Raw genomic sequence first — 57,671 nt, forward strand, 5'->3', positions numbered from 1 at the left:
GGGGTAGCAGTGGCCTTGCTGGGCAACCCGAAGCTGCTGATCGTGGATGAACCAACGGCTGGGCTGGATCCGGCCGAGCGTGTCCGTTTTCTGAATCTTTTAAGCGAATTAGGGGAAAACAGCGTCGTGATTTTATCCACGCACATTGTAGAAGATGTTTCAGAATTGTGTACCAACATGGCCATCATCAACAAAGGGCAGATACTTTTGGAAGCGCAGCCGCTGGAGGCCGTAAACGCCCTCAAAGGCCGTGTCTGGCGCAAATTGGTCCCCAAAGATGCACTGCTAGCCATGGAACAGGAGCACCAGGTCATTTCTGCCAAGCTCCTGAGCGGACGCTTGATGGTGCGTGTTTATACCCAGGATAGCCCAGGCAGTAGTTTTGACCAGGTGGAGCCGGACCTGGAGGATGTCTATTTCAGTACGATGGCGGGCTACTGTGGCAAAATAAAACAACAGCAACGTGTGGAGGAGGTACAGCCATGAAGTTTCGGAAAATTTTCCAGCTAGAATTTACCTACCAGGTTCGCCGGGCCACTACCTGGCTTTACTTTGCTGTAATGTTAGTATTCGCTTATATGTGGGTAATAGGCAATTACATCCATGATGCGCGCGACGGTTATTTCTTACTCAATGCGCCTATCGTTATAGCGGCCGTTACCGTGCTTTGCAGTCTCTTCTGGCTTCCGGTAGGCGCATCGGTGGCGGGCGATGCGGCGGCACGAGATGTGCAGACCCGTATGCATTCCCTTACCTACACTGCCCCCGCCGGTAAAGCTAACTACCTGGGAGGTCGGTTCCTGGCCGCCTTCGCTCTCAATACCTGCATCATGTTAGGCGTACCGGTGGGTATCCTGCTCGGGATGCACTTTTCCGGGGTAGAAGCTGAGATCCTGGGCCCCTTCCGAACGGCTGCTTACCTGACTGTTTTTTTCTATATCTTAATCCCTAACGCATTTTATGCGACGGCCATCCAGTTCTCGCTGGCAGCCCTATCCCGTCGGGCGATGGTTAGTTACCTGGGGGGAGCCCTCCTGTTTGCGGCCGCCTTTCTCTTTGGTCAGTTCCTGCAGAATGCGGGGGAATGGGGAAATCTGATAGATCCTGTCAATTTTACCCCGGTTATGAGCCTTCTGTCAAATGAATGGACCCCACTGGAGAAAAGTACGCGCTTGTTCCAACCAGAGGGCTCCCTGCTTTGGAACCGCTTCCTATGGTTTGGGATCTCACTGGGTATGCTGGCGCTTACCTACTTCCGTTTTCAATTCCATACTCCTGAAACAGGCAAAAAGCGCAAGAAAACTGATCAACCAAAAACTGAGGTGTCGGCTCTATCGTGGCTGCGGCGGGAATCGAATGAAGTGCTGCCGCAGGTGCGGGGAACGTATAACATGCCTACTCATTTGCGGCAATTGCGTGTTATCACCAGTAAATTATTCTTACAGCTCGCAAAGAGCCCTGCCGGTCTTCTCTTATTAGCTGCCATTGCGCTGTTGGTGAGTTTGTCCATGCCCGGCAATATAAAGGCCAAAGGCGTACCACTGTGGCCCAGAACTGATTATGTGGTTAACTATATAACGGCACCACTGGGCGATCTCCACACCTTCTGGATCCTGATCACGCTGCTTACTATTTTTTATGCCGGAGAACTGGTCTGGAAAGAGAGAGAAACAGGTATAAACGAGATTGCGAATGCGGCCCCAGTGCCGGAGTGGGTGCTGTTCCTGAGCAGGTTGCTGGCGTTAAGTTTGATGCTCATTGTGTGGTTGGCATTGCTGTTGATGGCAGGAATTTTTGCACAGGATGGTATAGGTGGCGCGCCAATCGAGCTCGGGCTATATGTAAAAGCACTTTTTGGGCTTCAGTTAGTAGAATGTCTGCTCTGGGTCCTACTTGCACTTTTTGTCCATGTACTGGTCAATCATAAATACCTGGGCCATTTTTTTGCCCTGCTTGCCTTTGGGTTTATCGCGTTTGCTCCTGGTCTCGGCATCAGCCACAAGTTGCTCATCTTTGGGTCCAGCCCAGGTTGGTCGTATACCAGTATGACCGGTTTTAACTTGTCGCTGGAACCGTGGCTATGGTTTAAATTCTACTGGTTATCGTGGTCGCTGCTGCTGGCTGTAGCGGCAAAACTTTGCTGGGTGCGGGGCCGGGAAGTGGGGTTAAAGTCGCGCTTCCGCTTAGGTCGCCGTCGCATCACCCGGTCCACCATCATAGTAGCCACGGTGGCGGTAGCGGGTATACTTCTGTTTGGAGGCTTCATCTTCTATAACACCAATGTCCACAACAATTACCTGACTTCATCTGAAATGGCGGAGCTGCGTGCCAGGTATGAGCAGCGGTATAAAAAGTACGCCCGTATTCCGCAGCCCCAACAGGCAAGTACGTCTTTGCATATAGAGATCTATCCCGAGAAGCGGGAGGCAATTGTTCGAGGTACTTACTTGCTCGTGAACCATCATCAGGACTCGATCGATTCTGTACATGTGAGTATAGCGCCGGGAGTTGAAACAAAAGCCATTACCTTTAATCAGCCTACTACCCGGGTACTGGAAGATAATGTACTGGGGTACCAGGTTTATACTCTGGCAAAGCCGCTCCAGCCCGGTGACTCCTTGCAACTCGGCTTTGAAGTGCAGGTGGGGCAACGCGGTTTTTCTAACAACGGGGCAGATGCCTCGATAACCCCAAACAGCACCAATTTTCGAAATTATGAATGGCTACCTGCTATTGGCTATCAGTCTTACCGCGAATTAGATAACGCAGAAGCCAGAGCTAAATATGGATTAGTGCCCCGCCCCGCTACTGCTTCCCTTTATGATGTAGCGGCCCGTCTAAACGCTCCGTTTGCCGAAAGAATCACATTTGACGCGGTAGTGGGTACGGACAAAGGTCAAATAGTCGTCGCACCGGGTACCTTGCGCCAGACATGGACAAAAGGAGCCCGCCGCTACTTCCATTATGCTACGGATGCGCCTATCCGGAACGAATACAGTTTTTTCTCGGCCAACTACGCCGTGTATGAAGGCCGGTGGAAAGATGTCGCTATCCAGATCTACCATGACCCGGAGCAATCCCATAATCTGGCGCGCATAGTGCGGAGCGTGCAAGCTTCTTTAGCTTATTACAGCAGGCAATTCGGCCCGTATCCACACCATACCATCCGGTTTGTATCTGACCCGGGGTACGAGTTTGGAAACCATGCCGCCCCGATCAATATCACGACTAAGGAAGGGTTCTTTCTCATGAACCCGGATGCTGATCCACGAAAATTTGATCTGGTGTCGGCGGTGGTGGCACATGAAGTGGCGCACCAGTGGTGGGGCAATCAGCTTGATCCGGCACTGGTAGAAGGAGCAGGGTTGCTTTCCGAGAGCCTGGCGTGGTACTCGGCCATGGGAGTGCTGGAAGATAAGTATGGCGCGGAGCAACTGCAGCGGCTGTTAAGTTTCCTGCGGGAAGAGTATGATAACCCACATACCCAGGCTGCTGTACCATTGCTCCAGGCCAATGACTGGTATCAAAACTATCGCAAAGGCCCCTTTGCTTTGTATGCTTTAAGCCAGTATATCGGCAGAGAAAAGGTAAACAAAGCCATTCGGCATTTACTCGAAAAGAACAAATCAGGAAAACCTCCGCTGCCGACTTCACTTGATCTTTACCGGGAGCTGCAGGCAGCAACTCCTGACTCGCTTCAATATTTGCTGCACGATCTTTTCAAAGAAAATACATTCTGGGAGCTTAAGACAAGGCAAACTAGGGCAAAGCAGATCAAGCCCGATATCTGGCAGGTAACATTAGAAGTACAAGCACGCAAGTTTAAGGTAGACAGTATAGGAGTAGAGACGATGTTACCGCTGAACGATTGGATAGAAGTTGGGGTATTTGGAACTGCCAAAGCAGGAAAAGAGCAGGGCGAAATGCTTTCCCTGAAGAAGTATCTGTTCCATTCAGCTAAGCAGAAAATCACGTTACTGGTGCCAGGCAGGCCCAGTCAGGCAGGAATAGACCCTCGCTACCTGCTAATCGACTGGGACATCAAGGATAATATAGCGGATGTGAAAATGTTAAGATGACGGCTAAGCAGGATGCACAATTACAAAAATTTGTCAGTGCATCCTGCTGTTCCTGCCAGAGTTTAAGTAATATGCTTTCGCCATTGATGACGCGTTTAGCATGACAAAACTTAATGCTATTTTGCTGAAGCTAATTTCGTAGAAATTGGATGATTCCGATATTCATTGGGTGACGTACCCACTCGTTTCTTGAATAAGCGGGTAAAATGCTGGGGATACTTAAACCCTAGTTCATGGGCAATTTGACTGACTGACTTGCTATGGTCGAAAATCCTTTCTTTTGCCATATCCAATACCTTCGACTGTATGTATTCCTGGGCTGTGTGTCCTGTTTCCTTTTTTACCAGGTCGCCAAAGTAGTTTGCTGATAAATTCAGTTCGCCTGCACACCAGGCTACAGAAGGCAACCCAATCGTTTGTGGTTTGTCTGACTGGTAATACGTGTTCAGCAAATCCTCAAACCTTTCCAATACGCCTTTGTGTATATTATCACGGGTAATGAACTGGCGATCGTAAAACCGTTCGCAATAATTCAGAAACAACTCGATGTTGGAAACAATCAGTTTTTTACTGTGCTTATCAATGGCATGCTCCAACTCGTATTCAATCTTGGAAAGACAATCCAATATAATTTTCCTTTCCCGCTCAGATAAGTGAAGGGCTTCATTGGACTGGTAGCCAAAGAAAGTATAGTCCTGCATATGCCGTCCAAGCGTCGTGCCGTGGATTAAGTCTGGATGAAAGATAAGCGCTGTCCCTTTTGGTTGATACGTCTCTCCGCTATTTTCCACACCCACTACCTGCCCCGGGGCAATGAACACCAGCGTGCCTTCCTGGTAATCATAGGTATGGCGGCCATAGCGAAGATCACCGCAGTTGACTTCTTTTAAAAAGACAGTATAAAATCCAAAATACATACTGGCGGCTTGCCTGGGGCTTGCCTTGGATACATCCACAACGCTCACCAGCGGATGTAAGGTCTCATTGTTGTTAAAGGTGTTGTAATCGCTGATGGTCTCGAATCGCCGCAGATTATCCATGTCGCTTTCGTTTTACTGTTATTCAAAATTACCACCTTTTTCATGCTTTCCCCAGGATGCCTTCCCGGATCAGTAATAATGGTATATAAACCTGTAATCTGTATAACACGCTGGTATATACTACGCTTTACCTTTGCCATAGAAATTTTATCGTAACAGAAAGATAAAAGATTATGCAGAAAGTTAAATTAAATAACGGGGTAGAAATGCCCCTCCTGGGGTTTGGAGTTTTCCAGATTCCTGATGCAGAAGAATGTGAAAAAAGTGTATATGAAGCCATACAAGCCGGTTACCGGCTTATTGATACGGCGGCGGTATACCAGAATGAGGAAGCAGTAGGGAAAGCCATTAAGAGAAGCGGCATTCCGAGAGAAGAATTGTTTATTACAACCAAGCTTTGGATACAGGCGGAAGGGTATGCGGGAACAAAAAAGGCGTTTGAGAATTCCCTGAAACGCCTTCAGTTAGAGTATCTGGATTTATACCTCATACACCAGCCCTATGGCGATGTATACGGTGAATGGAGGGCCATGCAGGACCTGTACAGAGAAGGGAAAGCAAGAGCTATCGGCGTAAGCAATTTCCAGCCAGACCGGGTAATGGACCTGCTTGTGCATCACGAAGTAGTGCCGGCCGTGAACCAGATCGAAACACACCCTTTCCACCAGCAGCTAGAAACACAGCAGTTCCTGCAGGAAAACGACATTCAGATTGAGTCCTGGGGCCCTTTTGCAGAGGGCAAGAATGATCTTTTCAAGAATGAGCTGCTGCGCATGATAGGTGAGAAGTATAACAAGTCTATTGCACAGGTGGTGTTGCGCTGGCTTATACAAAGAGGTGTGGTGGCTATTCCTAAATCTGTGCATAAAGATCGCATAAAAGAGAACTTTAACATTTTTGACTTTGAGTTAAGCCAGCAGGACATGGAAGCCATTGTTTCCTTAGACCAAAAGGCTAGCCTCTTCTTCGACCATCGCGATCCGGCCATGGTGAAATGGCTGGGAGAAAGAAAGCTGGAAGATTGATAGATTTTAAAACTTACGATGATGCAAAAAAGAACATTAGGAAAAAGCGGCCTGGAAGTATCAGCACTTGGCCTGGGTTGTATGGGGTTAAGCTATGGCTATGGTCCTGCAACAGACAAACAGGATGCTGTTAAATTGATTCGGGCCGCCTACGAAAAAGGCATAACTTTTTTTGATACTGCTGAAGCATACGGCCCCTATACCAACGAAGAATTGCTTGGTGAAGCATTGGAGCCCTTCCGTAACAAGGTGGTAATTGCCACTAAATTCGGTTTCAAAGAAGGCAAAACAGCCCTGGGGCTGGACAGTCGCCCGGAAAACATCAGAGCAGTAGCTGAGGCTTCCCTCAAACGGTTGAAAACGGAAGTGATTGATTTGTTCTATCAGCACCGCGTTGACCCCAACGTTCCGATAGAAGAGGTAGCGGGAACAGTGAAGGAACTCATTCAGGAGGGAAAGGTGAAGCACTTCGGGCTTTCTGAAGCAGGAGTAGCCACTATCCGCAAGGCCCATACTGTTCATCCGGTAGCTGCCCTGCAAAGCGAATACTCCCTATGGTGGCGGGAGCCTGAAGCGGATATATTGCCCACACTCGAGGAGCTCGGCATTGGCTTTGTGCCCTTCAGCCCTTTAGGGAAAGGATTTCTGACAGGCAGAATTGATGCGAATACCACCTTTGGGAAGGAGGATTTTCGTAATACCGTTCCACGTTTTTCGGAAGAAAACCGGCAGGCAAACCAGGCGTTAGTCAATTTGCTTGGCAAGACGGCAAACGAGCAAAATGCCACTCCTGCCCAGGTAGCCCTGGCCTGGCTCCTGGCACAAAAGCCCTGGATCGTGCCTATACCGGGCACCACAAAACTACACAGATTAGAAGAAAACATCGGTTCAGCAGCCATTGCGTTACGTGTTGAGGACCTCAGGGAAATTACGGCCGCCGTTTCAAAGATTCAGGTGCAGGGCGGGCGATACTCGGAGCAAGCGCAAAAGATGATCAACCGATAGCGAACGGTTAAATTTTGTTCTCAATGCACACAGCTGCAACGCAAAGGATAAATTATAAATACGCTCTGAGGCGCGTAAAACGAAAAACGGCAATAACCTGATGAAAAAATTCTTGTATGTCATGCTTCTTTATACTGTCGTCTATTCTTGCAGGGCCATTGCGCAAGATGTTTCTGTTTTCCGAGAGGGGAATTAGGAAAGAACACAGATAATTACACGGGAGCTATCTGGCTTAATGAATTAAATAAACCTGATAACAATTTCAATTTCAGCATAGCGACTGCTACCTATGCGCCCGCTTCCAAACTGGATTGGCATATGCATCCTGGCGGCCAGATCCTGCTGATTACCGAAGGTGCCGGCTACTATCAGGAAAAAGGCAAACCGATTCAAATTATAAATAAAGGCGACGTCATCAAATGCCTTCCGGGCGTAGAGCAATGGCATGCAGCAGCACCAAATACCTCAACCGATGCGCAGCATTAATTTGCCCATACTCCGTTGATCGACTTCCCCTATGATACACATGCTCCTGACGTCTCTCCTTTTGACCTCAGCATGTTTTCTCTCAAAAGGAGAATAAACATACGAATGCGGCATCTACGGAACCTAACTGCTTCAATAGGCTTAGTAATAGTATAACGCAACTCTAATGTTTCTATTAAGCCTTCATTTTTCATAGCCAAGCTTTTGTGGTAGCTGTTCCAGAGCAGCTGCATGACCATGGGCATTTCGTTGCTATCAAGTATGGCTGATATCCCATTTATAAGGTCTACCGCTATCTTAAAAGAATACACGGCGAATGAGCAGCAAGTGGATAGGGAAGTGAACCTATTTACTGACTGGTTCGAAGTCGAGCTTTTTGACCATGTAGACACTATGCGGGTGGTATCGTGCTTCTCCCGCTACGGCAAGCTATAAACGCTTAAAAGCACTTGCTTGCGAGCTGGCATTCTTGGCTTGTACCCTGTAGGTGAAGTTCAATACTACCGGTGCTATACTTGTCCTGCTTCTGATGCGCCACGTAAAACAGAATTATAACTCTTATCTTTCGTAGCAACTGGTTACAAAATGTTACTTCTTGTAACCACCTGTTACTACTTATACAAAGACCTATGTGCGGCAGATACTCGATCATCTCCAAAAACAAAGAAAGCAAGGGCTCCGTGCGGGCTGCCCGCCTGCTGAAGCAGGCCGAAGTAGACAACCGCTTTAATGTGGCTCCTTCGCAGCTGCTACCCGTGATCACCAACGAAGAACCCGATAAGCTGCAGTTCTTTTCCTGGGGCCTGTTGCCGCACTGGGCCAAAGACAAAGGCTACAAGCTCAAGACCATCAATGCCCGGGCCGAGACGCTCACCGAAAAGCCCCTGTTCCGCGAACTCATTAACCGCAAGCGCTGCCTGGCACCCGCCGACAGCTTCTATGAGTGGCGCACCTCTTCGGCCGGCAAAGCCCCGTACCGCTTCCTTTTGAAAGATGAAGGGCTGTTCTGCTTTGCCGGCCTCTGGGACGAATGGACCGATAAGGAAACAGGGGAGGTGATCAACAGTTATACCCTGATCACCACAGCGGCAAATGAGTTGATGCTCCCCATCCATGACCGCATGCCTGTGCTGCTGCACCCGGAAGAAGAATCCCTGTGGCTCTCCGGTGAGCTGGCAGATGAGCACCTCCTGTCCCTGTTGCACCCTTATCCCAGCGAGGAGATGAAAGCATACCCGGTGTCGCATCTGGTGAATTCCCCGGCTAATGACAGCCCTCAGGTACTGGAACCGGCTCCGGAGCAGGGAAGCCTTTTTGGGTAGAATAATAAGCTTTGAAACTAAAAATAATAGTTTTGCTAAAAAATTTAGCTAAATATATAGCCGTTTCTTAATTTGCTGCCGTAAAAGAAGGCACTATGAAAGAAGCGAGCATTATTCCCCTGCACCCTATGCCTTGGCCCGAGGTGTTTCACCTGGAGGTGGAGAGCAGCCTGTTTATTCCCCTGGTGGGCGCCACCGTACGGGCCGGTTTCCCCAGTCCGGCCGATGATTACATCTCCGGGCGCATTGACCTGAACAGCTACGTGTCCTCTAACCCTACCTCCACGTTTCTGGTGAAAGTAGTAGGCGATAGTATGATTGGCGCCCATATTGCCCCGGGAGACCTAGCCGTGGTCAACAAGGACCGCAAAGCCCGGAGCGGCGATATTGTGCTGGCTTATGTGGAAGGGGAGTTTACCATCAAGCGCTATGAGTTGCGCAAGGACGGGGCTTACCTGATAGCCGAAAACCCCAACTACCCACCTATCTGTATTCAGGATGCCGAGGCTGGTAGGATCTGGGGTATAGTAGTGGGCACGGTAAGAAGTTTTGGGGCATGACTTCGCTCTTTGCCCTGGTGGATTGCAACAACTTCTACGCCTCCTGTGAGCGGGTCTTCAATCCGGGGCTGGAAGGAAAGCCCGTGGTGATCCTCTCCAACAACGACGGCTGCGTGATCGCCCGCTCCAACGAAGCCAAGGCGCTGGGCCTGAAGATGGGGCAGCCTGTCTTTCAGGTACAGGAGCTCATCGAAAAGCACCAGGTGCAGGTCTTCTCCTCTAACTATGAGCTTTACGGGGATATGTCGGCCAGGGTGGTGGAGACGCTCTCGCAGTTTAGCCCACACCTGGAAGTATATTCGATTGATGAGAGCTTTCTGGATTTGGGGAATTTTTACCAGACCGATCTGACGGCTTACGCGAAGAATATTAAAGAGACGGTGGGGCAGTGGACGGGCATCCCGGTAGCGGTGGGCGTGGCCCCCACCAAGACGCTGGCCAAGCTGGCCAACCGGCTCTCCAAGAAGTCAGCTAAGGCAGGCGGGGTGTTGGTGCTCACCGAGGAAAAGCACATCGAAGCAGCGTTGAAACGAACTCAGGTGGGGGACGTGTGGGGTATCGGGCGTCGCTATGCCCTAAAGCTCTCCGGCTTAGGCGTGCATACCGCCTGGGACCTGCGCAATGTTACGGATGCCTTTGCTAAAAAGCACCTAACGGTAGTGGGCCTGCGCACAGTGAAAGAGCTGCGGGGTGAGCCCTGCCAGGACCTGGAGCTCTTGCCACCCGCCAAGCAGAACATCTGCACCTCCCGCTCCTTTGGTACGGCTATTACGCAGGTAACAGAAATAGAAGAGGCGCTCGCCACGCACGTGGTCAGGTGTGCGACGAAGCTGCGCAGACAGAAGAGCAGGGCAGGAGCCATGACTGTGTTTGCCATGACCAGCCGCTTTGCTGGGGAGGGGGAGCTGTATTCCAACTGCCGCACTGTTACTTTTGATACGCCCACCGACTCGGAACCCGAGCTCATCCGCTATGCCCTCAAAGCCCTGCGGGAGATCTACCGCCCTGGCTTCCGCTACCGCAAAACAGGACTTTTGTTACTGGACCTGGTGCCGGCCGAGTGTGTGCAGCTGAGCCTGCTGGACACTGTGGACCGGGAAAAGCACGCGCAGCTCATGCAGACGCTGGACGCGTTGCGGGAGCGCTTCGGCCATAGCGCTGTGAAGTATGGCGCGCAGGGCACGGAGCAGCGGTGGGGGCTTCGGCAGGAAAAGCTCTCACCTTGCTATTCTACGCGACTTGAGGATTTGCTTAAAGCCAGGTAGCCTCTTCTTTATCTCGACCGGTTTTCCTTGTGTATAAAGGAAAATCCTTCATCACTAATTTGAGCCCCGTAGTTTTTGGCGCAGGGTAAATATTCGGTTCTGTAGTCCTTTTTAATTCAAGAACTGAAATTTGATCGGAATAAGCTTGAGCCGTGTGAAATATAGAGACTTTTCCACGCGGGATATCGCTATATAGACTACATGTTTGTTTCCTTATTATGCTGCTTTTCTGTTTCGTCTTCAGGACGTTTGTGGGTTTTGAGTTTGAGGAACTCACACTTATGTTCCCGTCAATATAATAGTCCAAGTAATAACTGTACTTGCTGCTAGCCAATGATTTCTTTCTTAATGTTACACTCATCTTTTGTCTTTGTTTTTGCTTTAAAGTTTCCTGAAGTGGAAGCAAAAAAACGAGTAACAAGAGAGTAACAGAAATAATGCAAACAAGGGCAAAGAAGAGAAAAAAGTCGGAAATGGGTTAAAACAAGAAAGGAAGGCTAAAACAGCCTTCCTTTCTTGTTTGCAGGTTTAGTAGTCCGTAGGGGAATCGAACCCCTGTTGCCAGAATGAAAATCTGAAGTCCTAACCCCTAGACGAACGGACCGTGCTACTGTATTGCGGGTGCAAATATAGCGGGTGCTTTCTTTTTTCCAAAATCTTCCCTTATTTAATTTCAGAATTCTATATTATCTAAAGTTGGGTGATGAAAATTTATGGCGGGTGATTTTGCTGTTTATTTAACCAATATAGCCTACTTTCGTTAATATAGCCACATGTTACACTAAAACCAAGAAAGCCAACTATGGCCAAAAGCGTACAATATACCAACATCAACCCGGAGGCTTTTAATGCCCTGAAGGAGAAGTTAAAGCAAATGGGACTAACCCTGCAAGGTAATAATGGTAGCTTCAGCGAAAAAGGAGTTTCGGGCAAGTATACCTATAACCCCGAAGCACAAATACTGGCCATTGATGACCTGCAGGTAGGATTTCCGGCAAGTATGATGCTGTCGTCGGACAGCCTCGAGCAGCGCATGACCGAAATGGTTAGGCAGCATGGGGGGCAACCAACAGCATAAGAGCCAGCCTTTCTGGGCATCGCTCCGTATAAAGTAAAAGTTAACTTTAATATTGATCAGAAAATATACTATGGAAAACAATACGTCACAAAATAAGGGAAACAGCAACGCGAAGGACACGCAAAACAAAGGACAAGGTAATGCAGAAGGTGTGCTCTCGTTATTGCAACCACATGATATGTCCAGAACAGTAGAGTCGGCCTTGCACGTGTTTCAGGGGCGCCACGAAAAACTGCCTGAACTCATGCAGGATGTGGGTAACATTATTTTAAAGGCAACAAAACGCTTCACCACGACACAGCTTATACTTACTGCCGGGGCTTTAACAATCGGTGCGGTCTTGCTGGCCCGTTACAGTGCCCACGATGATGATTTTGAGTATGCCGAAGCTTCTTAAGCTTTTCAATACATGTAAAGAACCCTTAATCTAAAAAGTTAAGGGTTTTTTTATGCCTTTCCGGTTAAGATTTGTTTATTGGTATAAGATTTGATTAGTCATAGCCTATATAGAAGTAAACTATACTTCAATCATTTTACCTTTAACTTTAGCCAACATTAAAACCCGAAACTATGAAAAGTATGAAATGGATTACCCTTTTAGTTGTCGTATTATTTACAACGCTGCAGGTACAGGCGCAGCAACAGGTAATGCCTCCGCTGGTGCATGTAACCGGGGTAGGAGAGATAAAAGTGCAGCCCGACCAGGTACTGCTCAATTTCGGCGTAGAAGTACGCGACAAGAACCTGGACCAGGCACGCAAACAAACCGATGCCAAAGCGGCCGCCGTTATCAGCTACCTTAAAAAACAGGGCATTGATGCCAAAAATATCCAGACTTCTTACGTAAATGTGCAGCCGGTTTATAATGGCGATGCGTATGGCAGAACCTCGCCTGATTTTTATATGGCGCAGAAAAGTATGACCGTGCTGATAAAGAAACTGGACAAGTTCGACCAGGTAGTGGCAGGTTTGTATGAAGTTGGCGTGAACCGGGTGGATGGCATCTCGTTCCAGGTGTCGGACCTGGATAAGTATACGGCCGAAGCACGAAAAAAAGCGGTAAACAATGCCAGGCAGAAAGCTGCTGCCCTTACCGCAGAATTGGGAGCTAAACTTGGCCGCGTATACGCCATTAATGAAAATGCACCCAACGGTGGAATGCCAAGACCTATGTATGCGAAGATGGAATCAGCTGCATATGACCAGAGTGGCCCCTCTATTGCTGGCGGCGAGGTGGTGGTAACGTCAACGGTGGATGTTAGCTTTTTGATTGAATAAGAAAAGCTCTTTTCAAGGATAAAAAGCAGGAAGCTGGTAATTTTTACCAGCTTCCTGCTTTTTATCCGTTATACTTCCAAAGTATTGTGCTGCATCATACGCAGCCCGATTTAATTCAAATCGCCAAAGTGTTTCTGATGCCGCGTTCTTTTATAGTATAAAGCTCTTTTTATCAAAGTGCCGGATGGCTCTAAGGTTGGCTTGTTCGTCAAGCAGGAAACTCAGGGGCTGCTGCGGATCTTTAAGGATATCCTGCGCGCGTATACTCCAGGGCTTCAGCATTTCCTCCAACATGTGGGCATAGGCCGGCATTTCCCAGGGGTTGAACACCTCGCTTGTCACGTCGTCAATCAGGGTGTCGAGCAGGAGGGTCGTATCCTGGGGTTTCACAGTGCGGATAAAATACTCCGGCACCACATTAAATATGTAGGCAGCATAAAATACGCGGGCCTTAAATTCGGCCAGTTGTACCGGATGCAACGCATGCCCTTCTGTTAACTTATAAAGCTTGCCCAAAGCTCTTCGGATAATCCCGTTATCGAGAAGCTTGCACACAATGGCAACCTCTCCCAGCTTAATGCTAAACACCATCGTACGCAGCTCGTCCTGGTATTCGAATGGCACCTCGTCCTCTTCCGGACTCACTTCCAGCAGAAACAAGGAACAAGGCAGGAAATCAGAGAAGATCATCGACACCCGCAATGATTGCAATACTTTAAAGAACTCGCGGAACTTGCCCAGCATTTTAGGCTCCTCGCTAATTGGGTATTGCGGCGTAATGACCGGATCCATTTCCCGGATAAGTTCAGTTATTAGCATGCCATAATACATTTTACCGATCCATTGAAAAAGCCTTTGTGGCGGCAATGCTTCCAAGCCCTTTTTCCCTTGCGCTGCTGCCTGGGCTACTTGCTGTTCCAGCGGAATTATGTGCTCCAAATGGCAACGGTCACAGCAGGGTATGGTGAGTGCCTTATAGGTAGTAATGCTCTTATCAAGTTGCAGCAACTCTTTATCCTGTAGGTTATATTGTTGCTGCAGCCATTCCCCGAAAACAGGCGTTCGGTGCGCAGGCGTAATGCTGGTGCCGCATAAGAAACAATGCTGGTCGCTAAACTGCATTTGCTCAAATGGGTCGTATAGGTGTAGGTCCGTCATCTTCTCGTTTAATTGCGGGGCAAAGATAACAAAACACCTGCAGTATGGCTTTAAGCAGCGGAGGCTTTATACAGGCAGCTAAATTTGCGATGCCTGCAACAAGGAGAGAAGTGGATAAAAGATAAAAGCATTTGGCCTGAATGCGACAAGCCGCTTAACTATTTGGAAATCCATAAGTTATGTGGAGTCTTATTGTAAGTGCGAAATAAAAAGCCTTTATACCTGGCAGCCAGGTATAAAGGCTTTTTATAGAATAGGGCAAGCCGCTATTTTGCTTCTGTATCCGGGCTGAAATCTTTAAACGTTTTGGCTACGTTTTCATCTGTGGGCTTGGCTTTGTTTTTCCAGCCCGCATCCAGCTCCAGTGCCACTAAGCCTTTCAGGTTCATCAGGGCCACAAAATCATCCACGTCCTTAATAAATTCCGGTTTACGACGCGAAGACTTCAGCGCATACTTACGGGCAAAAACGTCGCCTTTTGTCTGCAGCTCATTGCGTTTTTCAATGATGTAGTTGAGGCGTTCTACTAGATCTTTTGTAGACCGGCCAATCACTTCGGTAGCTTCCAGGGTGCCGATCGTCATGACCATGGTACCGCCAATAGTGGTGATCTTTTTGGAAGTGGCCGGCTCTTCTACCACCACCGGCGAAATACCCGTTACAGCACCCAGGGAGGCGTTGGTAAGAGAGCGGCCTTTTTTGCCTCTTTTTGCCCGGTTATACTTCTTCTTCAGATCTTCTTCCGACTGTTTCAACTGCTCCATCAGGTCCCAGGCTCTAACCAGGGACGAACGGTATTCGCTATATAGTTTACGATCTATTTCAGCTTCGTTTATCGCATTCAGGATGGAAATAGAAATAGTTCGCTCTTCCCGCTTATTCGATTTGTCCATCACAAAAAAAGTAATGTCAAACGAAACGGAATCCTGCGTGTCTTTCACAAAATCATAGCCCGGCTTCCAGATAAATTCGTATTGTGAGGCCGTATTCTTAACTAACGTGCTGGCAGGAACATCGGTATTTTCGGAAAGAAAACTGAACAGGGCAATGTCATTATCGCCATTAGGGTCATACAGCTGAAACTTCAGATTGATGGTAGTGCCCTCTTTATACTTAAATTTTTTGATGGAGGGAATCATCTGAATGCTGGGGGGCAGGTCCTGCTGGGTAGCTTCTATTTTGAAATAGCCTTTGGTGCGCCCCTTGGCGGGCTGGTCTTCTACATAGAACTCTAGCATGACAGGGCGGCTGCGCAGGGAATTGAACTGGGAAAGGGATGGTTTCCAGGTAAATTCTCCCTGCGGTGATAGCTTGGCCCCCTCGGGCATTGTATCCCCGATAGGTACGATTACAATCGGGTCGTTGTCTTCATCCTTGATTACGGATGACTCAATTGTATAGGTGTTGACTGTATTGTAACGCACATACAAGGGCTTCAATTCCCCTACAACCGGGGGGCGGTTGACATGCTCAATTTTAAAATCAATGATTTGGTTTACGCTTTCCTGTTTGCGGTTTTTTGCTTCGAACAAAAGCTGAATGGTGCGGCCATTGCTCAGGCGATCCACAAAATCATAACTGGGAGTCCAGGAAAAATGACCAAGCGAATCAAACTGCATTCCTTCCACTTTTCCCTGTGTGAGTGAATAAGTAAACACACTGTCTTTCCCTCCTGCGGCTTTTACATCAAACTCCAGTCTCTGGCCTTCCCGCAGCACTTTCCAGCCTGGTTGCGCCGGAAATATGAGTTTTAAGGGGGCAGAGGCGCCGGAAGCGGATGGGCTTATTGCAACTGCCGGAGCATTCTGGGCAAAGGCCCGGGTAAAAAGTAAGATAGCAACAGAGAAAAGAAGGGTACTCTTTTTCATATTAAAAGGAACGTGGCGTATAATTCAGTTTCATAAAGACCCTGAAATTAAGAAAGACTTTGAAGTTAACAAAAGGGAAGTGCACAGCGATGCGCATTTTTGTATTCCTGAGAGCGAATCAAAGTCATTTAATACAGGCAATAATTTGAACTACGCCACGCTTCAAAAGGAAAGTTGCCACGGAAGAAAGGTTCTGTAATCAGCTAGGAGGGGAATTTTATACGAGAGAAGGGAAGGAGAAGGGATTCAGGAAAACTACTTTATACTTTACAAACAGGGTAGATTTCAGCCATACTTCTGTAACTAGGCTTCTTACTTTATTTGAAAGTGAAGGCTGCAAGATTGCCGATAGATGAGTAGAAGAAAGGAAGCGAAAAAGAAAAACAGCAAGCCTGTAAGCCGGGTTCTGTCACAAGCCCTTTAAAGGAGCCTGTGTCTTATCATTTATCTAGGCCTGCACTCACGGACAGGCTCCATCGACCTACCCACTGGCATCGGACGAGCCGCCCTTAGCCCTGCTTGTGGCAGGACGCTGCCAGCCTATTTGGTCTTTCAACTCCTAAGGTTTACCCAGCCGGACTGGTCACCCAGCCGCTGGTGCGCTCTTACCGCACCTTTTCACCCTTACCCTACGCCAGAAGCGTATGGCGGTACTTTTCTGTGGCACTGGCTGTATTCCGGTCTCCCGGAACCCTTCCCGTTAGGAAGTAGGATGCTCTGTGTTGCCCGGACTTTCCTCTCCTCGTTTAAGAGCAGCGATAAGACGGCTTGCTGTTTTAGACTTTTCCTGCTGCAAAGCTAACAATTATTCCGGACTACAGGTTCGGTTTATACTACCCTGTTCGGCCTAGCGCAGCAGTCAGCTTAAAAAACAGTACTCCGCGAACATATGGTTTAAAGGGCAGCAGGATGCAGCCGGAGGAGTTAAGTAGTCTTTTAAGCTCAGATAAGCAGCCTCAGGACGCTTAACCTTGCTTAATAGGCATTCTCATTGCGTTTGAATACCTGCCAAAGGGTAAGAATAACAATCTTTAGATCGAGAAACAGCGTCCAGTTTTCCAGGTACCACAAATCGGCCTGCACACGGTTCAGCATCGCGATGGTTTCTTTCGTTTCGCCTCTGAAGCCATTTACCTGTGCCCAACCTGTAATACCAGGCGTGAGGAAATGCCGCACCATGTAATTGTTGATGACCTGGGAGTAATCCTGGGTATGTTTTAACATGTGCGGTCGCGGGCCCACAACAGACATATCGCCTACAAATACATTAAAGAATTGGGGCAATTCGTCGATGCTGGTTTTCCGGATAAACCGCCCGACCCGTGTTACCCGCATATCACCTTTACAGGCCTGTAAAGCATCCGCATCGGTGTTGAGCGCCATACTTCTGAATTTGAGGCAATGGAACGGTTGGTTGTCTTTGCCGGAGCGGAGTTGCCGGAAGAATACGGGTCCCTTTGAATCCAGTTTGATAATGATGGCTAACAGGGGTACGAACCAGCTTAAGAGAAAGACAATGACCAAAGACGAAAAGAGGATGTCGAATAACCTTTTCGTCATCTCATTTGCTTTGTTTTCCAGTGGTTCCAGGCGCGGTTTAAGCACAGGCATATACCCGAACAACTCGACCAAATATTTATGATGAAAAGCCCCATTCATATCGGGTACAAGCCGGAAGCGGATCATTTGTTTGTCGGCTTCCTGTAAGAGCATCTCGATTTTGTTGCTCTCGCTCGCGGGAAGAGCACAATATATTTCGTGGACCTTGTGGCGAATGGCATAGCTTATACATTCATCCACCTTGCCCAGGCAGGAAATAGAAGCAGGTAGCAGGGAGCTGTTATCGTCAAAAATACCTACGATATCATAGTCGAGCTGCGGGTTTGAAAGGATATAATGATACAGATCAAGGCCCGTAGTGCCTGAACCTACAATTACGATCTTATTATCGAGCCAAAACTGCTTTCGGTATTTTCGAAGAAGCAGAAAGAGGAATCGCCAGCTTAAGGTTATAATGGGAAATAAGACACAGAAAACCAGTAAGGATGTTTTTGAAATAGAGATTTGTGGCAGGGCCACTTTAAGGACTACGGAAATACTCACCAATAAACCCAAGGAAGCAATGTTTGCTGTCAGGGTAGGCAAGGCATCCCGTTTTAAGATATAATTATATATTTCGAAAATGCTGGAACAATAGAACCAAGAAAGATTTAACAGCAATATAATTAGCCGGTAATCATATATGTCCATTAATTGTGCGTCCGGGTCTTTGATGAGGAAGGCTATGTAGAGGGTCAGATTTAACAGGAAATAGTCAACTATGACATTCATCCACTTAAATAGGGTTGTATATTTGTGTGTCATATTGAAATATTACTTTTAGCATAGTTTTTAATAGTAGCAGATAAGCGGGACTGACCAATTAACAGGGTTAGTATAAAATATCTTTAAAAAGCAATATAAACACTTGGTAAATACTTAAAAGGTATAATTAAAGATATTCTTAATGTGATTAAGTGTATTTTAGTCTTATTATTTTAATACTTCTTCAGTTAAAAAAAGATTGTCATTTTTAATAATCTTTAGGTAGTGGATGTAAATAGGATGTGAATGTTATTATATCCTTAAATAATTTTAAGTTATGGTGAAGCGTTAAGTTTAAAACTATTGATTTTAAATATGGGACCTGATTAATTAGTGTGAGGGATAATGAAGAAAAGTAAACTAAGATTAGGTGTTATTTTAACAAGTAATACCGTTCTGAAGTGGCAATACGATATGCTGGAGGCTATTAACAGTTCTCATTACGCAGCAATTGAGCACATCTTTATACTTCATTCCTCAGCATATAGCTTGCCTTTCAATAGCAATCTTCAGGGGTTTCTAAAAAACCCGGTTCTCGAGGGTCATCTGTTATTAGATAAAATTCTTTTTGGAGTTAAAACAGGAATTGATCAAGTTGTGGAAATAAATACTCTTATATCTCCACATCATAACACAAGTAGCATACTTTATCAGGAAGGCAATTTTGTAGGCCTTGATCCTGTTGTGCTTTCACAAGTTGCAACGCATACTATAGATGTCATACTCAACTTTTCCGACAAGCATTTAAGGATTGAACTTCTTGCTCTTCCAAAATATGGCAGTTGGAATTATGCTATAACGACTAAAGGTGCCACCCTCGGCAATCCGCTGGTATATTATGCTGTTTTCGAACAAGAGGAGATGGTAGTTTCTGAAATAAAAGCACAAACCCCAGCACACCCTCTCGGACAAGTCATTTATCGTTTTTCACTACTCCCGGATTACCTGTCCTATACTAAAACTTTGCAGGCAATTTATGGGCGCTTGTCAGTGGCAATTCCCCGGATGCTGGAAGGAATCTATACCCATGGAGCGCCTTACTTGCAGGATTTAATTAGCAGGCACAAACCAAACGGGCCGGAAGGAGATAGCCAAGCAGTGTCTTTCCCTAATGCGCGACAAGCTTCTAAATATGCCTATAAGCATTTTGTATATGGGGTTTCGCGCCTGATAAGGAAAGCACGTAAAGTTGATCACTGGTCGATTTTAATTAAAAAAGCTAAACCGGATCCGCTTGGTACTACCCTCGAAGAATTTATGTTTTTAGAGCAGCCGCCCGACAGGTTCTGGGCAGATCCCTTTGTTACAACGCATGCTGGCAAGCATTATATCTTTGTAGAAGAGGTATTGTATGGTTCTCGTAAAGGGCACATTGCCGTAATAGACATTAATAATGAAGGTGAAGTACTAAGTATGGAAAAAGTCCTTGAGAAGGAATATCATTTGTCGTATCCTTTTCTGATAAACTATAACAACACCTATTACATGATTCCAGAAACAGCTGGAAACAGAACGATTGAGCTTTACAAAAGTACCGGATTTCCCTATAAATGGGAATTTGTAATGAACCTGATGGAAGATGTATGCACAGCCGATGTTACAATCTTCTTTTACAGGGAAAAATGGTGGCTCTTCTGTTGCTTAGACCAAACCAATGGTCACGCCGGAATGCTGGATGAGCTACATTTGTTTTACTCAGACAAGTTATTTACAACAGAATGGGTGCGCCATCCCTGCAATCCCATTGTAACGGACGTAAGCAGCGCCAGGCCGGCAGGCACTATTTTCACATGGGGCAATAAAATTTACCGCCCTTCCCAGGATTGCTCCGGTATGTATGGTAAAGCCATTAACATCAACCAGATTACAGCGCTTACTGAAACCACCTATGAAGAAGTAGTAGTTCATAAAATTCTACCCGACGAAAACAAAGAGATCATAGGTACGCATACCTTTAACTTTACCGGTACCTTTACCGTGGTGGATGGTTTTAACTACAAGAGCCGGTAACCTTTTTTATGCCGCACGAAAAGCTACCACTATACTTTCTAACTAAAATTCCGCTATCTATTTAACAACAGCTTTGCAGCTTTTGAACCCTTCGCAGTCTGCAGCCTGACGATGTATAAGCCTCTGGGCAACGCTGTACCATCAACTATTACCTTATTTTGTACTCCTGCTATCGCTCTTCCTCGTTTCAGCTCAGCTACCTGTACTCCTTTGCTATCATATAGCGCCACGGTATAATTTATATCCGATGTGAGTGTAAAGTTGATAGTAGCTTGTGATTGAAAAGGATTTGGATAAACCAGCAGATCATTCTTTCCGGCTTCTTCCGGTGTCAGGGCATGTGCAGCAGCAGATGACACCGTAGTTATAGCAGGCGCAGTTATAGTTGCCAGATCCTTAATCTGCGTAGCACTTAGCGCTGTATTGTAAACACGAACCTCATCAATGGCTCCCTGAAATTTGCTTGCGCCATCACTTTGCGCCCCAATGGCCAGTGCCAGATTATTGGCGTTGATGGATGGGGGAGCCGTAAGTGTTTTAGAGCTGTTCTCCACACCGTTGATGTAGATCTTGATCACAGATCCGTTGTATGTGGCTGCAATGTGCATCCAGGTATTTCCGTCAACTGGATAAGAAGCTAATGAATTCTGCCGGTAAGTATCGCTGCCGGTAGCCTGGTTAAACCTGAAAAATACGCGGCCAGTGTTGGCAAGCGAAAGTTCATACCCATCCACCGTAGCTTGGGTCGCTTTTTTCAGGATGTACTGCGTCGCAATTTTTTCCGGCTTGATCCATGCTGCCAGGGTAATGGAGTTTGTAATGTCCAGCGAAGTATTATCTGGCACAGTTGCATACTGTGCCGTTCCGTCCAGCTTAACTGCCTGCCCCGAAACCCCCGTTACCCAGGTCGGATTACCAACCGTTGTGGCTTTGTTCTTATATTCTGAATCATCCAGAAGCGTAGTGCCGCTGCCTTCTTCCATTTTCCAATTGCCAACAAGGGGGCCTGTAGGTGCAGAAATCGTTTGGAAGCTCCAGGTTGCAGACCAGTTACTGCTTCCTTCGGCATTGCTCGCCTTCACATGCCAGAAGTAATTGGTATTATATGCTAATCCGGAAATAGAAGAAGATGTAGTAATTACAGCTTTATCTATAACAGTTGTCGCAAAGTCTGCTGTGGGTGATACCTGCATCTGGTATGAAGTGGCGCCCGATGAGCCATTCCAACTTAATGTTGGGGCCAGTTCGATACCTGTTGCTGCATTTGCAGGTGAAACCAGAACAGGAGCAGCCAAAGCAATCGGCGTAGTAGTTGCGGATGCTAACTCCTTGATCTGATCAGCACTTAGCGCTGTATTGTAAATACGAACCTCATCAATAGCTCCCTGGAATTTGCTTGCGCCATCACTTTGCGCCCCAATCGCCAGTGCCAGATTATTGGCGTTGATGGATGGGGGAGCCGTAAGTGTTTTAGAACTGTTCTCCACACCGTTGATGTAGATCTTAATCACAGATCCGTTGTATGTGGCTGCAATGTGCATCCAGGTATTCCCGTCAACTGGATAAGAAGCTAATGAATTCTGCCGGTAAGTATCGCTGCCGGTGGCCTGGTTAAACCTAAAGAATACACGACCGGTACTGGCAAGGGAGAGTTCATACCCATCTGTGGATCCCTGTATGCCTTTTTTGAGTATATATTGCGTGGCTGTTTTTTCCGGCTTTATCCAGGCCGCCAACGTGATAGAACCAGTTATACTTAGGGAGGCGCTGTTTGAAACTGTTGCGTATTGAGTTGCTCCGTCCAGCTTAACTGCCTGCCCCAAAACACCTGTTACCCAGGTCGGATTACCTGTTGTGGTGGCTTTGTTATTATATTCGGATGCATCTGCTAACGTAGTGCCACTACCTTCATCCATTTTCCAATTTCCTACCAGCGGATTTGCTGATGCAGCCTTCGTCGTAAAACTCCAGATCGGAGACCAACTACTACCTGCTGCATTGACTGCCTTGACGCGCCAGAAATAATTAGTATTAAAAGCTAATCCTGAAACAGGCGCAGATGTACTGGTAGTGCCTTCATCATAAACCGTAGAAGCAAAGTCCGCTGCTGTTGAAACCTGTACCTGGTATGATTGGGCGCCCGATACACTGTTCCATTTTAAAGTGGGTGCTACTTCCACACCCGTTGCTGTATTTACAGGTGAAGCCAGAACAGGTGCTGAAGGCTCCATGTTAGTGGATGGGCCATCAGAGGCTAGCACACCTACTGCTTCCGTGGTGCTTGATGCAAGGATAACGACTTCCGAGTTGAAATTAGCTTTTGTACTGGTAGAGTTATCATAGGTTCCACCTTTTATGAGCGTAAGCTGTGGACTTAGTTGTATGCTGGCAGTGGCCGACTCTCTGTAAAGTATGTCACCGCCAAACTCCTGCGAAGAATAAACCACTCGGAATTTGGTGTTAGCTTCGTTCAAAACTACAATAGGCCTTGTGCCTGCCTGCGATATTTCGTAGAGGTTATCCCAACTACCGGAAGCCCTGCGAACCATCAATATAAGTTTTGGGTATCCTTTGGTATCATAACTGGTCTTTACCGCACAGTATAGAGTGCCGTCGTTTGCCAGAGCCATATTCATATGATCGTCAGCCATACCATTCCCTACATCCAGTGCGGCATTTGAAAGAGGTGCTTCATCAGCAGACCAGTCTGATGGAGAAGCACCATCGGTATGGGTTTTAAAGCCAAATCTTTTTGTGATCTGATTCGACCACAGCACCGCTATTTTATTGGCTTTCGGCATGGCGATCACGGCGCAAATATCATCATCCTTAACCCCTGTGGCAATGGTAACCGGTGAACTCCAGTTTGTGTAGGGTAAATCGCTCCATCGCACATTTATATCGCTTACACCCGCAGAAGCTAGCCACATTCGGCCATTGCTGTCTATATCAATAGTGGCTGTTTCAACGCCGTCATCAAGCGTAAGACCCACAGTAGAAGTGCGTTTTGACCAGAGCTTATACGTGCCTAACGAGGCAACATACTCCACCGAGGCCATTTGGGAAGAGGGGCCCTGGTAAAGTAAAATGTGAGCTACGTTATCTACCAGCTTACAATCGGCTTTAGTGGTTGTTTTAGCGGATAACTTTAAAACATTGGTCCAGGTTTTACCATCCAGCCGCCAGAGATAGGTGCCGGTCGCATTTGGCAGTACAGCCCAGTGCTTGCCATCATACGTCCATACTTTTGACTGTGGTTTTTCGCCTGTATTGGTCGATATAGGTAAAGGGTCGAGGTTGGTTACGGAAGCAAAACCAGCTGTTGTTGTTGGTGGCTGCTGTATCGTATAAGTTTGGCCGCTATTGTAGCCACCTGTTATAGCATTGCCAGTGGCATCCGTAATGCCGGTGCCGGTGCTATTCAGGTCCAGCCGCAGGGTACCATTGCCGCTCACAGCGCTTGCAGTAACATCAAAGGTGGTGCCGTTGGTGCCTACTGCAGCCACAGCATCCGGACCTAGTGTACCGTTTGCTGTGCCTGAAACGGAAGTAAGTGCAAAGTCAATTTTGTCAACACCTGTAACCGGCTCCGTAAAGGTGATACGAAAACTGAGGATCGTAGCATCGGTCGTTTCGGTTGTTGGGTTCTGGCGTGCAATACCCACCACAGAAGGCGCCGTCTGGTCAAATGTATAGCTCTGCCCACCTGTATACCCCCCGCTAATGGCGTTACCGGCAGTATCCGTAATGCCGGTAACGGTGGCATTTAGGTCCAGGCGCAGCGTTCCATCGCCGGCAATGGCGCTAATGGTAACATCATACGTCGCACCATCGGTGCCTGCTGCGGCAACAGCCGTCACGGAACCAGATAGCTGGCCTGCTAAAACTGAAGTTGTAAAATCGCTTGCGTCTACACCTGTTACCGGTTCAGAAAAAATGGCACGGTAGGTCACGGAGGTGACATTTGTAGACGCTAGTGCAGGCGTTTGCCGATCAATGCTGGTAACTGTAGGCGGTGTCTGATCAATAACAGGCGCGGTAGTTACACTATAGGTTGTGGGAGCAGAGGTTGTCGTTGCCCCAGCATTATCTGTAGCCAGTGCAGTAAGAGTATAGCTTCCTGTAATTGCGGGAATCCAGGTATAGCTATAAGGGCTGGATGTAGCTTCGCCTATCTTATTGCCATTAGCAAAGTACTCTACTTTTACTAGTGAGCCATCCGGGTCGGAAGCTGTTACGGTTATCGGTACGGCGTCTCCAAAGTACGATTTCGAATTGTTGGTAGGGCTGTTGATGGCTACAACCGGTGGTTGGTTGGTGGGAGAGGGTATAGGAGTAATTGGAACAGCTGTCAGCTCCAGATCGAACGCCAGATCCGGACTGTTAGCTTTTGATTGATGCACTTCCACGGCTACCGTATTGGTGCCGCTGATGAAAGCAGCGGCGCTAACTGTAACACTCTGCGCAACTGCACCGTTATCTTTGGCATCGGTTGCCAGCGTAGCGTAGGTAATAGAGCCCGAAGGCAGGTTATTACGGTATACTTCCACGCCGTTAACATACACCACTACACCATCGTCCCGTTTAACATTGAGGAGGTACGATGTATAAAGCGAAGCATCCGGAATAGAAAAAGTTTTTCTAAAGTAAGTGGTGATGTTCTTATTGCTGGGATTCGTACCATAGCTAACTATCGTAGTAGCATCACTGATCCCATAACCAAATTTGGCTGTACCGCTCTTCCAGGCTGCATCATTAAACGCTGGGCCTTGCCAGGTTGTACCCTGGTCTGTGCTCGTATCCAGATACTTCCAGGTTGATTTATATGGGATCAAGCTGGTCTGTGCTGCCAGGTTTAGTGAAATCAGCAAGGCATATACCAGCAAAAAAGTAGATTTCTTCATAGAATCGCAATAAAAGTGACAAACTACGATTGCAGTATTCATGATCAATCAGATGCTTTGAAGTCTAAAACTAAAAAGGTCTGTACGCGAGGGTGTGGTAAAATGCAGGTATGCTTAACTACAAAAGTTTATAGGTTATATTCCTAAAAGAACAATAAGTTATACTATTTTACTGGTTTTCTGGTGGAGATAATTATATAATGGGCGCAGGTACCCATTTGGCAAGTAGGCAAAGAATATTTTTAATTAAAATATCAATATTTATACTTTTGTTTTTGATTTTGATAAAATGAGTTTAAAAACAGTGCAAAATCGCGTGATAAGATTTATTTGCGGTCAATAGGAACACTGTTTAGCTTTATTATTTCCTGTTGTCAGGTAGTATAACTTATGAAACAGGAACCTCTACCTGTTGGAGTTGATCATACTTGTTGATAAAGGATACGGTCTCTTCGATATTCACTTTGCTTGATGCCCCGAACAGGATGGACTCGACGTTTTTTAGGTTAGCAACGTATTCAATCGCTTCTTTGGGTGGAATAGCTCCGGCCGCAAGCACTTGCATCGCTATCACTCGGGCAGTGGTGTTTTCGAGGGTAGCTTCATACAATTCTCTTCCTCCGGACATTCTGAAACCGAGCTTATTTATGGAGGTGCAGATAATTGGTTCGTGTATACCCACCTGCTGAAGGGTATGTATGAGCTTCGGCATATTCATGGTTATAAAGCCAGCTTCTGCATGATATTTTTTCTGCACATACTCCTGAAAGGCCTTAAGCACATCTTTCATACCCAGCCCTAGCAGCATATCGGTAATAACATTTTGCAGGAAGATAACCGGTGTTTCTATGCCTTTAAACATTTTCATTTCCGCATCAACCAACAACTCCATAATAGCTAAATAATCTTTTGAGAAGTAGGCCATGCCTCCTTTCAGAAAGGAGCCGAACATATTACCAGGCACATACTCTTTGAGCGTGCCTACTATCCCTAATTCTGTTACAGCGTTAGCATATTTATGGGCATAGGGCATGCAGGGATAAATTTTAAAGCCGCCATACTTTGCCGGGTTAGCTCGTATATAATCGCAGATGCTGGCAATCCTGTCATGCGTGGTGCACATAAAGGTGTTAATGCCGGCCTCTATGGCATAATCCAATGTCCGGATGATGGCATGGTCGTTCTTAAACTTTATAGACTGGCTCCTGGATTTTTCATCCGAAATGTGATTGACAGCAAAAAACTGATTGTCTCCAAAAAGTATACGTTCCATAACTACTGGTTTATGCTTTCTTTGATCATTGAAATTACTTTATCTGTGTACCAGGCACTCTTAAAGTTATTGATGGAATTAGGTACTCTTCCCTGCACTGCTCTAATAAAATAATCCACCTGTGCCGAGTATTCTTCCCCGCGTAAATAGAAGTCTACCGGATCGGTCAGGTCGGTAACATACTTCACGTTCCATCCCTTGGTATAATCCGCAGGGCAGGCCGATGTCTTAAAATAAACTTTCAACTCATTCGCATCGGAGATGATTTTGCCTTTGCTGCCGATAATGGTTAAGGAAGTTGCCATTTTGCGGTAAGTCTCGTCGCTCCAGTTCACCGACAATACGCCTGTCACATCGGTGCTCAACTCCAATAATGAGGTGACCGAGTCCTCTACATGCCTGGAGTAAAGAGATTTAATAATAGATCCTCTTACTTTGGATACAGGGCCTACGATATGGTTGATGAGGTCTATCACATGTGAGGCATAATCTAACAGGCAACCTCCTCCTTCCGACGGATCTGATCGCCAGTTATCCTGCTTTTCCCGAATAACAACCGGTCCATAGGATTCTCCGGTAAAATGCTGTATCTGTCCTAAATAGCCTCCCGCGATAATCTTTTTTACCTCCTGAAAGGTGCCGATAAACTTGTTGTGATAGCCCACCTGGTTCACTACCGCCTGCTCACTGGCAAGTTCAACAAGTTCTTTCCCTTCCTGATTTGTCAAGCAAAGCGGTTTTTCAGAGAAGACGTGTTTTTTGGCCTGCAGTACTCTTTTTACAATTTTAGAGTGGAACCGGGTAGGAACGGCAACAAACACGGCATCCGGGTTCGCCTTTCTGAGCATTTCTTCAAAATCGGTGTAACAGGGGTATGACGAGAATTTCTTTAGAACATCCAATACCAGATGCGAGGTGTCGCTAACGCCTACAATCTCTACATCGGGATGCCCGCCTAGAATAGCTAAATGCGAAATCCCCATTTTACCGGCACCTATTAATGCTACCTTAACCATAGTTTATAAGATTTTTATTTTTGATACTGTTCGTCAGAGGAGGTATGGTACCACCAACTTATTTGCTGCGGCTTGTTAATATGCTTTTGTATTTAGTCGCTATCAACTCCCATTTATACCTGGCTTCGGCTATTTGCTTTAGCTCATTCCCAACAAAAGAAAGGTCAAGAGAATGATAGTTTTCCAGCAAGCTGGTCAGTTCCTGGGCGTTGCTGAAATAAAACGCCTTGTTTTCAGAAGTATGTTCGTTGTAGCCCGAGGCAAAAGCAAACACCGGGAGGCCCAGATACATTGCCTCTACCAGCGAAGGGTTTGTGCCGCCGGCGGAGTGCCCGTGAATATAAACAGCGCAGTTACTCCTCAGCACGTCAAGTTCGGGGCGGTAGTAAATAGCCTCCAGTAAGTGCAGGTTCTCTCTATTCTGATAACTGGCTTTGAGGCTTTTGCCATACTTTGAGTTTTGCCAGTTACCCACCAAAACCAGGGGAATAGCACCCTGGTTGCTGAACGCTTCCAGGAGCATGTCGATGTTATTATCGGATTGGATGCGTGCGACTGAGAAGGCATAGTCTGAGGCTAGGAAGGGATATTTTTTCAAATAAGCCTCCGATACCTCCTGCTTTACTGCCTGGTCTCCTCCGTACGTGATCAGTTCACTTTCGCGATTGTATTCCTGGGTGATATACTGCTGAATACCAGTATTGTCGGATACAATCTGTCCGCTATACTTTAAAAGAAGCTTTTCTGCTGTTTTGATAACTTTCTGCGCAGGCACCGACCATTTATCGCGTTTCCAGTCCAAGCCGCCGATATTTACAACAAGCCGGGATTTATACTTTTGTAGAAAGGGCATTGCAAAACCACCGCCAAAGCCGAGTAGCAATACTTTGTCATACTTTGGCAGAGCATCGAACAGGGCCAAAGAATCATACAGTATTCCAATTGCGCCATGAGAAGTAAGCGGAATATACTTGAGCCTGGCCCCGTGATATGTTTTATCCTTACAGGCCTGGTCTACAGAAGAGCAATAAACAGTTATGTCAATGTCTTTTGTAAGATGCGTTACCAGGTACTCGGCAAGGGTTTCAAAGCCGCCATACGTATTTGGAATGCCCCGAGTGCCAACTATAGCGATGCGCATAAGAGTAGTAATGAGTAGTTGATAGATCAGCAGGAGTACTCAGAGTAGGAGAGAAGCACTACAAAGGCGGGCAAAGGCAACTAGCGTCCGCTTACCAGTAACATCAGAATGCATTCATGGCTAATTTCAATATGTTTCTACAGCACAGCTTTATAAGCCTCTAACGTTTGCCTAGCAGCTTGTTCCCAGGTATAACTTTGCTGTATATGATTTTGTAACAGGCTGCTCCTGGGTGCCTCATACGCTTTCAGAACAGCATGGCGTATTGACTGCACATCATCTGGCTCGCAGTAGTAAGCCAGATCACGAAAGTATTCTTCCGTATCGCCCTTTTTTGTAATGACAATATTACAACCCATGGCTGCTGCCTCCAGCGAACTCAGGCCTGTGGTTTCGAACCAACTGGGCAGCACATGCACCTTGGCAGCTTTATAAATTCGGACGAGCTCCTTATGATCAACATGATCGATAAAGCGGATATGCGGAACGGTTGCAGCAAGTTTACGGCACTCCGCATAGTATGCTCTTTGGTTTAAAGCAGGTTTCCCGATGATAGTCAAAGGTATGGCTGTATCGATCATGGCTTTCACCAGGTTCAGCTGATTTTTTAACCCCTCGATTCTGCCAACGCACAGCACGTGATTCTTAAAACCCGGGTTTTCGTCTACTGCTGCGTTAAAGACCTGCGGATCGATCGCATTCACGACTTTTTGGTAGGGATGTTCCATGCCTGAGAAATTACACAAGCGCCTGTACTCGCTATGAGAATTTGGCAGCAACACGCTACATCGCGCAAGTATAAATTTTATAGCCTTGTCCTGGCCGTGAAGTAAAAAATAGGATGATTTAATTTTATCTCCTTTTACAAGGTAGCGGGCTATTACCTTCAGGTATTCGATCTGGCCCCTTGTTAAGAGCCGGAAAAGTAAGCCAGATAGGCCATTCCGTGCATTCTTATCAAATTCAGAGAAATCAGCAAAGATGGTAGAGACTACAAATGGTACTTCACTTTTAATATGCGGCAAGATATCATCGGGCCTGATGAGGTTAAAAAAGTGAATCAGATCATACCTTGTATAGTCTACCTGCTCATGAGCCAACGCAATTTCTACTGTTACACCTAATAGCCGTAGGTACTTTGCCGTCATTTCAAGCTGTGTGGTATCTCCCCCGGGAGAAGTATAAAGCGTACTTCTGGCGATCATTAAAATATTCATGGCGGCATACTTTCTGAAGCTTCAAATGAGTTGCGGAATAGCGAAGCAGGCTTAAATGTAGCAATCGGCTTTAATTGTTTTGCTTTTGACTAAGTGCCTTTTTAAGGCCTTCGAGTGGCTTATCTGATGAATTCTTGGAAGGCGTCAGCCAAGCGCCTTCGCCATATTCGTTCCAGGCATAAAGCAGTGCAACCTGCTCTTTGGTGGTTTGGGTTTGATGTAGCCGCATCCATCTGACAAGCGATTGTATGGAACGGAATACCGAGCCCGATGAAAAGCCCACATAGTATGGCTTAGTGTTATAGTTATTCGAGGAATCAGCCCAGGGGCGTGGATCCCAGTTTAAGGTCGCTACTGGTATATAGGGCAGTTTACTTACCGCAGAAATCCTGTCCCAGATCATTCTTTCAGAATTGATCAGGCTATCTATCGGGATCTGGCGGCTTACCCGATTTTTATAACCAGCTTTATGAAGATTATACGCTGTCGTTATATCAAAACCACACGCTTTTGCTTTTAAAGCTACATCGGGGTAGGAGCCAACGCATGCCGCGATTGTCACGCCATTTAGGCCCTCTTTACGAGCACTATCTCTCAAATAGTTGAGCGCTTCCTTTACTTTTGCGGTGGTACCAAACTGCTTAATTAATGAGTTTACTTCAAAAATGATCAGCAGCGGCTTACCATCTACGGTGAGGTACGAACTTGTTTTAAATTGTTTTATCCATTCGGCTGAAACTTTATGCCAGTCAGCAGGACCGATTTCATTTCCTTCGTGGTTGGCAATCAGCAAACAATGTTTTAAGCGGTTACGGTTTGGCGAATTATGGTATAGATTCAGGATCGTATTAGATTCAGTAAGTGGTTTGTTTTTCTTGAAATACCAGCAAAAGCTAAAGAAAGATAAACCGGCATCGGCAGCTTCATTAATTTGGGCATCCATTACAGCCTGGGTACTTGTAACCCATCCCCATTTGGGTTCTCTTTCAGGAAAAGAGTCACGAAGCGCTTCGGTTACGTGCTTGCTATCCGCTTTCCAGCCATTAAAATAATACGCTCCTAAAGTAATAGGTTTGCCAGCATCAGGAGTCTTGTCTTGAGAACGGAAGGCATGTGCGGTTAAGAATACCAGCAGGATCAAGGCTATTTTATACATAAGCTTTAACGTATAGAACTAAACCAGATAGAGACAATAGGATAATCCACTTCAATAGGCCTTTATAATCCGATAGGTGATGTCATCCACATCGCAAAAGCAATGATGTAGCGGAAGTTGTTCCCGGGCACGTGTTAATGAAATGCTTTAGCATGCGCTTTACTTTCATGCTTATGGGAAAGAGTTATTTCTTTCCGTTGGATACATCCCCAAATTAATCCGATGATAATAGGCACGGAGGCATTACCTTGACCGAAAAGGCCGGTCATGGTAAAAGTATTTAACAACACCATTATACTTAAGCCGGATAAAAACTGGTAAAGAAGGTAAAGCTCCTCATCCTGGTTGGCAGAATGACCTACTTTTGCAAACCCGATATTATATAGAAAGATAAGGTATAGCAGTAACCCCGCAACCCCGCATTTTACCAGCAGCAGTACATATCCATTATGTAGGATAGGTACCTTTTCGTAATCCTTATCAGCTAATTTCATGATCAGCTCCAGATCAACAACAGATCCGAAACCAAAGCCTGCAAACTTCTGTAGCGTGGTGCCCCGGTTAAATTTCTTCACGCCCTGAGATGCTTCATAGCCTCGCCAGTTGTCATTAATATCTGCCAGGGCCGCAGCATAGCTGTCTTTTGAATTCCAGAATACCTCGTCAGGAATGCGCTCGAATTTGTCTACCAGGGTGGTGACGTAGGCATTTGGCGGCAGAAAGGATATCAGCAGCCCGGATAAGAAAACCATTGCTATAACCAGGAAGGTAGCAAAAGGCAAATGCCTGTTTCTATTTGAAAAAAAATAACGGATGGTGATGTATTCACTTAAGAAAAATACTAGTACGCCCAGTGTTATAATCATGGTGCGTGAAAAGTATAATGTAAAAGAAATCAGAATAATTAGAATAAAGAAGTTTGTTAATAAAGGGATGGAGGGGATCAACTTCCTTAAATTTTTATTAAAGATGCGGGCAAAGAAGAGACCCAGTAGAATGGCTTCGTTCAGGTTTGTTGTACCGGTTGCCCTTCTGTATTGCAGCAGCGAATCGTAGTGGCCGAAGGTTGTAACTACCAACCAGATGTGCATAACAGACGATAAGGCCACAATCAAAGTAAAAGCGAGAAAAAAGGTATTTAAATCTTTTACATATTTACTTAGTAAAGCTCCCCCAAAAAAGTAAGGTATCACTCCGAAGAACAGAAAAATATCCCTGTAAAAGTCACGGTTTATACTTCGCAGACTAAGAAAGCCAACTGATAAACCGATAAAGGATAATAGTAAAACAGGCGCAAGTACAGAGAAGGAAGATCTGTAGATAGTTGGTTTATCCAGAGGAAGCAGGATGAATAAAGCGGTACAGAGCAAGATAAAATCAAGCTCCTTGCTTATAAATTGATTCATTCCTGCCACCAGCAGCGCCAGCAAAAGAATACTATGCTTCATAGGGAATCAATTGAATGAAAAACTCAGATAAGCTGAACGGAAAATATCATTTGACAACTTCACCTACCTTTAACCTTTGTCTAGTGCCGGCCTTCAGGTAGTAGAAGCTTATAATAGCTACACTGGCCGTCATCAGGCCAAGAGCAAAATTTGCAGCTAGCCGAAGGAGTAAATTATCAAAGCCAATATGAAGCCGGCTAACGGAGTAGAAGGCTAGAAAAGTGAGCATGATTAAAAATAGGTTGTCCCACTCGTAAGGAAAAATCTTATAAAAAAACCTGACTTCGATAACCTTCACAAGGTTAATGAGCATTACGCCGATGCTTGTAGCAGCAGCAATGCCCAGCACTCCAAAATACTTATAGCCGAAAAAGATCATTGCTCCTGTTAGCAGCACAATCACAATTGAATTTATGAAATCAATTTTGGAGTGCCTGCCATTAACCAGAATGTTGCCGTTCGGACCCGTTAAGAAGTTAGTTAGTTGCCCCCAGATTAGTATCCGTAAAATAGGCGTACCTGCCGTAAAACGTTCCCCAAAGAAAAGCAAAACATCATCTGTGAAAATAATCAGAAACATGATGAAAGGTAAGGCGATCAGCAAAGAGTTTTTAGATACTGTTTTAAAATCCTGCTCAAGTTCAGCAATTTTATCTGTGATGATATAGCTGGAGATTTTAGGTAAAAACCGCTGGTAAACGATAGTAGAAAAGGAAACGATGCTGATCAGTGTAACCACTAAGCCATAGACACCCAGCATTTCCAACGATTCATATTTGCCAATAACAAGCTTGTCTACCTGCGCGATGATGTAATAGTTTAAGGACGTAAAAAAGAACACGTAATTTTCCTTTCCTATCACAATGTCTTCTTTTTTAAGCGCAATAAACTGCTGTATCTTTTCGCGGTCTACAAATATCAACAGTATAAGCAAGGTAAGTACTTGCGCGACAATAACGCCTACGATAATAATGTTAATCCCAATACTTTGCCGAAGGAAGAAGAACAAGCCCAGTACAACGATAAACCAGATGCACTTATACATGATCTCCGACCTCATGTAGCTTAGTCCTACTTTCTGAACAGCCGAAAGCACTTTACCGAGCAGATCAAATAGCGTAAATACAACAGTACCTCCCGCAATAATAAGCCAGGAACTCCTTAATAGTTCTTTCGGTAAAAAGCTGTTAACAAGCACGTGCTGGGGAATCAGAAACGCTACCAGCAGGAAGAGGGCGCTATTGATGGTAACATAGAATAAGAGCTTGTTTAGGGTTGTTTTAAACTTTCCGCTTTGTTTTTGAATGTAGTAAAAGCTGAGTTGCTTTATAATGAATTTATCATAACCCATAATCAAAATAAGAGACAGAAAGCTGGTCCAGGAGGCAAATAAAACATAAAGCCCATACTCTTTCATACCAATCACCTTCGTAAAGATCAGCTGCAAGCCAAAACCAAGTATAAGCCCAATTACTTTGATAGAAGAAAGTCTTAGATCTTTCTTCATACTCATACTTACAGCAGAAGTGATTTTACTCTTCAATTGAATAAGGGTTAATTTATTGAAATATAGAGCAGCCACTAAGCAGCCCTATTAGTTTTAACCGTTTAAGTAACGGTTCAGCTGATGGCTGGCCCAATAAAATTCGAATGCGTATATAGTATCCTTTCCAGCGCTACTTTCTCTATCTTATCTGCTGGTACATTCATATTTATTTTCTTCATATGATAAGTACCGTTATCAGTACTATAGTCGAATAAAAGAGTAACGGAATGTTTCGTCTTGGAGCATGGAGCCAATCAGTTATTCTGGCAACTAGCTTTCTCCCATATATGGTTTCTCAGATAAATCTGTGATTGATTCTCACAGCTGCTCTTTTTTGATCTTTGTCTCATCTGTTAGCTTTCTGTTTTTCCAGAACAGAATTTCAGTGTGCTGGCATGGCGTAAAGGGGGCGGGCATATCAGACAGGGTATGATGGCCTTTTTGTTTTTCTATTGGCGGCAATTGCATATAGTTGCCATATTGCCTTTTCAGGCAATTATCCCATCCAATGGGTATAGCAGCTTGCATGTCTTCAAACATTGTCCTGTCAAGCGTTGCGAGTTCTTCCGCTTTAATAAAATTTGAGCCAAAGTTCCACATGCCAAGGCTTTGTAGGTAGCTGCTGGCATATACAAGAGAGAGGGGAGTGTGCTGCGCAATATTTTTTAAAACGTTAGCTCTTTTCTGATGATTACCTAAAATGCCCAGCATGAAATTCTGTAATATGATCAGGTAATTATGAGGAAGGAAAGCCCGGTCATAAACAAAAATATCAACCTGTAAGCCTTCATGAATTCTGTTATGCTTCCGGGTATAGCAACTGTACTTATCCCGCAACCTGGCTTCCACCATATCCTTATACCTATAACCAGGATCAGTTTCGTCGCTCTGGAAGAAAATATCCTCCGGCAGTTCCGGCACCGCATACTTCAAAAACTTCTCATAGTTCTCCCGTGTCATGCCCACGTCCAGGTCATCGTCCCAGGGGATAAAACCCTGATGGCGAATTGCCCCCAACAAAGAACCACCTACCAGGAAATACGCAATCTGATGCCTGCTACACAGGTAATCGAGGATTTTAAGCATGCGTAACATCACCAACTGACACTGTTTAATGAGCGTGTCACCTTCTTCTCTGTTGTCAGGGAATATTGAGTCAAATTCCATAAGTAGTTATAACGTGATGGCTAGCAGCTGTTTAAAAGGATTGGTGCTGAATTGAATCAATAAACCAACCATTTATTCAGAGTTTGCTTAGGCCAAATCTTTTGCTTTTTTTCTATTCTCCCACAAGAGTGTTTGCGGGTGGTTGCAGGGAGTGAACGGGTCTGGTATAGCGATGCTGTGGTGGCCCTTTTGTTTACTTAGCGGTGGCGGCTGCATGTAGTTGCCGTAGCGCCTTTTTAGGAAGCTGTGCCAGCCTTTGGGGATGGGCACTTCCAGCCCCTCGAATGTTGCTGTTTCCAATCCGGAGAGCTCCTGCTGGGTTAAATAATATTCGCCTTGCTTAACCATTTTGCGGCCATTAATAAAACTACTGGCGTAGACAAGTGGCAGAGGAACATTGCGGGCAATCCATTTCTGCACCCGGGCCCGGGAAAGGTTGCCCTTTTGTTGCAGGAAAAAAATGAGCAGCCGGTTCTGAAGGTAAATGAATAGGTTGTGCGGCAGGTATGCCCGGTCAAAAACAGCTATATCGACTTGCAGCCCGTCTTGCCATTTCAGCCAGGTGGCTTTATCTTCTTCCCTCCGAATATAGTGGCTATACTTGTCCCGTAATTTTGCTTCGATAATATGACCGGATGGAAAGTATGGATCGGTTGCATCACTTTGGAAGAAAATATCCTCCGGCAGTTCCGGTACCGCATACTGCACGAACTTCTCGTAGTTTTCCCGTGTCATGCCCACGTCCAGGTCGTCGTCCCAGGGTATCATGCCTTTATGCCGAATAGCACCCAGTAAAGTACCCCCATTCAGAAAATATCTGATCTGGTGCTTGCGGCACAGGTAGTCAAAGATCTTGAACATTCGCAGCATCACCAGCTGGCATTGCCGGAAACGATCTCCTTCTTTTTCTCTTTCGTCTGGAAATAGTTGCTCGAAATTCATGCTCAGGGATTGGGAGAGAATACAATGCTGCTTTACTTCCAGCTGATCGCCAGTACTTAACTTATGAGAGCTGGTAGGAGGTATCGTATACCTTGAATCTTTCTAAAAAAGTCAGAAAATCGCTGTATAAATCTTCGAACTTCATGCCTTTACAGGTATCAAGTATGGTAAAGCGGCCTGGTCGCATTTTAAAAGACGTGTCGTAAATCAAGGAGAGCTTGTCGGTTAGTTTATCGTCCAGGAGATGAAAAGCCAGTGGGATGTTAAGCTCCTGCGCATAATTGATACATTTTGCATCCAGCTTCTTTTGCAGGTACAGGCAGAAAATACTGATAGAGCCTACCTGTAAACCGTGTAATGTGTTTTCAGAGAAATTGTAGTAGTCAATGGCATGGCTTATCAGGTGTTCGCTTCCGCTGCAGGGGCGGCTTGTTCCGGCCAGGGCCATAGATAAACCCGAATTGATCTGGCAGTATACTACCTGCTTGAGGAAATTCCTGTTCTTTATATCTTTTGATTCATGGTGTAACAGCCCGAAAGCAGCGCTTCTGGACAGCATATACGCCAGATCATTTATCGTTTCGCCATTTGTCTGGGCAGCTAAAACCCAGTCGTTTGTTGCAGAAATATTAGAAAGTATGTCGCCTGCTGCAGCCTGCAGGAATCTGACTGGTGAGTTCCTGATAATATTAATGTCGACCACAACCCCGTAAGGGGTTTTGCCAGGTAAACTCAACGTCTGGTCATTTTGATCTTTAATCACAGCGATAGGTGAGACCAGCCCATCATTAGATATAATGGTGGGGACAAGCAGATTTTCTATATCGGCCAGTAAACTTACCCGTTTTACAACATCCAGTATCGACCCGCCTCCAACGCCGATAAGGAGATCGATCTTATTCGAAAGGCAGTATTCTTTTATAGCCTCTACTGTATTCTCATCATTTTTGTAAGCGATATAGCTGGCAGCAGGCAGCGAGGCAAGTATTATTTCTGCGTATTTTAAAGAGCTGGTGCTACCCGAAACAACCAGTATCTTTTTAAAAGGCACATTATTTATCTTTAAGAAGACCGGGAGTTTATCAATGATATTCTCATTTACCTGGAAAATGGTAGGCAGCTGAATAGATTTATTCTGGCAGGGCTTATTCCCTTTTATTTGCTCTATTACAGAAGTGGTACTGATGCCCGAAGTATAAGGTACCAGTACCATGTCGATCTGGTGCGACTTCAGGTAGGCTTCTGTTACGCGTATCTGCTGTAAATAACTTTTGCGTTCCCAATCATCTCCATGAACTATGGCATCAATCTTATACTTCTCCAGGTATGCTTTATTGTCGTATCCCCGTATTATGAAGGCTTCATCCACATATTTACAGGCTTTTATCATCTCCAGCCTGTCCTGCTCATCATGGAAAGGCTTTCGTTTATACTCCGCCACCATTTCGTCACCATTTACAGCCACTATGAGTCGTTTGCCAAGTGACTTGGCTTTACTTAAAAGCGCTATATGGCCTTTATGAAATAGATCAAAGACTCCAATTACGTAAACATTATTATACATACCGGCTGTTATTTTTTTTAGCTAGATCATTGCTTTTGCTTTCTTTCTATCCTTCCAGTGGAGGATCTCGGTGTGGTTGCAAGGCGTAAAAGGGTCGGGTATACCAATGCTATGATGGCCCATTTGTTTTTGCGCAGGAGGCGGTTGCATGTAATTGCCGTAACGCCTTTGGAGGTAAGGGTGCCAGCCTTTTGGTATAGGAACTTCCATGCCTTCGAACGCTGCTTTTGCGACTTCTTCTATCTCAGAGGCTTTAAAGTAGTTTGTACCCAGCCGCACCATTTTGCGCCCATTTATAAAACTACTGGCGTAGACAAGCGGCAGAGGAACATTGCGGGCGATCCATTTCTGCACCCGGGCCCGGGAAAGGTTGCCCTTTTGTTGCAGGAAAAAAATGAGCAGCCGGTTCTGAAGGTAAATGAACAAGTTGTTCGGCAGGTATGCCCGGTCAAAAACAAGGATATCGAGCATTAAGCCGCTGTGCCACTTAAGCTGCTGCATACTTTCCGGCAAACTGTAGCTGCTATACTTGTCTCTTAGTTTTGCTTCTACCCGGTGGCAGGCAGGAAAGTATGTATCTGTTTCCGGCGTCTGAAAGAAAATATCGTCCGGCAATTCAGGCACCGCCAAGAGGGTAAACTTTTCAAAATTTTCCCGTGTCATGCCCACATCCAGGTCATCATCCCAGGGTTTAAAACCTTTGTAAATAGCCGCAGCTTTTAAAGTACCGCTACATAAAAAATACTGGATCTGATGTTTTCTGCACAGATGATCAAAAATTTTAAACATCCGCAGCAGCACCATGTGGCACTGTGCGATGCGTGTTTCACCTTCTTCTCGCTTATCCGGAAATAATGCCTCAAAATCCATACATCAGGTAAGTTCTATTTTCCTTTTGCGCAAGTAATCCATAATGAATAATGTAGCCTGCTCTACCGTATTTTCAATTTCCTGCTCATTGTTGATGACAATACTGTTGGGCAGAAAGCTGCGCAGTTGTAAATATTTGGTACGGAGCTTTTCAGCCATCTCATAGTTGAGTTCCTGTTTGCGTTTCAGCAGAACCTCGGTTGGCAGGTCAAGTATGATCCAGAGATCAGGTTTGGGCAAAATAAAGTGGATGAACTTAATATATAATTCGTTGCCCTTAATCCGGTACCGCAGAGGGTCGGCCAGCACATCTACAAAATAGCGGTCATAAAATATCAGTTGCGCCTGCAGCTTTAGAGGAAAAACCTTTAGCCAGTATCCGAACAGAAAGTCTAGCAGCAGAAGATTAAGTTTAAGGAAAGATGCAAAGCGGCCTCTCTCCTTATACATATGCGGTTTTGAAAAATGATACCCTTCATTTTTATTAAAGATGGCTCCCTTATAAAAAATAGCCGGCATTTTTTTAAAAGTGGCTGTTTTACGAAAATGGCGCCCTAACTGACCCGCAACTATTTCATTGATAAAGGTGGATTTGCCGCATCCATCCCGCCCCAGTATACCTACTACCAACCCGGTAGACCTGCTCCTTGAACTTAAGAGCCCAGGTTTGGTCTGCAGGACATTGGTACCTGTATGAGTATTTGAAGGGGAAAGTAACATAGCTGTCTTTGCTGTAGCAGGGTTAAACTTCAAAAATGGGCACAAGGGGGAAGCTGAGCGTTGAGTGTGTAATAAGCAATATAGAGGCAGCAAAAGCCCCTGGTATATGTAATTTATCGCTTCAGAATTCTTATTTTATTTTATACTTAAGCATGAATGTTTTTAACTATATTTTTTACAGCTCGCAGGAACAAGTGCTTTTGGTTTTAGCTATACTTGCAATCAAACCTTCTCTACATTCCATCAGCGCGGATACAGCATTTGTTATGAATGCATGAGATTACTTGTTTCTACCTGACTATTTATCCCAATTCACAGCTGCTGTTTATTCTGTACCTCTTCCCCTCATTGAAGCTTGTCAAGTCTTTCATTTATTTGGTCGGCGACGGCTACATTTCACTTTTTATTACTGCAGAATCAGTCGGTTGCTTTTACGATGCTGGCGCTTTCAACTTCAGCATACATTATATAGCCAAGAGAGGGGAGCGCAATTTTTACGCGGTTGTTTTTTACAGCCACTACAGTACCTTCCCGTTCCCGGAGTGAGCCGCTGTTGATCTTTACCTTATCATTAAAATGAAGCTGATCTTTCTCCAACTTTACATGCTGGTGTTCGCTCAAAAATTGTCTGATCAATTCAATTTCGTTATCTCTTATTATAGCAGGTTTCCCTAACCAGTGTAGTATGTGTAAAACACCATTCACTTTTTTTACCTCACTTAGTTGCTTTTCCTCAACATGAACAAATACATAAGAGGTGAAGAGGGGTTCCAGTACTGTTTTTCTTCTGTCACTCCATTGTTTTAGTACCTTGTTAAGCGGGCAGTAGTTCGAAACGTTATGAAGCGTTAAATTATCTGCTACCTTTTTCTCCCAACGGGGTTTGGTGTAGATGGCATACCAATTTTGATTCATAACAGTTTGCATTTGATTTGTTCATTCCCGTAAGAAATACGGCTTCGCCCTCCTCAGTCACATAGCGTAACCGGGTTAAAGATAATTTAAGGTATAGCAACTTAGCAGGATGATGTAAGATTGCTACAGGGCAGTATTAAGGGAGCTAATTGAGGCAATTACGGCTTGTAAACTAACTATGCGCCGGTCTTGATGCTTCTGTTTCTGTAAGTTTTATCACCATACTTAAAGTCATGGCCATAACCGTATCCATAACCATACTGGCCTTTGACAAAACCTCTTGGTTTTACCCCGTTAAATACGATGGCAACATTATACAATGACCGTAGCTTATGATCTTGCCCCAGGCGCTGCACCAGATTTTTGGGAGTATAGGCATGACGCATTACAAGCAAGGTCATATCACAAAACTCAGATAATAAATAGGCATCTGACACGAGTTCCAAAGGTGGCGTGTCTATGATAATATAATCAAAGGCATCTTCCAGGTATGTGAATAGTACTTCCAGTCGTCCGTTAAGCAGGAGTTCAGTGTTATCGCCGATATTTATACCTGCCGCTACAACACTAAGATTACTGAAAGGGGTATCATAAATTATGTTCTGAGGCTGTATATCTTCTTCTAAATATTCTGTAAGGCCCGTCTGCTGGTAAAGGTCAAACAACTGCGATGTTCTGGGGTTTCGCAGATCACAGTCTACAAGCACCACTTTTTTGCCCGATGAGGCCAAGCTATACGCCAGGTTAGTGCTTACAAAGCTTTTTCCTTCGCCCGGTATACTCGACGTAATCATTATTTTCTTTTTTGTAAAGGTGCGGCCGTAAAGTCCCAGCGTTGCTCTTAGCTGACGGAATTGCTCAATAACTGTTACTTCGGTAGGCTTCAGAAACAAACTCGCTTTCGGTTGTTTCACCAATGATAGTTCTGCTACAATGGGCGCATGTGTATGCTCTTCGATTTCGGACCGGAATAACAGCTTGCCATTCATTAATTCTTTACCCATCACCATGGCAATACCGGAAAAGAAGGCCAATACCACCGCAATAAGGTAAACATGTAATGGTCTGGGACTAACCGGCAGTAAAGATGATTCAGCCATATCCACAATCCGGGTATCGCCGGCGGTAGGGGCATAAGACAAAACTGTTTCTTCTCTTTTCTGTAGCAGAAAGCTATAGGCATCATTTTTAATAGCCTGTTGCCGGCTAATTTCAAGCAGTTCCCTTTCTTTTTGCGGAATTGTCTGCAGAACGGTCTGGTATTGGTTGTTCGTAGCTGTCAGGTTTGCGCGGCTTGCCAGTAAAGCACTCCGCTGGTTACCGATATTTTCGAGAATACTGGGGCGAATCTTTTCTATTTCATCAGTAATAGACACCAGTATAGGGTTATTCTCAGCCGTTGTCTTTTTTAATTTTTGATATTCGATTTCTGAGTTGTATAGCTTTTCTAACAGCTGCGACAATACTGGGTCATTGATACCCAAAGTGGACGGCACGATGCCCGCCGAATTGTTTTTAGAAATAACATACCTTTCCACCTTATCCAGCACTGCCAGTTGCAGGTTCAGTTCGCTGATCTTTCGGTCGGTATCGCCTACATTGTTCAGAAACAGCTTCCCTTGTTCGCTTAGGTTTACAACACCTTTCCTGGATTTATATTTGACAACTTCATTTTCTAACACATCCAGTTCCTTTTCAACCAGCTTGATGCGGTCCTCAACAAAGGAGAGGGTATTGGCGGCCAGCTTGTTCCTTTCGTTTACAGCAACCTCGTTGTAAGTATGGATCAGCGTGTTCAGAATCTCTTCGCCGCGTTCGGGTACCGGATCATACAACTTCAGATTCACTACAGTCGACAATTTATTTTCAGCCTCGATGCTTAAGTTCTCCAGTAAGTCCTCTGTTACCTTCTTAGGTTTGATCAGGGAAAAGAAAAGCGGGTCTGTATTCAGGGCTGTACGTTTAGGGTTCGAGGTAAATTTCATAATACCATATGGCGTTTGAACCCATTCTCTTAATGGGTATTCTTTATCTCCGATTTTTATTTTATTCCGGTTCTTATCTATCGTAAAATAAACCTTTGCTACTTCTTTTAGCTTATCCGGGGATTTTACCTTTATTTGAACAGGGGAAGTTGTATAGGCAGACATGGTCTTAAATTTACCCTCCTCATAAACAGGAGCATAAAGCCTGAGGTATTTAACAACCTGCTTCATCAGGGCACGGGAGTATAAAACCTTGATCTCGTTCTCTACAATTTTATTAGAGGTAAAGGCATCGATGGACTCGGTCATCCTGGAATCATTTACGCCTTTTTTCTCATCCTTTATGATCAGAGTAGCCGATGATTCATAAACAGGAATAGAATAATAGTTCATATAACCCCACGCACACGCAGAGAAGAATGTCAGCAAAAGCGCAAACAAGGGCCAGAAGGGCAGGTACTTATATACCAGAGTCGAAAGTAGATTATTTTCTGAACTTGCCATACCTTTATAAATAAAGCTTCCTAAAATTTAATTCGTCAAACGATCAAGTGCAATCACCACCACTGACAAGCCACTAAACACGACCGGAAGCCAAAGTTTTGCATTACCCGAACTCTGAACTTTGGCTTTATTTGGCTCTACATAAATAATGTCATTTGATTTCAGGTTGTAGTATGGCGACGTAAACAGTTCATCTGTTGTTAAGTTGATCCGGATTAGTTTTTTCTTGCCTTCCTCTTCTCTAATAAGTAACACATTATCGCGGTTTGCATAGATGGTTAAATCACCGGCCAGGCCTAGGGCTTCTAAAAGCGTTATTTTTTCATTGGGAACCGTTAATACAGACGGATGCGCAACTTCCCCTAAAACAGAGACCTTATAGTTCAGAAAGCGGATATCTACTACAGGTTCAATCAGCAGTTTACGATTTATCAGCTCATCCCTGATTTTGTCATTGAGCGCTTTTTTGGTTAAGCCTGATGCTTTTAATTTCCCTAGAAAAGGTAACTGGACATTCCCCTCCTGATCTACCAGGTAGCCTACAGCTTGCGTAATGGAATTGGTAGCGGTAATAGAGCGGGTATCGCTGATATTAAACGTATTGAAGTACTCCGAAGCGGCCGGATTCGAACTGCTGATCACGATACTCAATAAATCATTGTTTTGAATGACAGGCTCCAGGTTCTGCAAATTCCCATTATATTCAGAGGTTTGTACATTCTCAAAGTATAAAGCCCCCTTTCTGCTGGCGCAGTTTGTAAAAAGTAATACGATCAAAAGTATGTAGAGAGGGTAAAGGGTGTTGCAGGGTTTCATGTATAGGCAGTTATATAATTATATGCTGATATAGAATGCGCGGAAAAGAAATGCTGCTACATGCATGTTGTTAGCAACATTTAAATTAATGTGCATAAAATACAATACGGAAGAATAGGGGCGATGTTATGGTTAAGTTAAATTATAATTAAACATGTTAAAGGGATATAATATATGCTATAAATTGATTTTGGGTGAGCCCAAATAATTAAGGTGAAATGTGCTAGAAAGTAGGAGATATGGCAGGTGTAATTATACGCTCGAAGTATCGTGTATAGAACGAGGAAAGATGGCGACCTGGACTTCTTAAAAGTAGTGGGAGACAGTGGGAGACAGAATCTTATAGCTCCTAGGTTACATACTCCTGATAGCTTTTATACTATCAGGAGTATGTAACCTAGGAGCTGCAGTTATTTAGTAAGGGCTATAAGTATCTTAAAGCCAGTTTTTTGGAGAGATTATATTTGTGAACTATCTACTTGCTTTTATGCTGTTAAGTTCGTGTAGTGCTTAACTGGTAGCACAAAACCACTGCCGCCTACCTTAACCGTACCAGCGTAGCGCCGTAGCCAAACTTCTCTTTGCGGGCATCTTCAAAGAAACGGATACCGGGCGTATGGCTCAGGATCTTTTGGATCTCCTTGCGTAAAACTCCGTTTCCGGTGCCATGAATAAAAATGATCTCGTGCATATTGGCAGCCATAGCTCGCTCCAAAGCATCCTGGAAACGCTCCAGTTGTAGTTTCAGCATGGCGCTGTTGCTCATACCACTGTGGTCTTCTACCAGCTTGTCGATGTGCAGGTCTACTTCGTGCTCGGGTGCCTGCAGCTTAAAGCCCTCTGCCTGGGTGGGGGTATCACTTAGCTGCTCCCTTATCTTATTCGTGTCAATAGCTACCGGTTTCTGATCTAACTGAAATAGGTAGGCTTCTTTGTTAAGAACGGGCGCCATTTTTTTGCTCTTATAAAAGGAGTTGGCCCGGAATTGCACGCGTTTGGTTACGGGCTCGAAAAGGGAAGTGCCGCCGTTACGGTGCTGGATGAACTGGATCAGCAGGCTGGGCCACTTCTCGAAGTCTTTCAGATGGTAATGTGCTATTACTCGCGTATTCTTTGGGTTCAGCTTATCGTTTTGAAGACCGCGGTACCCTTTTTCACGCTCCTCGCCGCTGGTAAACAGCACATCGAAGTCGGTATTGTTGATAATAGTAGCTGCCAGCAACTCTTCTGATTGGTGTACCAGGGCCAGGTAAATGCCCTGCGTAGCCAGCACCGGTGCAGCGGCCTCTTTCCTTGGCGTGAAGGCAGCTTCATCATCCTGCCGCATAAATTTTTGTTCTTCGGCAGCAATTACCACTACTTCGCGGCGTGATACAGGGATAGTAAAATCGTTATCGATGGCTACTTCTACAATGCCGTTATCTAAAATGCGGGTGATGATGCCTTCTTCCCGGCCTGACATCAGTCGCACGCGGTCTCCTACGTTCATAGTTTTGTCTTCTTGATGGTTTGCTTTATACTTCCATTCTTACATCCGCTCCATTTCGCATCAGCAAGTATAGCTACACAAAGGTACGTTCTTTTGCAGAAAGAGGCGCAGCTTAAAAATACAGCGGGTGCAGCTTAAAACCCCTTTTGCTGTTGTATTCCAGGGTGGGTGCCGGCACTTTTACCATGCTGAGCAGATATAGAGCGGAATTCAGGAATTTACTGTTGCCTCTAAAGTATAGCAGGTTCAGGTCGGGGCTGAGGTAAAACTGGCGGTGTGCCTGCAGGCCCAGTGCCTTGTTGGCAGGGACGTGGTTGTATACCATCTCTTCGGCGCCATAGCCTATGGCCAGGTTCAGCCACCGAGGGTAACGCGTTTCGGTTTTCAGAAAAGCACCTACATCCACCGAGAGCCAGTATGTTTGCCCGTTATAATCCTTCAGGGCCTGTTCGCTACTGCTGCTGCCCAGCACAGCGGGTCGCATGCCGGCAAAGCGGGTCGTATGAAACGAGTACTTGGGCATGATGCGGATCTCCTGCCAGGCAAGTTCCTGCGAGATGACCGCCGCAGAGCCCAGGGCGTTGGCCAGCATATCGCCAGCTGAGGCCCCGTAGGCTGCCTGATAGCCGTCAAAAAGCTCTACAGGTGTTTGGAGGGCAATCCCCAGCAGCCCGCCATATATGATCGCTTTCTTGTCCGGAACACCCGACCAGCGCAAAAGATCTGCCCCAGCACGACTTTGCTGAAACGCCCCCCAGAAGTGACCGGTCTTGTCCATTTGCTTCCACTCGGCATTGTCGTTGAAAAAATGAAAGCGGGTACGTTCCTGCTCCTTATACCATGCCTTGTTCAAGGAAACCACCATACCGGTATATCCAACTCCCAAGGTTACCCCTAGTAAGAGCAGCCGCTTCTGGTTTACACGGGCAGAGTCTGGCAGTGGTGCCTGCGCCGCTGAAGCCACGGGCCGGCAAACCAGCAGGCCTGCAAATAGAAGTATAAAGTATAGCTGCCGCTGGAACATAGCCTCTAAGATACTCAATTTAGCAAAGCGGAAATGCCGCTACGCAAAGGATTTATAAATGCGTGGCCCACCGGTAAGGCAGAATCCCCTTGAACGCATGTAGCACCGGAAGTATAACACGAATAGGAGCGGGGCATCTATGCGCTAGCATGCTGCAGGTGCAAAGCAGCAGGTTCTGACCAGATTCTGATCAGGTAAGGGGCACACTTATACTTATGAGGTTAACAGTAGAGCTCTTTTCTACCAGGCAGAAATAGCCCGGGCACCCACAGAATCCCTGGTTACTTATTCCTGGCTCAGGCTTACAGCAGTTTGCGGAATTATAAGTTATTTAGACCAGGCGCAACAAAATACGGGTCTTGGAGTTTTATACTATAGTATACTTGCAATTATGCTGCATGCATACTATTTTTGAAAAGCTGAGCTGCGGGGAAGTATACGCTTTAATCGTCTTCGTAATCGAGGCCCATCATTTTGTTGTAAGCCTGCTGTAGTTCTGAAAAAGCATGCATGTTGCCTTCCTGGCGGCTTATCTGCAGCCCTTTTTTGTAGATGCGCGCTGCTACATCCTGCTGCCCAAGCTCTTCGTATAGTTTGGCGGCATGGTAGTAAGTGCCTACGTAATTTTCGTGCTCGGCCAGCAGTTGCTCATAGTATGAGCGGGCTTTTTCCACATCGGAAGCGCGGTATTCTGTGGCAAGGGCATACAAGGTAAAAGGGTCGTTTGGGTCGTCTGCCAGAAACTTGAGGAGTTGCTCTAATCTGTTCTGATTCATTTCAAATTGCCTATATTTTAACTAACTTCGCACAAATTTAAATTTAAAAGCTAACATTTCTAACCATGAAAATATTAGTTTGCATCAGTAACGTACCGGATACTACATCCAAGATAAATTTTACGGCTGATAACAAATCCTTTGACAAAAATGGCGTCCAGTTCGTGATCAACCCCTGGGACGAATACGCGTTAACCAGGGCCATTGAGCTGAAAGAAGCCAAAGGCGGTTCGGTAACCGTATTGAACGTAGGGGAGGCCGATGCCGAGCCAAATATCCGGAAAGCACTTGCCATTGGCGCCGATGATGCCATCCGTGTGAACGCGCACCCGACCGATGCCTTTTTTGTGGCGCAGCAGATTGCCGCTATCGCCCAAGAAGAGAAGTATGATATCATTTTGATGGGCAAAGAGTCCATCGATTTTAACGGTTTTCAGGTACACAACATGGTAGGCGAACTGCTGGGCATCCCTTCGGTAACGCCTGCTTTTAAGCTGGACCTGGTAGATGATACGACAGCCCGCCTGGAGCGTGAAATTGAAGGGGGCAAAGAGGTGGTGGAAGTAAAACTGCCTTTTGTGGCCAGCGCGCAGCAGCCTATGTCTGAGCCCCGCATTCCCAATATGCGCGGTATTATGACGGCCCGCACCAAGCCCCTGAAAGTGGTGGAGCCCGTATCAACTGCGGCAAAAACGGAATACGTCAACTTTAGCAAGCCCGAGAAAAAAGGCGGCGTAAAGATGATCGATCCGGAAAATGCCGGAGAATTAATTTCATTATTACGAAACGAAGCTAAAGTACTATAACGCCATGTCTGTACTAGTATTTGTAGAAGGTCTTAACGGAGAGATCAAGAAATCGTCTTTAGAGGCGGCATTTTATGGAAGCCAGGTAGCCCAAACCCTGGGAACTACAGCCACCGCCGTGGCCATTGGCGATGTGCACCAGGATGCGCTTGCCAGATTAGGCGAGCAGGGTATAAGCAAAGTGCTGTATGACAGTGACGAGCGGCTGAAGCAGTTCGTAGCCGATGCTTATGTAAAAGTAATTGCCGCTGCTGCGCAGAAAGAAAACGCCAAAGTGCTGGTGTTCTCTAATTCAAACATTGGCGCGGCGGTAGGTTCTAAGCTGGCCGTACGCCTGCAGGGCTCGCTGGCTACCAACGTAACTACCCTGCCAAAAACAGAAAATGGCGCTTTTACCGTTACTCGCAGCGTTTTTTCAGGCAAAGCTTTTGCTGATGTAGCCCTTACGTCTGAAGTGAAGATCATTGCCGTGAAGAAAAATGCCCTGGAGATCGGTGCTGCTGCTGGCAATGCCGCTGCTGTGGAGAGCTTTTCAGCGGCCCTTTCAGATGCTGATTTTGCCGCTGCTCCAAAAGAGACCGTAATGCAGGATTCGGAAGGTGGCGTGTTGCTGCCTGAGGCCGAGATTGTGGTATCCGGCGGTCGTGGCCTGAAAGGGCCTGAAAACTGGCACCTGGTAGAGGATCTGGCAAAAGCCCTTGGCGCGGCCACCGCTTGTTCCAAACCGGTTTCGGACCTGGACTGGCGCCCGCACCATGAGCACGTAGGCCAGACGGGGATCACCATCAGCCCGAACTTATATATTGCCATTGGTATATCCGGTGCTATCCAGCACCTGGCAGGGGTTAACTCTTCTAAAGTGATTGTCGTTATTAATAAGGATCCGGAAGCGCCCTTCTTTAAAGCCGCTGATTATGGCATAGTAGGCGACGCTTTCGAGGTGGTTCCTAAATTAATAGAAGCTGCCAAAGCGTTAGACAAATAGACTTAGAAGATACTGTGAAGAAAATTCAGCTAGAGATACTCGGGCTCTCCTCCAGCCAGTCCCAGACGGGATCGTTTGCGCTTGTACTGGGCGAGAGAGATGGAAACAGAAGGTTGCCCATTATTATCGGCATGTTTGAAGCCCAATCTATTGCCATCCAGATAGAGAAGATCAACCCTAACCGGCCTCTTACCCACGACCTGTTCAAAACTTTTGCCGAACAGGTAAATGTAAGTATAACCGAAATTCTGATTTCGGACCTGAAGGAAGGGGTGTTCTACTCCCGGATCATGTGCACGGACGGCACCAAAGATTTCGAACTCGATGCCCGTCCTTCGGATGCGATCGCCATCGGGCTGCGCTTCGGCGTGCCTATTTATACGGTGGAGAGCGTTTTATCGGAAGCAGGTATTATTCTGAGCGATCTGGAAGACGAAGAAGAGAACGAGGAGATGGCCGTGAAAAGCAGCACCTCCAGCACTTCTTCTTCCAGCAGTTCGGGAGCCAAAGAATCCCTCAGCCAGACTTCTGTGGATGAATTGAATAAAATGCTCAACGATGCCCTGGAGAAGGAAGACTACGAACGGGCTGCCAAAATACGGGATGAGTTAAATAAGCGTAACTAAGCCTAACATAAAGTATACCTGAAAAGTCCTGCGCCGAACGCGCAGGACTTTTTGTTTTATGATTTTAATACCCTTACTTTTGGCCCAAATTTCATCCCTAACATGTTAGATATTCTTAGAGGGCTCATTGGCTTAGTGGTCTTGTTGTCCATTGGCTTCTTATTTTCAAAAAACAGAAGAGCAATAAACTGGAAGCTTGTAGGATTCGGTGTTTTCCTGCAAATTCTATTTGGCGTACTGGTTACGCAGGTACCCTTAATTGCAGATGGTTTTGCGGCCGTAAGCCGGGGTTTTGTTACGTTTCTTGATTTCTCTCAGGCCGGCGCCCAGTTTCTTTTCGGCAACCTGGCCGATCCGGGTAAGAACAACGGGCTGGGGTTTATCTTTGCTTTTTCAGTACTGCCTACTATCATTTTCTTTTCTACTGTTTCCTCGGGCTTATACTACCTGGGCGTGCTGCAGAAGATCGTGTATGGTATTGCCTGGGTAATGTCTAAAGGCATGCGCCTGTCGGGTGCCGAGAGCCTTTCTGCTGCCGGCAACATCTTCCTGGGGCAAACAGAAGCCCCTTTGCTGGTGCGGCCTTTTATTTCCCGCATGACGAAGTCAGAACTGATGTGCCTCATGACGGGAGGTATGGCAACCCTGGCTGGTGGTGTGCTGGCTGCTTATGTATCTTTTCTGGGGGGCAATGACCCGGCCCTGAAAGCGGTATTTGCTGCCCACCTGCTCACAGCCTCTATCATGAACGCACCGGCAGGTATCGTGCTAGCTAAAATGCTGGTGCCCGAAACTGAGCCGGAAAAGATCAATACCGAGCTGGAAGTAAGTGACGAGCAGCTGGGCGTGAACCTGGTCGATGCCCTTTCGCGGGGTGCGGCGGATGGTCTGCGGCTTGCAGCCAACGTAGGTGGCATGCTGATGGCCTTCATTGCCGTAATTGCATTGGTTAACTACCTGCTGACCGATATGATCGGTGTCTGGACGGGCCTGAATGGGTGGGTTGTAGCCAGCATTGCCGGTCGTTTTGATGGTTTTTCGCTGCAGTATATTTTGGGTCAGATCTTCCGGGTATTTGCCTTTATTATGGGCGTTCCGTGGGTAGACACCTTGCAGGTAGGCAGTTTGCTGGGGCAAAAAACGGCTATCAACGAGTTTGTGGCTTACCTGGATCTGGCAGAAATGAAAAATGCCGGTTCTATTTCACCAAAGTCTATTGTAATGGCTACTTACGCACTTTGCGGTTTCTCTAACTTCAGTTCCATCGCAATACAGATCGGTGGCATTGGTGGTATGGCGCCAAATCAGCAGGGCAACCTATCCAAGCTAGGGTTTATGGCGTTGCTGGGAGCCTCGCTGGCCTGTATGATGACGGCTACAGTGGCAGGAATGCTGTATGGCCTGTAAAATGGCTTAAACTATAAAAGGCCTGCTGTTGCAAAACAGCAGGCCTTTTATAGTTTACAGGCAAAGCACTTAAAGCCCTTGCTGTTCTTCCTGTTCCTCCATCTTTTTGGCATAGCGCATCAAGCGGTTGGCAAAAATAAAGTCTTTCAGCTCCCGCACCTGGTTTTCCATAATATCGGCGCTGGTGCCTTCCCATAGCTTTTTACCCTCGTAGAGGAACATGATCTTGTCGCCGATCTCAATCACGGAGTTCATGTCGTGGGTTACCACAATAGTTGTAATATTATACTCCTCAGTGATCTCATGGATGAGCTCATCTATTTTAATCGAGGTTTGCGGGTCGAGGCCGGAGTTCGGTTCGTCACAAAACAGGTACGTACAATTGGGCGCAATGGCGCGGGCAATGCCCACACGCTTTTTCATGCCGCCGCTGAGCTCCGAGGGCATTTTCTTATTCGCATTCTCCAGGCCTACGCGCTGCAGACAAAAATTGACGCGGTCCAGGCGCTCGCTCCGGCTCATTTCGGTCAGCATTTTCAACGGGAATTCTATGTTCTCTTCCACAGTCATCGAATCGAAGAGGGCAGAACCCTGGAAAAGCATGCCGATCTTACGCCGGATCTCCTGCCGGATATCGAGTTTGTTGTTGGTAAAGTATGTTCCGTCGAAGGTTACACTGCCCAGGTCGGGTTTTACCAGGCCTACAATGCACTTGAGCAGCACGCTTTTACCCGTACCGCTTGAGCCTAACAGCAGGTTTGTTTTGCCGGTTTCAAAGACGCCACTAATGCCATCCAGCACCTTTCTGCCGTTAAATGATTTATGTATGTTGTGTATCTCTATCATAAAAAAGAATTAACCTTATAGCAGGAGCTGTGCACACACAAAGTCTGCTATTAATACGGCAATAACGCTGTTGGTAACGGCTGCGGTACTGGCGGCGCCCACTTCCAGGGCCCCACCTGCTGTGAAGTAACCTCTGAAAGAAGAGATTGTTGAGATCAGAAAAGCAAATACAACAGACTTGATCAGAGCAAAGGTGATGTTATACCCGATAAAGTCTTCGCGGATGCCTGTAATATATTCCTGTGCGGTAAGTTCGCCGGAAAGCGTGCCCGCTATATAGCCGCCTGCAATGGACAGGAACATAGACAAAATGACCAGCATGGGGAACACCAGCAGCGCGGCAATGATTTTAGGCAGCACCAGGTAAGAAGCCGAGTTAATGCCCATCACTTCCAGGGCATCTACCTGTTCGGTGATCTGCATGGTGCCCAGGCCACCGGCTATACTAGAGCCTACCTTGCCGGCCAGCACAATGGAAGTGATAGTAGGAGCCAGTTCCAGGATCGTCATCTCGCGCACCATAAAGCCGATGGTAGACCGGGGTATGAAGGCATTGTTGAGGTTATAGGATACCTGCACACAGGTCACAGCGCCGATAAAAGTGGAGACGATGGCCACAATGGCAATGGAGTTGATCCCGATCAGAATGGCCTCATCGATCGTCCTGTTAAAAAGGATGCGGGCCGACTCGCCGCGTGAAAACAGGCTGGTGATAAAAAGTAAATACTTTCCGAAATACTGCAGCATAGGTAAGGGCGCGTGGAGGTTAAATCATGCGAATACAAGGTGATGCTAAACAAAAATACTGTTTAATACCTATATTACGTTTAAAATTGTAAAACATATAAACTCAGACATATTTATGCAACGATACATTTTGGTGACCGGAGGTACCAAAGGAATCGGTAAGGCCGTGATAGAGCAGTTTGCCGGCGAAGGCTTTCATATTATCACTTGTTCCCGAAACGAAAAGGACTTGCAAAAGTTGAAGCTTGAAATTGAACAGCGGTTTACTTTTAGCAAAGTATTTTACCGGGCTGCCGATTTAAGCGATAGATTGGCCTTAAATGCGTTTGCCAGCTATGTAAAAGGGCTGAACGTGAAAGTGGATGTGCTGGTAAATAACAGCGGCCTGTTTATCCCGGGCAAAATAACGGAGGAAAACGACGAGGCCCTGCCTTTCATGATCAATACCAACCTGTATAGCGCTTATTATTTAACCCGCGCCTTTGTGCCGGACATGATCCAGCGTCGCTCGGGCCATATATTTAACCTTTGCTCTACGGCCAGCATCACGCCTTATATTAATGGGGGCTCTTACTGCATCTCCAAATTTGCCGTGTATGGGATGACGAAGGTCTTGCGCGAGGAGCTGAAGGAGCATAATGTTCGCGTGACAGCCATACTTCCGGGAGCTACGCTTACGGCAAGCTGGGAAGGAGTAGACCTGCCACCGGAGCGTTTTATTAAGCCTGAGGATGTCGCTGTCTCGATTTACAATGCCTATACATTATCAGAAAGCAGCGTAGTAGAGGAGCTTTTGATCAGGCCGCAACTCGGCGATATTTAACACAAGTATAAACAGAATATAGCGTTTAGCAGAAATGATCAGACACGGGCACAAGCCGCATGTGAAAATCTGTTGCATCAGCAGCATACAGGAAGCGCATACCGCCATACAGCAAGGTGCTTCGGCGTTAGGGCTGGTGGGAGAAATGCCCAGTGGCCCGGGGGTGATCAGTGATACGCTTATCCGGGAGATTGCCCGGCTGATTCCGCCGCCCATTGCGTCTTTTCTACTAACCAGTCATACTACTCCGGCGCGTATCCTTCAGCATCATGACCGGGTGCATACCAACACCATCCAGCTGGTGGATGCGCTGGCACCGGAAGGCTATCAACAGCTCCGCGAGGCCTTGCCGGGCATAAAACTGGTGCAGGTGGTGCATGTGCTGGGCGAAGAGAGCGTGGAAGAAGCGCAACAGGCTGCCGAACATGCCGATGCCATCCTATTGGATTCGGGTAACCCGAAACTGCCGGTGAAAGAACTGGGCGGCACCGGCCGCATACACGACTGGGTCATTAGCCGGAAAATACGCGAAAGCATCAGCAAGCCCCTTTTCTTGGCAGGCGGCTTAAACGCAGACAATGTGCGGGAGGCCATTGAAGTGGTGCAGCCCTTTGGCGTTGACCTCTGCAGCGGAGTGCGCACCAACGGCCTGCTGGACCCGTATAAACTGGAGAAATTCTTTGAAGCAATAGAGAAAGTATAAAGCCCGCCAAAGCAGGGGGATTTTATACTTTCAGGCACTATAAACGATGAAAAAATGGAATTAGAAGGTAAGATAGCTGTGGTTACGGGCGTAAGTAAGGGCATTGGCCTTGCCACCGTGCAGGCACTGCTCGCCAAAGGAATGAAAGTAGCCGGCTGGGGCCGCACCGCGCCCGATTTGCAGCATGAAAATTTCAGCTTCTTCGAATGCGATGTGCGTTATCCTGAGTCAGTGCAGCGGGCCTTTGATCAGACCATCACACAGCTGGGTATTCATGTGTCGGTGCTGGTGAACAACGCCGGCCTGGGTATAGCCGGAAAGCTGGATGAAATATCGGTAGACGACTGGCAGCTGATGTTTGATACCAACGTAAATGGTGTTTTTTACGCATCAAGGCTGGTTTTGCCGGAAATGAAAGAACAGGAAGAAGGGCACATCGTGAACATTTCGTCCATTGCCGGTACCACCGGTGTGGAGCTGATGTCAGGTTACTGCGGCTCCAAGCATGCCGTGCGCGGTATATCGCATGCCTTGTATAAAGAGGTGCGCGACTATGGCGTAAAAGTAACCTGCATCTACCCGGGCTCCGTGCAAACCAATTTCTTCGATAACATAGAAGGCGTTACGGTAAGCAGCAACATGATGCGCCCGGAAGACATTGCCTATACGATATTGCATGTGCTGGAATCACATCCCAACTATCATCATGTCGATATCGAAGTGCGCCCGCTGATGCCCAAAGGAAAACGGCAGAAATAAACAGGAACCTGCAAGTATGGCGCAGCTTTCGTAAATTGCACACCATACTTGCCCGTGCTCGCCCTGCAGGAGCCCTGAAGCAATACACCGTCAGGGTATCTTTACAGCAGGGGCAAAGCTAAAGAATGATCTTACTAACTAGCACCCGATAAATTTGTCTGTTGAAGTAAAGCATCTTACCAAAGTCTTCGGCGCGCAACGTGCGGTGGATGACATTTCCTTTACCGTGGAGCAGGGGCAGATCCTAGGTTTCCTGGGGCCGAACGGAGCCGGAAAATCCACAACCATGAAAATTGCGACCTGCTACCTGCCCCCCACAGCCGGCACGATACTGGTGAATGGCCACGATGTGGTGCAGGACCCGATTGCCGTGCGCCGCCTGGTGGGCTACCTGCCGGAGCACAATCCCCTTTACCTGGACATGTATGTGCACGAGTACTTGCTTTTTACAGCCTCGGTATATGGCCTAAAGGGCCGGCAGGCGCAAAGCCGTGTGCAGGAAATGGTGGAGTTGTGTGGCCTCACGCTGGAACAGGGCAAGAAGATCGGGGCACTTTCCAAGGGCTATCGCCAGCGGGTGGGCCTGGCGCAGGCGCTGGTGCACGACCCGCCGGTGCTTATACTTGATGAGCCAACCACAGGACTGGATCCGAACCAGATCGTGGAGATCCGTTCCCTCATCAGGCGGGTGGGGGAGAATAAGACTGTGCTTTTCTCCACGCACATCATGCAGGAAGTGGCGGCTATCTGCGACCGGGTGGTGATCATTAACCACGGCAAACTGGTGGCTGACAGTGATGTGAAAAGCCTGCAGGCCGGCAACCGCAACGAAAAAGTAACTTTGGTGGAGTTTGAGCAACCGATTGCTGCGGAGGCGCTGCAACAGATCCCGGGTGTGCTGGAGGTAAGTATAGCGCAAGGAAATACGTACCGCGTTACCTCGCACCGCGATGCTGATATCCGCTCCAGCGTGTTCCGTATTGCCGCCGAACAGCACTTGCCCTTGGTCGGATTGCGGCAGGAAGAGAACTCCCTTGAAAAGGTCTTCCAAGAACTCACCAAAGAAAGTTAACAGAAAACATCGAAACATGCTCAATGCCTGCTACAGGCAAAAGAATAACTGGCTTATATTTAAAGTGATATGAAAAAGAACGACCTATACTTGAAAGTGGTATTGTCGATGGGCGCTGTGGCGTTGGCAGGGATATTTATACAAAACCAGCTGCTGCTCAGTAAGATGCAAAAGAAACGAAAGTATTTCAGGGAAAAATACTTTGACCAAAAATAAGGTGCGGCCGGGCAAGTATAACAATGCTCCGCAGTAAAAAGCTTTCCGCCCATATAATTTCTAACTCATACTTTATACCGAAGCAAAAGTGCTCGCCATCCTTAAAAAAGAATTTAATGGTTTCCTCAACTCGCTCATCGCCTACCTGGTGATAGCAGTGTTCCTGGTGGCCATTGGCATGTTTATGTGGGTGTTTCCGGAGAGCAGCGTGCTCGAGTACGGCTTTGCCGATCTGCAGACGCTCTTTAACATGGCCCCCTGGCTGTTTTTGTTTTTGATCCCCGCCATTACCATGCGCACCTTTGCCGAAGAGAAGCGGGAGGGAACCATGGAACTGCTGCTGACCAAACCCATTACTGACCTGCAACTGATCCTGGGCAAATATTTTGCGGCGCTGCTGCTGGCCTTGCTAGCTCTGCTGCCTACGCTGCTATACTATTATTCGGTGTATGTGCTGGGTAACCCGCCCGGAAACATCGATTCGGCGGCTGTAGCCGGTTCTTACATCGGGCTGCTGTTTCTGGCGGGCGTTTTTACAGCCATTGGCGTGTTTGCCTCCTCCATATCCGATAACCAGATCATCTCTTTTGTGATCGCCGTGTTCTTGTGCTATATCAGCTATACCGGCTTCCAATCCATCGCCTCTATTCCGGTGTGGGGTAGTTATAGTTATTACATCAGCCAATTAGGCATCGCCTATCATTATTCGGCCATCAGCAAAGGGTTGATCGATTCCCGGGACGTGCTATACTTCCTGAGTGTTATTGCCGTGATGATCCTGGCTACAAAACTTGTGTTGAGGAGCAGAAAATGGTAGCACAGAACAAAAGCAGGCGCAACCAGGATATGCTGCGCTTTGCAGGTTGGCTGGCAGCCATCATCCTGCTAAACATACTGGCGGCTAACTTCTTTTTCCGCCTCGACCTGACCGAAGACAAACGGTATACGATTGCCCCGGTTACAAAAAAGATGCTGCAGAAGCTGCCTGATGAGGTAGTGGTGAATGTCTACCTGGAGGGCGACTTCCCGGCAGGCTTTAAGCGGCTGCAGCAGGCGGTGCGGGAAACCCTGGACGAGTTCAGGATCTATGCAGACGGAAATATCCGCTATAATTTTATTGATCCGACAGCCATTTTGGATGAAAAGCAACGAACGGCCTTTTACCAGACTTTAGCCAAGAAAGGAATCATCCCCACCAACCTGCACGCCACAGAAGAAGGCAAGCAGGTGGAGCGGCTGGTTTTTCCGGGGGCGACGGTGACCTATAAAGGCAAGGAAACGGCTGTGAACCTGCTGAAAGGAAACCTGGCTGCCTCGCCAGACGAGCGCCTGAACCAGTCGGTAGAAGGCGTGGAGTATGAACTGGCTTCTGCTATCCGGAAAATGGCCTTCCAGGGCACCAAGACTATCGGTTACATTACCGGGCAGGGCGAGCTGGAATTGCCGCAGGTAGAGGATCTGCTTGGCTCCCTGCAGGAATATTACCGTGTGGCGCGGGGCGATCTGGCCCAGATTCCCTCGCTGAAAGGCCTCGACCTGATTCTGATTGCCAAACCCACCAAATCTTTTTCCGAAGCAGACAAGTATAAGATCGATCAGTTTATCATGAACGGCGGTAAGGCAATCTTTTTTGTGGATGCCCTGAATGCCAACATGGACAGCGTAGGAGC

General features: G+C 46.4%; 48 protein-coding genes, 1 tRNA gene and 1 other RNA gene (2 of these 50 only partly in view). 23 read left to right on the forward strand and 27 right to left on the reverse strand.

The features are described 5' to 3' along the window. On the forward strand, window positions 1-486 hold the 3' portion of the coding sequence (locus LWL52_RS06355; RefSeq protein ID WP_242918025.1) for an ABC transporter ATP-binding protein. The gene continues 444 nt to the left of window position 1, outside the view; the window shows 486 of its 930 coding nt (coding positions 445-930); its start codon lies beyond the left edge, outside the window; the stop codon is at window positions 484-486. Continuing rightward, the gene (locus LWL52_RS06360; RefSeq protein WP_242918027.1) at window positions 483-4,079 is read left to right on the forward strand and encodes an ABC transporter permease/M1 family aminopeptidase; all 3,597 of its coding nucleotides are present in this window, start codon (window positions 483-485) and stop codon (window positions 4,077-4,079) included. The genes LWL52_RS06355 and LWL52_RS06360 overlap by 4 nt, the downstream gene beginning before the upstream one ends. A 116-nt stretch (window positions 4,080-4,195) precedes the next feature. Here the strand turns inward: LWL52_RS06360 and LWL52_RS06365 are convergent, their stop codons facing one another. Then, on the reverse strand, window positions 4,196-5,119 hold the full coding sequence (locus LWL52_RS06365) for a helix-turn-helix domain-containing protein (protein WP_242918029.1): 924 nt from the start codon (window positions 5,117-5,119) through the stop codon (window positions 4,196-4,198). 173 nt (window positions 5,120-5,292) lie between these two features. Between LWL52_RS06365 and LWL52_RS06370 the strand changes: the two genes are divergently transcribed. From LWL52_RS06370 to LWL52_RS06395, 6 genes are all read left to right on the forward strand, one after another. After that, complete coding sequence (locus LWL52_RS06370) at window positions 5,293-6,144, forward strand: aldo/keto reductase (RefSeq protein WP_242918031.1); 852 nt, start codon at window positions 5,293-5,295, stop codon at window positions 6,142-6,144. 21 nt (window positions 6,145-6,165) lie between these two features. Continuing rightward, window positions 6,166-7,149, forward strand: coding sequence for an aldo/keto reductase (locus LWL52_RS06375; RefSeq protein WP_242920666.1), 984 nt, complete (start codon window positions 6,166-6,168; stop codon window positions 7,147-7,149). A 147-nt stretch (window positions 7,150-7,296) separates the two neighbouring features. Then, window positions 7,297-7,635 carry a cupin domain-containing protein gene (locus tag LWL52_RS06380; RefSeq protein WP_242918034.1) on the forward strand — a complete coding sequence of 113 codons (339 nt, stop codon included), beginning with the start codon at window positions 7,297-7,299 and terminating at the stop codon, window positions 7,633-7,635. A 629-nt stretch (window positions 7,636-8,264) separates the two neighbouring features. Continuing rightward, window positions 8,265-8,957 (forward strand): SOS response-associated peptidase, encoded by a 693-nt coding sequence (locus tag LWL52_RS06385; protein WP_242918036.1) that lies wholly within the window; start codon window positions 8,265-8,267, stop codon window positions 8,955-8,957. Between the two features lie 95 nt (window positions 8,958-9,052). Next, on the forward strand, window positions 9,053-9,517 hold the full coding sequence (locus LWL52_RS06390; protein ID WP_242918038.1) for a LexA family protein: 465 nt from the start codon (window positions 9,053-9,055) through the stop codon (window positions 9,515-9,517). Beyond that, on the forward strand, window positions 9,514-10,782 hold the full coding sequence (locus LWL52_RS06395) for a Y-family DNA polymerase (protein ID WP_242918040.1): 1,269 nt from the start codon (window positions 9,514-9,516) through the stop codon (window positions 10,780-10,782). The genes LWL52_RS06390 and LWL52_RS06395 overlap by 4 nt, the downstream gene beginning before the upstream one ends. Window positions 10,783-11,314: 532 nt before the next feature. Here the strand turns inward: LWL52_RS06395 and LWL52_RS06400 are convergent. Beyond that, window positions 11,315-11,386: transfer RNA gene (locus tag LWL52_RS06400), tRNA-Glu, on the reverse strand. 198 nt (window positions 11,387-11,584) lie between these two features. Here LWL52_RS06400 and LWL52_RS06405 point away from each other — a divergent pair. The 3 genes from LWL52_RS06405 to LWL52_RS06415 all read left to right on the forward strand — a co-directional run bounded on the left by LWL52_RS06405 (window position 11,585) and on the right by LWL52_RS06415 (window position 13,138). Beyond that, window positions 11,585-11,860: a hypothetical protein gene (locus LWL52_RS06405; protein ID WP_242918042.1), complete on the forward strand. Its 276-nt coding sequence runs from the start codon at window positions 11,585-11,587 to the stop codon at window positions 11,858-11,860. A 70-nt stretch (window positions 11,861-11,930) separates the two neighbouring features. After that, the gene (locus LWL52_RS06410; RefSeq protein ID WP_242918044.1) at window positions 11,931-12,257 is read left to right on the forward strand and encodes a hypothetical protein; all 327 of its coding nucleotides are present in this window, start codon (window positions 11,931-11,933) and stop codon (window positions 12,255-12,257) included. Between the two features lie 173 nt (window positions 12,258-12,430). After that, window positions 12,431-13,138, forward strand: a complete 708-nt coding sequence (locus LWL52_RS06415) for an SIMPL domain-containing protein (protein ID WP_242918046.1) — start codon at window positions 12,431-12,433, stop codon at window positions 13,136-13,138. Window positions 13,139-13,288: 150 nt separating this feature from the next. On the opposite strand, the gene LWL52_RS06420 is transcribed toward LWL52_RS06415, so the two are convergent. The 4 genes from LWL52_RS06420 to LWL52_RS06435 form a co-directional block, all read right to left on the reverse strand. Further along, a complete protein-coding gene (locus LWL52_RS06420) occupies window positions 13,289-14,296 on the reverse strand; it encodes a hypothetical protein (RefSeq protein ID WP_242918048.1) in 1,008 nt (335 codons plus the stop codon). A gap of 266 nt (window positions 14,297-14,562) precedes the next feature. Next, window positions 14,563-16,164: a hypothetical protein gene (locus LWL52_RS06425; RefSeq protein ID WP_242918050.1), complete on the reverse strand. Its 1,602-nt coding sequence runs from the start codon at window positions 16,162-16,164 to the stop codon at window positions 14,563-14,565. A 379-nt stretch (window positions 16,165-16,543) separates the two neighbouring features. Next, an RNA gene (gene rnpB, locus LWL52_RS06430) (RNase P RNA component class A) lies at window positions 16,544-16,939 on the reverse strand. Window positions 16,940-17,139: 200 nt separating this feature from the next. Continuing rightward, complete coding sequence (locus LWL52_RS06435) at window positions 17,140-18,528, reverse strand: undecaprenyl-phosphate glucose phosphotransferase (RefSeq protein WP_367615668.1); 1,389 nt, start codon at window positions 18,526-18,528, stop codon at window positions 17,140-17,142. 345 nt (window positions 18,529-18,873) lie between these two features. Between LWL52_RS06435 and LWL52_RS06440 the strand changes: the two genes are divergently transcribed. Further along, entirely contained in the window at window positions 18,874-20,538 is a 1,665-nt protein-coding gene (locus tag LWL52_RS06440) for a glucosamine inositolphosphorylceramide transferase family protein (RefSeq protein WP_242918054.1), read from the forward strand. Between the two features lie 53 nt (window positions 20,539-20,591). Here the strand turns inward: LWL52_RS06440 and LWL52_RS06445 are convergent, their stop codons facing one another. From LWL52_RS06445 to LWL52_RS06535, 19 genes are all read right to left on the reverse strand, one after another. Further along, on the reverse strand, window positions 20,592-25,484 hold the full coding sequence (locus tag LWL52_RS06445) for a LamG-like jellyroll fold domain-containing protein (RefSeq protein ID WP_242918056.1): 4,893 nt from the start codon (window positions 25,482-25,484) through the stop codon (window positions 20,592-20,594). Between the two features lie 346 nt (window positions 25,485-25,830). Next, a complete protein-coding gene (locus LWL52_RS06450; RefSeq protein ID WP_242918058.1) occupies window positions 25,831-26,715 on the reverse strand; it encodes a hypothetical protein in 885 nt (294 codons plus the stop codon). A 2-nt stretch (window positions 26,716-26,717) separates the two neighbouring features. Next, a complete protein-coding gene (locus LWL52_RS06455; protein WP_242918060.1) occupies window positions 26,718-27,731 on the reverse strand; it encodes a Gfo/Idh/MocA family protein in 1,014 nt (337 codons plus the stop codon). A 58-nt stretch (window positions 27,732-27,789) separates the two neighbouring features. Beyond that, window positions 27,790-28,872 (reverse strand): DUF1972 domain-containing protein, encoded by a 1,083-nt coding sequence (locus tag LWL52_RS06460; protein WP_242918062.1) that lies wholly within the window; start codon window positions 28,870-28,872, stop codon window positions 27,790-27,792. Window positions 28,873-29,009: 137 nt separating this feature from the next. Further along, entirely contained in the window at window positions 29,010-29,897 is an 888-nt protein-coding gene (locus LWL52_RS06465) for a glycosyltransferase family 4 protein (protein WP_242918064.1), read from the reverse strand. Between the two features lie 262 nt (window positions 29,898-30,159). Beyond that, the gene (locus tag LWL52_RS06470; RefSeq protein WP_242918066.1) at window positions 30,160-31,245 is read right to left on the reverse strand and encodes a glycoside hydrolase family 99-like domain-containing protein; all 1,086 of its coding nucleotides are present in this window, start codon (window positions 31,243-31,245) and stop codon (window positions 30,160-30,162) included. A 134-nt stretch (window positions 31,246-31,379) separates the two neighbouring features. Then, window positions 31,380-32,693 carry an O-antigen ligase family protein gene (locus LWL52_RS06475; RefSeq protein WP_242918068.1) on the reverse strand — a complete coding sequence of 438 codons (1,314 nt, stop codon included), beginning with the start codon at window positions 32,691-32,693 and terminating at the stop codon, window positions 31,380-31,382. Between the two features lie 46 nt (window positions 32,694-32,739). Beyond that, a complete protein-coding gene (locus LWL52_RS06480) occupies window positions 32,740-34,206 on the reverse strand; it encodes a lipopolysaccharide biosynthesis protein (protein WP_242918069.1) in 1,467 nt (488 codons plus the stop codon). Window positions 34,207-34,557: 351 nt separating this feature from the next. Beyond that, complete coding sequence (locus LWL52_RS06485; protein ID WP_242918070.1) at window positions 34,558-35,406, reverse strand: LicD family protein; 849 nt, start codon at window positions 35,404-35,406, stop codon at window positions 34,558-34,560. An 87-nt stretch (window positions 35,407-35,493) separates the two neighbouring features. Then, window positions 35,494-36,348, reverse strand: a complete 855-nt coding sequence (locus tag LWL52_RS06490; protein ID WP_242918071.1) for a LicD family protein — start codon at window positions 36,346-36,348, stop codon at window positions 35,494-35,496. A 61-nt stretch (window positions 36,349-36,409) separates the two neighbouring features. Continuing rightward, complete coding sequence (locus LWL52_RS06495; protein ID WP_242918072.1) at window positions 36,410-37,912, reverse strand: iron-containing alcohol dehydrogenase; 1,503 nt, start codon at window positions 37,910-37,912, stop codon at window positions 36,410-36,412. 21 nt (window positions 37,913-37,933) lie between these two features. After that, window positions 37,934-38,782 (reverse strand): LicD family protein, encoded by an 849-nt coding sequence (locus LWL52_RS06500; protein WP_242918075.1) that lies wholly within the window; start codon window positions 38,780-38,782, stop codon window positions 37,934-37,936. Window positions 38,783-38,785: 3 nt separating this feature from the next. Further along, window positions 38,786-39,502 carry a nucleoside/nucleotide kinase family protein gene (locus LWL52_RS06505; RefSeq protein WP_242918077.1) on the reverse strand — a complete coding sequence of 239 codons (717 nt, stop codon included), beginning with the start codon at window positions 39,500-39,502 and terminating at the stop codon, window positions 38,786-38,788. 417 nt (window positions 39,503-39,919) lie between these two features. Continuing rightward, window positions 39,920-40,417, reverse strand: a complete 498-nt coding sequence (locus tag LWL52_RS06510) for a UpxY family transcription antiterminator (RefSeq protein WP_242918079.1) — start codon at window positions 40,415-40,417, stop codon at window positions 39,920-39,922. A 176-nt stretch (window positions 40,418-40,593) separates the two neighbouring features. Further along, window positions 40,594-42,906 carry a GumC family protein gene (locus tag LWL52_RS06515; protein WP_242918081.1) on the reverse strand — a complete coding sequence of 771 codons (2,313 nt, stop codon included), beginning with the start codon at window positions 42,904-42,906 and terminating at the stop codon, window positions 40,594-40,596. Window positions 42,907-42,933: 27 nt separating this feature from the next. After that, window positions 42,934-43,722, reverse strand: coding sequence for a polysaccharide biosynthesis/export family protein (locus LWL52_RS06520; RefSeq protein WP_242918083.1), 789 nt, complete (start codon window positions 43,720-43,722; stop codon window positions 42,934-42,936). A gap of 538 nt (window positions 43,723-44,260) precedes the next feature. Further along, complete coding sequence (locus LWL52_RS06525) at window positions 44,261-45,211, reverse strand: Smr/MutS family protein (RefSeq protein WP_242918086.1); 951 nt, start codon at window positions 45,209-45,211, stop codon at window positions 44,261-44,263. A 112-nt stretch (window positions 45,212-45,323) separates the two neighbouring features. Beyond that, complete coding sequence (locus tag LWL52_RS06530) at window positions 45,324-46,253, reverse strand: DUF2279 domain-containing protein (RefSeq protein WP_242918088.1); 930 nt, start codon at window positions 46,251-46,253, stop codon at window positions 45,324-45,326. A gap of 425 nt (window positions 46,254-46,678) precedes the next feature. Next, window positions 46,679-47,011 carry a tetratricopeptide repeat protein gene (locus LWL52_RS06535; RefSeq protein ID WP_242918090.1) on the reverse strand — a complete coding sequence of 111 codons (333 nt, stop codon included), beginning with the start codon at window positions 47,009-47,011 and terminating at the stop codon, window positions 46,679-46,681. A gap of 65 nt (window positions 47,012-47,076) precedes the next feature. Here LWL52_RS06535 and LWL52_RS06540 point away from each other — a divergent pair, with 65 nt between their 5' ends. The 4 genes from LWL52_RS06540 to LWL52_RS06555 all read left to right on the forward strand — a co-directional run bounded on the left by LWL52_RS06540 (window position 47,077) and on the right by LWL52_RS06555 (window position 50,835). Then, the gene (locus tag LWL52_RS06540; protein ID WP_242918092.1) at window positions 47,077-47,817 is read left to right on the forward strand and encodes an electron transfer flavoprotein subunit beta/FixA family protein; all 741 of its coding nucleotides are present in this window, start codon (window positions 47,077-47,079) and stop codon (window positions 47,815-47,817) included. Window positions 47,818-47,821: 4 nt separating this feature from the next. Beyond that, the gene (locus LWL52_RS06545) at window positions 47,822-48,802 is read left to right on the forward strand and encodes an electron transfer flavoprotein subunit alpha/FixB family protein (protein WP_242918094.1); all 981 of its coding nucleotides are present in this window, start codon (window positions 47,822-47,824) and stop codon (window positions 48,800-48,802) included. A 14-nt stretch (window positions 48,803-48,816) separates the two neighbouring features. Further along, window positions 48,817-49,428 carry a bifunctional nuclease family protein gene (locus tag LWL52_RS06550; RefSeq protein ID WP_242918096.1) on the forward strand — a complete coding sequence of 204 codons (612 nt, stop codon included), beginning with the start codon at window positions 48,817-48,819 and terminating at the stop codon, window positions 49,426-49,428. Between the two features lie 102 nt (window positions 49,429-49,530). After that, window positions 49,531-50,835 carry a NupC/NupG family nucleoside CNT transporter gene (locus LWL52_RS06555; protein ID WP_242918098.1) on the forward strand — a complete coding sequence of 435 codons (1,305 nt, stop codon included), beginning with the start codon at window positions 49,531-49,533 and terminating at the stop codon, window positions 50,833-50,835. Between the two features lie 69 nt (window positions 50,836-50,904). Here the strand turns inward: LWL52_RS06555 and LWL52_RS06560 are convergent, their stop codons facing one another. Together LWL52_RS06560 and LWL52_RS06565 are read right to left on the reverse strand one after the other, a co-directional pair. Further along, a complete protein-coding gene (locus tag LWL52_RS06560; protein ID WP_242918100.1) occupies window positions 50,905-51,681 on the reverse strand; it encodes an ABC transporter ATP-binding protein in 777 nt (258 codons plus the stop codon). Window positions 51,682-51,696: 15 nt separating this feature from the next. Continuing rightward, window positions 51,697-52,428, reverse strand: coding sequence for an MlaE family ABC transporter permease (locus LWL52_RS06565; RefSeq protein WP_242918103.1), 732 nt, complete (start codon window positions 52,426-52,428; stop codon window positions 51,697-51,699). Between the two features lie 115 nt (window positions 52,429-52,543). On the opposite strand from LWL52_RS06565, the gene LWL52_RS06570 reads away from it, so the two are divergent. From LWL52_RS06570 to gldG, 7 genes are all read left to right on the forward strand, one after another. Continuing rightward, window positions 52,544-53,251, forward strand: coding sequence for an SDR family oxidoreductase (locus tag LWL52_RS06570; RefSeq protein ID WP_242918104.1), 708 nt, complete (start codon window positions 52,544-52,546; stop codon window positions 53,249-53,251). A gap of 34 nt (window positions 53,252-53,285) precedes the next feature. Beyond that, complete coding sequence (locus LWL52_RS06575) at window positions 53,286-53,954, forward strand: phosphoribosylanthranilate isomerase (protein WP_242918106.1); 669 nt, start codon at window positions 53,286-53,288, stop codon at window positions 53,952-53,954. 54 nt (window positions 53,955-54,008) lie between these two features. Then, the gene (locus LWL52_RS06580; RefSeq protein ID WP_242918108.1) at window positions 54,009-54,713 is read left to right on the forward strand and encodes an SDR family oxidoreductase; all 705 of its coding nucleotides are present in this window, start codon (window positions 54,009-54,011) and stop codon (window positions 54,711-54,713) included. 154 nt (window positions 54,714-54,867) lie between these two features. Beyond that, entirely contained in the window at window positions 54,868-55,785 is a 918-nt protein-coding gene (gene gldA / locus LWL52_RS06585) for a gliding motility-associated ABC transporter ATP-binding subunit GldA (RefSeq protein WP_242918109.1), read from the forward strand. Between the two features lie 69 nt (window positions 55,786-55,854). Then, window positions 55,855-56,001, forward strand: a complete 147-nt coding sequence (locus LWL52_RS06590; RefSeq protein ID WP_242918111.1) for a hypothetical protein — start codon at window positions 55,855-55,857, stop codon at window positions 55,999-56,001. Between the two features lie 88 nt (window positions 56,002-56,089). Then, window positions 56,090-56,818 (forward strand): gliding motility-associated ABC transporter permease subunit GldF, encoded by a 729-nt coding sequence (gene gldF / locus LWL52_RS06595; RefSeq protein WP_242918113.1) that lies wholly within the window; start codon window positions 56,090-56,092, stop codon window positions 56,816-56,818. Then, a protein-coding gene (gene gldG / locus LWL52_RS06600) for a gliding motility-associated ABC transporter substrate-binding protein GldG (protein ID WP_242918114.1) crosses the window boundary here: on the forward strand, window positions 56,812-57,671 show its 5' portion. It continues 829 nt past the right edge of the window; the window shows 860 of its 1,689 coding nt (coding positions 1-860); it begins with the start codon at window positions 56,812-56,814; the stop codon falls past the right edge of the window. Before gldF ends, gldG begins: the two co-directional genes overlap by 7 nt.

This window comes from Pontibacter liquoris (assembly GCF_022758235.1).
In the GTDB taxonomy this organism is placed as follows: domain Bacteria; phylum Bacteroidota; class Bacteroidia; order Cytophagales; family Hymenobacteraceae; genus Pontibacter; species Pontibacter liquoris.

Excerpts from the sequence above, each read along its gene's own strand:
- LWL52_RS06480 (WP_242918069.1), bottom strand. The coding sequence starts at position 34,206 with ATGAGTATGAAGAAAGATCTAAGACTTTCTTCTATCAAAGTAATTGGG.
- LWL52_RS06440 (WP_242918054.1), top strand. The coding sequence starts at position 18,874 with ATGAAGAAAAGTAAACTAAGATTAGGTGTTATTTTAACAAGTAATACC.
- LWL52_RS06495 (WP_242918072.1), bottom strand. The coding sequence starts at position 37,912 with ATGTATAATAATGTTTACGTAATTGGAGTCTTTGATCTATTTCATAAA.
- LWL52_RS06420 (WP_242918048.1), bottom strand. The coding sequence starts at position 14,296 with ATGACGGACCTACACCTATACGACCCATTTGAGCAAATGCAGTTTAGC.
- LWL52_RS06475 (WP_242918068.1), bottom strand. The coding sequence starts at position 32,693 with ATGAAGCATAGTATTCTTTTGCTGGCGCTGCTGGTGGCAGGAATGAAT.
- LWL52_RS06515 (WP_242918081.1), bottom strand. The coding sequence starts at position 42,906 with ATGGCAAGTTCAGAAAATAATCTACTTTCGACTCTGGTATATAAGTAC.
- LWL52_RS06370 (WP_242918031.1), top strand. The coding sequence starts at position 5,293 with ATGCAGAAAGTTAAATTAAATAACGGGGTAGAAATGCCCCTCCTGGGG.
- LWL52_RS06505 (WP_242918077.1), bottom strand. The coding sequence starts at position 39,502 with ATGTTACTTTCCCCTTCAAATACTCATACAGGTACCAATGTCCTGCAG.
- LWL52_RS06575 (WP_242918106.1), top strand. The coding sequence starts at position 53,286 with ATGATCAGACACGGGCACAAGCCGCATGTGAAAATCTGTTGCATCAGC.
- LWL52_RS06590 (WP_242918111.1), top strand. The coding sequence starts at position 55,855 with ATGAAAAAGAACGACCTATACTTGAAAGTGGTATTGTCGATGGGCGCT.
- LWL52_RS06580 (WP_242918108.1), top strand. The coding sequence starts at position 54,009 with ATGGAATTAGAAGGTAAGATAGCTGTGGTTACGGGCGTAAGTAAGGGC.
- LWL52_RS06535 (WP_242918090.1), bottom strand. The coding sequence starts at position 47,011 with ATGAATCAGAACAGATTAGAGCAACTCCTCAAGTTTCTGGCAGACGAC.
- LWL52_RS06500 (WP_242918075.1), bottom strand. The coding sequence starts at position 38,782 with ATGGATTTTGAGGCATTATTTCCGGATAAGCGAGAAGAAGGTGAAACA.
- LWL52_RS06410 (WP_242918044.1), top strand. The coding sequence starts at position 11,931 with ATGGAAAACAATACGTCACAAAATAAGGGAAACAGCAACGCGAAGGAC.
- LWL52_RS06560 (WP_242918100.1), bottom strand. The coding sequence starts at position 51,681 with ATGATAGAGATACACAACATACATAAATCATTTAACGGCAGAAAGGTG.
- LWL52_RS06385 (WP_242918036.1), top strand. The coding sequence starts at position 8,265 with ATGTGCGGCAGATACTCGATCATCTCCAAAAACAAAGAAAGCAAGGGC.
- LWL52_RS06395 (WP_242918040.1), top strand. The coding sequence starts at position 9,514 with ATGACTTCGCTCTTTGCCCTGGTGGATTGCAACAACTTCTACGCCTCC.
- LWL52_RS06365 (WP_242918029.1), bottom strand. The coding sequence starts at position 5,119 with ATGGATAATCTGCGGCGATTCGAGACCATCAGCGATTACAACACCTTT.
- LWL52_RS06405 (WP_242918042.1), top strand. The coding sequence starts at position 11,585 with ATGGCCAAAAGCGTACAATATACCAACATCAACCCGGAGGCTTTTAAT.
- LWL52_RS06445 (WP_242918056.1), bottom strand. The coding sequence starts at position 25,484 with ATGAATACTGCAATCGTAGTTTGTCACTTTTATTGCGATTCTATGAAG.
- LWL52_RS06425 (WP_242918050.1), bottom strand. The coding sequence starts at position 16,164 with ATGAAAAAGAGTACCCTTCTTTTCTCTGTTGCTATCTTACTTTTTACC.
- LWL52_RS06570 (WP_242918104.1), top strand. The coding sequence starts at position 52,544 with ATGCAACGATACATTTTGGTGACCGGAGGTACCAAAGGAATCGGTAAG.
- LWL52_RS06510 (WP_242918079.1), bottom strand. The coding sequence starts at position 40,417 with ATGAATCAAAATTGGTATGCCATCTACACCAAACCCCGTTGGGAGAAA.
- LWL52_RS06555 (WP_242918098.1), top strand. The coding sequence starts at position 49,531 with ATGTTAGATATTCTTAGAGGGCTCATTGGCTTAGTGGTCTTGTTGTCC.
- LWL52_RS06360 (WP_242918027.1), top strand. The coding sequence starts at position 483 with ATGAAGTTTCGGAAAATTTTCCAGCTAGAATTTACCTACCAGGTTCGC.
- LWL52_RS06470 (WP_242918066.1), bottom strand. The coding sequence starts at position 31,245 with ATGTATAAAATAGCCTTGATCCTGCTGGTATTCTTAACCGCACATGCC.
- LWL52_RS06490 (WP_242918071.1), bottom strand. The coding sequence starts at position 36,348 with ATGAATTTCGAGCAACTATTTCCAGACGAAAGAGAAAAAGAAGGAGAT.
- LWL52_RS06520 (WP_242918083.1), bottom strand. The coding sequence starts at position 43,722 with ATGAAACCCTGCAACACCCTTTACCCTCTCTACATACTTTTGATCGTA.
- LWL52_RS06540 (WP_242918092.1), top strand. The coding sequence starts at position 47,077 with ATGAAAATATTAGTTTGCATCAGTAACGTACCGGATACTACATCCAAG.
- LWL52_RS06435 (WP_367615668.1), bottom strand. The coding sequence starts at position 18,528 with ATGACACACAAATATACAACCCTATTTAAGTGGATGAATGTCATAGTT.
- LWL52_RS06375 (WP_242920666.1), top strand. The coding sequence starts at position 6,166 with ATGCAAAAAAGAACATTAGGAAAAAGCGGCCTGGAAGTATCAGCACTT.
- LWL52_RS06415 (WP_242918046.1), top strand. The coding sequence starts at position 12,431 with ATGAAAAGTATGAAATGGATTACCCTTTTAGTTGTCGTATTATTTACA.
- LWL52_RS06460 (WP_242918062.1), bottom strand. The coding sequence starts at position 28,872 with ATGCGCATCGCTATAGTTGGCACTCGGGGCATTCCAAATACGTATGGC.
- LWL52_RS06525 (WP_242918086.1), bottom strand. The coding sequence starts at position 45,211 with ATGAACGTAGGAGACCGCGTGCGACTGATGTCAGGCCGGGAAGAAGGC.
- LWL52_RS06455 (WP_242918060.1), bottom strand. The coding sequence starts at position 27,731 with ATGGTTAAGGTAGCATTAATAGGTGCCGGTAAAATGGGGATTTCGCAT.
- LWL52_RS06565 (WP_242918103.1), bottom strand. The coding sequence starts at position 52,428 with ATGCTGCAGTATTTCGGAAAGTATTTACTTTTTATCACCAGCCTGTTT.
- LWL52_RS06545 (WP_242918094.1), top strand. The coding sequence starts at position 47,822 with ATGTCTGTACTAGTATTTGTAGAAGGTCTTAACGGAGAGATCAAGAAA.
- LWL52_RS06485 (WP_242918070.1), bottom strand. The coding sequence starts at position 35,406 with ATGGAATTTGACTCAATATTCCCTGACAACAGAGAAGAAGGTGACACG.
- LWL52_RS06450 (WP_242918058.1), bottom strand. The coding sequence starts at position 26,715 with ATGGAACGTATACTTTTTGGAGACAATCAGTTTTTTGCTGTCAATCAC.
- LWL52_RS06390 (WP_242918038.1), top strand. The coding sequence starts at position 9,053 with ATGAAAGAAGCGAGCATTATTCCCCTGCACCCTATGCCTTGGCCCGAG.